The sequence below is a fragment of the Pinirhizobacter sp. genome, assembly GCF_036499745.1.
GTDB lineage: Bacteria > Pseudomonadota > Gammaproteobacteria > Xanthomonadales > Rhodanobacteraceae > Pinirhizobacter.
Genome location: NZ_DASYDG010000001.1, coordinates 1 through 57,671, shown reverse-complemented (window position 1 = coordinate 57,671; position 57,671 = coordinate 1). Strand labels below are relative to the sequence as shown.

Here is a 57,671-nt window from a genome sequence, read left to right as displayed (position 1 = left end):
GCGGGCAACGGCAAAGCGTGGGCTGTCGAAACGCAGCTCAAGATCTGACCCATGAACCGGATGCGGAGCGAATGCGCATGAAAACACTCAAGGGTCCGGGGATCTTCCTTGCCCAGTACGCAGGCGATGCGGCGCCCTTCAATACGCTGCCAGATATCGCCCGATGGGCGGCATCGCTCGGTTTTGTCGGCGTGCAGATTCCCACTAACGATCATCGCCTGTTCGACCTGGAGCAGGCGGCGGCTAGCAAGACGTATTGCGATGACATCGCCGGCATGCTGGCCGAACACGGGCTGGCTGTGACCGAATTGTCCACGCATCTGCAGGGGCAACTGGTGGCCTCGCATCCTGCCTACGACCGCTTGTTTGACGGTTTCGCGCCGGAGGCATTACGTGGCCACACGCAGCAACGCCAGGCCTGGGCAGTGGAACAGCTCAAGCTTGCAGCTACGGCAAGCAAGCATTTCGGCCTGACCGCGCACGCGACCTTTTCCGGCGCGCTGGCCTGGCATCTGTTCTACCCGTGGCCGCAACGCCCCGCCGGGCTGATCGAAGAAGCCTTCGCGGAACTGGCTAAACGCTGGCTGCCCATTCTGGATGCGTTCGACGAGGCCGGGGTCGATGTCTGCTATGAACTTCACCCTGGCGAGGATCTGCACGATGGCGCTACCTTCGAGCGCTTCCTCGACGCCGTGGGTCACCACCCGCGCGCCAATATTCTCTACGACCCGAGCCACATGGTGCTGCAGCAGATGGACTATCTGCAGTTCATCGACTTCTACCACGATCGGATCCGCGCGTTCCATGTGAAGGACGCCGAGTTCCGTCCCAATGGACGCGCTGGTGTCTACGGCGGCTACCAGAGCTGGATCGATCGCCCCGGCCGCTTCCGCTCGCTGGGCGATGGGCAAATCGATTTCCGTGCGATCTTTAGCAAGTTCGCACAGTACAGCTACCCAGGCTGGGCCGTGCTCGAGTGGGAGTGTTGCATCAAGGATGCGCAACAGGGCGCAAAAGAAGGCGCGGTGTTTATCCGCGACCACATCATCAAGGTCACCGAGCGCGCGTTCGACGATTTCGCTTCGAGCGGAAGCGACCGCGGGGTTAATCGCAACATCCTGGGACTCGAATAACCATGTCCACGAATTCCCCTGGTATCAGTCGCCGTGCCGCGATAGGTCGCTTCGCCGCGGCGGCGGCGGCCTTTGGCTCCATGCCGATGATCGCGTCCGCGGCTGCCACCGTCGGCAAGAAAGCACCTGGAACGGCATCACCCGGGCGCCTGAAGCAATCGCTGAGCCGTTGGACCACCAAGGCGCCACTCCCGGAACTGTGCAAACGCCTTAAGTCCCTGGGCTTTGCCGGTGTCGATCTGCTGTATGCGGACGAATGGGCGACGGTCACCGACAGCGGCCTGGCCGTATCGATGGGTTATCCCGCCCGGCGGGATGACTTCATCACGATGGGCTTCAATGACCCGGCCAATCACGCCACCTTGCTGAAGGAACTGGAAACAACCATCCCGCTTGCCAAGCGCGCCGGCTTGACCAACATGATCACCATGTTCGGCAACCGCAAGCCGGGCATCGACGAGCGCCAGGCCATCGACAACTGCATCACAGGCCTATCCAAGATCGCACCCCTGGCGGCCGAGAACGGCATTACCGTGTGCGTGGAGCTGCTCAACAGCAAGGTCGACCACCACGGTTACCAGGGCGACAGCACCGGGTTCGGCGTGGCGGTGATGAAGGGCGTCAACTCGCCCAACGTCAAGCTGCTCTACGACATCTATCACATGCAGATCATGGAGGGTGACGTGATCCGCACCATCCGCGACAACATCCAGTGGATCGGGCATTTTCATACCGGTGGCGTGCCGGGTCGCCATGAGATTGACGGCACCCAGGAACTCAACTATCACGCTATCGCCAAGGCGATCGCGGATCTGAATTTCCAGGGCTTCATTGCGCACGAATTCATGCCATCGGCCGCCGATCCGTTCGAGTCATTTGCCGAGGCGTTCAAGATATGCACGGTATGAACTTCCATCAAGGGGCGTCCATGAAAAAGCCAAGCGCGATTGTCCTTACCCTTTTTGTCCTCGCCGCCACCGGGGCATCGTCCGTATGGGCACAGACCGATCCCAAGGCGACCGAGCAGTGGGAGCCGGTGCCCAAGGTGGTGACGCCGGGCAAGCAGGATAGCGCGCCGCCATCGGACGCCGTCGTGCTGTTCAATGGCCGGGATATCGCCCAATGGGAATCGTCCAAAGACCATTCTCCCGCGCACTGGAAAGTGCACGACGGTGTGATGACGGTCGACAAGGGCACGGGCAACATCCAGACCAAACAGAAGTTCAGGAACTACCAGTTACATCTGGAATGGCAGGTGCCCAAGGACATCACCGGCGAAGGCCAGGGGCGCGGCAATAGCGGTTTGTTCGTTGCATCGACGGGCCCGGGGGATGAGGGCTACGAAATTCAGATCATGGATTCGTGGAAGAACGCAACCTACGTCAACGGACAGGCGGCCAGCATCTACAAACAGACACCTCCCCTGGTCAATGCGATGCGGATGCCGGGGGAATGGCAAGCCTATGATGTCATCTGGACAGCGCCGGTTTTCGCCGCCGACGGCACGCTGAAATCACCGGCCTACGTGACGCTGCTCCATAACGGCGTGCTGGTGCAGAACCACACCCAGCTCGCCGGCGAGACCTTCTACATCGGCAAGCCGAAGTACAACCCATACACCGAAGCGCCCATCAAGCTCCAGGCGCACGGCGACCACTCGCAGCCCATCAGTTTTCGGAATATCTGGGTGCGGCCGCTGGATTGAACGAACGGCAATACGGGGCCATTACTTCTCTGCCGGAGTAGTGCCCCGTTTCATCGGATCCTTGTCCAGTTGCCGGTACAACACTTGTAGCGCCGCTGTCTTGCGCCGCACAACACCCGTGGCGTCACCGACCAGTTCATCCGGCGCCAGGTCGCGGCCGAAGAAGTGGTGCAGCAGGGTTTTCGGCGAGGCGTCGAAGCCTTCGGCCATCAGCGCGGCGTAGCGCTTGCGAAAATCGGCCGGATCGTGGATCACCATGTCGAACATTTTCGTGGCCCACAAGCCGGCGTACAGGTAGTTGGCCAGGTACAACGGATCTTCGAACATCAGGCGCTTGCCGATCCAGGCATGGGCCAGCTCAGGGTCGATGGATGGCCAGATCTCGAAGCGGCGTGTCGTCTCCAAAGTAAGCTTGTCCAGGTCGCTTGCGCCATGGATCCTGCCGGCGACGACCCCGTCGTAGATGCCCTCTTCCAGCTGCGCTTCCTCCGCCGAGGTAAATATCTCGAAGGTCATCTCGTCGAGCTGGGCTTGCAGGTAGTGTGCCTTGGCAGCCGGGCTGTCCGCATGCCGGTAGAGGTATTCATAGAACAGCATCTCGTTGAGGATAGCCACGCCCTCCTGCATCCAGTTCGGCCCGTGGTTGTAGAAGGGCGACACACCGTGCTCATTCATCAGCTGGCTGTGCAGGGCGTGGCCACCTTCGTGGGCCACCACGCTGGCCTGCTTCAGGGTGGGCTTCCATTGCCCCAGGAACAGGCCGGCGGGAACACCCGGTGCTGAGATGGAGAAGGCATCGTTCACGCGGTTGCCCGGGGTGCTGGTCAGGTCCGTGCGCCGGTTGGCCGGATCGAGCAGCTCGCGGAAGTGCTTCGTGTAGTCCCGGCCCAGGGGTGCGAGCGCGAGTGGGATCACCCGGCGCAGTTCGGCGTAGTCGAATACCGGCGGCGTGAATCCCGCCAATGGCACGCCCAGGTCCCAACTGTGCACGGCTTCCAGCGCGAGCTGCCGCCCGATATGCGCGGCGCGCAGGCGCTGGTAGTCCATCAGCGCCGGCGCCTGGGCCTGGACGGCCCTGGCCGTGGCATCGACGTCGGCACGGTCGAACAGGCGCGCGAAATAGGTGGCTTCGGGTGCATCCGCGAAATGCTGCAATCTGGCCGTGTGATCGTTAGCGCCAACGATCCCGACCAGGGTCGAAGCATAGGTTTCGCCCTGGACGGCCAGCGCCTGCTGGCGCTGCAGCCAGGCGCGCTGGCGCACGGTGCGGTCGGGGTCCGCGGCCAGTGCATCGGCGTCCTTGCTGGCGTCGAGCTCGCCGTGGCTGGTCTGTACCTTGCCGTAGGCCGTGGCCCGGCGCGTCTTCTGGTAGATGTTCCAGAATGCCGTGCTGGCCTGGTCGGACAGCTCATCCATGACCTTCTGCTCGCCCTCGGGCAGCTCGTGAGGAAGGTGGCGCGTGGCGCGCTCGAACAACCAGCGGTAATAGCCCAGTGCAGGCAACGCCGCGACGTCACTATCGAAGCCGTCCTTGCCGAGTTTGCGCAGGGTCTGCTGGGCGCGCGTTACCAGGGTGTCGCGTTCGGCGTCGATATCCGAGCTGGCATGGTCGGCCGCCTGGTCGTCGATGTTCCGTGCCGTCTGCAGGTGCAGCCACGCGCCGTGGCGCTGGGCGCGCGTCAGCAGGGCCTCGCCACGGTGCAGGTAGTCGAGCAGGGCCGAAGGCGAGGGCGTATCGAGCACTGGGAACGCAGCGATGTCGGTGGCCAACTGGGACCGGTCGGCCGCCTCCTGGACCGGGCTGGCAAAGTAGGCGGCGTCATCGATGTGATGGTCGTCGGCGAACACCACGGGGCTGGCGAAAGCCAGCAGGCAAACCAGGGGAAGTGCTTTCATTGCCGCACCCTACCAAGGGGGCGCATGCCATGCTTTACGCGGATTAGCGCGGCTAACGCATGGTTTCCCGCCAGGCCGAAGGTGTGGTGGCATACACGGCGCGGAACGAGCGCGAAAACTGCGTGGCACCGGCGAAACCACAGTCCAGGGCGATCTCCAGCAGAGGCCGGCGCGTGGTGCGCAGCAAGTGGGCGGCGCGCTCAACACGCAGCCGCCGGACGTAATCGCCGACCGTGCAGTGATGGAAACTGCGGAAGCTTCGAGCCAGGTGCACTGGGTGGCGGTCGGCGAGTTCCGCCAGGGTTTCCAGGGTGATGCCCGCCGCGGGATCCTCGTGCAGGCTTGCGCGCACGCGGCGCAGCCAGCCCGGCTCGGCATGGGCAAGCTCGGCCAGTCCGCGCCCGGTTTCGGCCAGGATGTCCAGCGCGAGCGCCTGGGCGGACATCGGGACGAAGGCGTCGCCGACAGCCAGGGCATCGACGATGGCCCGCCCCATGGCCTGGAGCCGGCGCGACCGGCGCAGCAACGGACGTCCATCCATCCGCGTGCGGTGTTCGGACAGGATCGCGGCCAGGGCCTCATCGACGGCAAAGATCACCTTGCGGGCGCCCACCTTGCCGAAACGCTGGGCATGCGCGGCATGGGCGGGGCAGTACAACAGATCGCCCGGCGCGTGCTCGTTGCGCATGCCCAGGACGGTTTCCTCGTAGGCGCCGTCCACCACCAGGCAAAACCACGCTTCATCATGCCGATGCTCGGCCATCTGGCCGTTGGGCTGGTACCGGGAAACATGCAGATCGACGATCGAGTCCATGCCACGCTCCCCACCACGATGCGCCTGACTATGGCGCTGCGGGGTGCTGGCTGGCAAGGCTCCGGCGTTCTGGATTGCCACCCGGCGCTACGCGAAATCCACCTGCCCTGGTACCTCAGGAAAATTTACGGCGCCGGACCTCGCCGCACGGTATAGCGCTGCCAAAAATAGATGGGCAATCCAGCAGGCCATAAGGGGTCAGAGCATTTTTACGGTCGACGAAGTACCCTGACCCCTTAAGCGTGCGTCGCCCCGGCCGTGGCATCATGCGGTGCCATCGCTTCGATCGCCTGCCATGCCTATCCGCACCGCCAGCAAAGATCTGTTCGCCGCTCCCGCAGCGCAGCACGCGGTCCGTATTGGCATCGGCGGCTGGACGTATGCGCCCTGGCGCAAGAATTTCTATCCGGATGGCCTGGTACAAAAGCGCGAACTGGAATACGCCAGTCGCCATCTGCGCGTCATCGAGATCAACGGCACCTTCTATGGCGCACAGAAGCCAGCCACCTATGCGCGCTGGGCAGCCGAAACGCCGGAAGGCTTTGTGTTCTCGCTCAAGGCGCCGCGTTATATCACCCAAAGCAGGCGCCTGGGGGACAGTGCTAAAGGCATTGCCGCGTTCATCGAAGGTGGACTGGATCAGATGGGCGATCGCCTGGGTCCGATCCTGTGGCAATTGCCGCCGTCGCATCGCTTCGATGCGGATGACCTCGATGCGTTCCTGCACCTGCTGCCGGCCACGTTGGCTGGGCGCCCGCTTCGGCATGTCCTGGAAGTACGGCATGAGAGTTTCCTCAGCGACGAATACGTGGCGCTGGCGCGCTCGCATCGCATCCCGACGGTTTTCACCGATTCGCCGAAGTTCCCATCGCTAGCCGATACAACGGGTGATTTCACCTATGCCCGATTGATGCGCAGCGAAGATGGCGTCGCCACGGGCTACAGCGCGAAGGATCTGGACGCCTGGTCGAAACGCGCGCAACGCTGGGCGATTGGCCAGGACAATCCCGAGCTTCCGCACGTGGATGCCGCCCTGCCTGATGGCGGCGCGCGCGATGTTTTCATCTTCTTCATCAGCGCCGCCAAGCACCGCAACCCGGCGGCAGCGATGGCACTGCAAGCGCGCGTGGACAAAGCCCACCGGTAATCGCCCGAGGAATCGCTATGCGTGCCAACCGTCTTCTTCCGCTACTGGTTCTCATCGCGCTGGTCGGCTGGCTCTACTTCAAGCCGATGCAGCACGGCCAGGTAGATACCGCGAAGCCCACGCCGCAAGGTCAGGTAAGCACCACGCCACCGGCAAGCTACCAGGCCGAGGGCGCTTGCCCGGTGTTGCCAGGCTTCCTGCCTCAGGAAGCCTTACAGACCATCAAGTTGATCGAAGGCGACGGTCCGTTTCCGCATCGCCAGGACGACACGGTGTTCGGCAATCGCGAAGGCCTGCTGCCTTCCCAGGCGAATGGCTACTACCACGAGTACACCGTCGAAACGCCGGGTAGCGACACGCGTGGCGCGCGACGAATCATCACCGGCGGTACGCCGCCAGCGGTGTACTACTACACCGCCGATCACTACAGCAGCTTCCGCTGTTTTCAGGTGCATCCATGAATTCCCTGCTCGACATCGACCTGAACGACGCCACCACCCATGGCGTCTTCTTCGTCACCCAGGACGATATCGCCGCGCTCGATGGCGCTGCCCAATCCACCTCACTGCGCACGCTGCCTATCGACCTGCACGATTGCACCGACAAGGCATCGCTGCTGCGCCACCTGGATGATGCGCTGCACTTTCCGGCCGGCTTCGGCGGCAACTGGGATGCACTCTCCGACAGCCTGCGCGACCTGTCGTGGCTACGCGCCAAAGGTTATCTGTTACTGATCACGCACGCTGAAACGCTTCGGGATGCCGACGAGGCAGAGTTTGATATTTTCACGGGCATCCTGGACGAGGCCGCCGAAAGCTGGCACTCCGCCGGCGTGCCGTTCCTCGCCTGCATTGCGCTGCCCGAAAGCGCTGCTGACGAGGCCGATGCTTGAGCGAAATGACATTACCTTTGCTCCTGGCGCGGCAACGTACCTATCAATACGATATTGCCTTTCCTGGAGGACAGACTGATGGCGTTGGTCGATTTTGAATCGCTAGCGGCGGATCTTCCGACCGCCTGGACCTCCTTCGTCACCGGGCAGGTGGGTCCGGCGCGTATCAAGGTTATTCGCATGGACGATCAGGCATACGAGGAAGAAACGCATGACTACAACGAAGGTCTTCTGGTCATCAACGGAAAGATGATGCTGCAGGTGCGGGGCGAAGAGGTTGTGGTGTCGGCGGGACAGATGTACTTGGCGATTGCGGGTGTTCCGCACTCGGTATTGCCAGGTAGTTATGGCACGTTGGTGATCATCGATATGTAACGGATGTACGAATACAGGAAGGATTGATGTTCGAGGATGCAACAAGGATTGTCGGGTCAATCGTCCGGTATGTTGTTGTGGACGTGATTTTCGACTTCGTACTCCTCCAGGTAGGACGTGGTGCCTTGCTCGCAGTCACCATGGGCCGGTATCCGACGCGCAACGATTGTGAGCGATCCCGCAGTGGCATTGAGTGGGCCGGATTTCTGACCCTTGTCGTCATCTGGTTGGCTATCGCGGTCTATAACAACCTTCGGGAATGATCGCGACTGGCATTAATGCCGGCGAGCAAGCCTTCCGACCCTCACTAACGACAGCTACTTCCGAATCGGCGCCGTCGACCCGCGCACCACCAGCTCCGGACTGAACCCCTCATTGCTGATTTCCCCGGCAATACCATGCGCCTCACGCTCAAGCTCCGCGATCAACCGCCGCGTCGCATGCCGGCCGATATCCGTCGTGGCCTGCCGCGCAGTAGTAAGCGCCGGCCAGCTCTGCTTGGAGAACGGGCTGTCCTCGAAGCCAGCGATTGAAAGCTCCCACGGCACATCGATACCGCCAGACTTTGCCGCCGCCAGCACACCGGCAGCGATCTCGTCGTTCGAACCGAAGATCGCAGTGGGGCGGTGCTCAAGCGCAAGCAGCTTGCGCGCACCGCGAAATCCATCATCGAAGGAATAATCTCCCTCCACCACCAGCTCGTTATCCAGCGGCATGCCGTACGCGCGAAGCGCGTCTTCATAACCCTGGTAGCGCTCCGGGCTGGAGCGGTGATGCTTGCCTCCCCACAGGAAACCGATGCGGTGGTGGCCCAGCTGGATCAGGTGCTCGGTGATGGCGTAAGCGGCATCGCGGTCGTCCACGAATACGCAGGGGTAGCCGTCTTTCGGATCTTTGCGCGCGGAAATGATGCGTACAAACGGGATCTTTTCCGCAGCCAGCGTTTCGATCAATTCCTTCTGCTCAGACATCGGCGGCGCCAGCACCAGGCCCGCCAGCCGAGAACGCCGCACCAGTTCGCATAATTCCTCGACCAGGGTGGGCGAGGTGGAATCGCAGGGGTGGATCTGCAGGCCGAAACCGCGCTCGCGGCATACCGACAGCACGCCGTTCTGCATGCTGATCACGTAGTGCGCGTTGGGGTTGTCGTACACCAGGCCGATGGCCCAGGCCCGCGTGCCACGCAGGCTTCGGGCTGAAGGATCGGGCTGGTAGCCCAGCGCGTCGATGGCGCGCTGGACCTTCTCCCGGGTACGCTCGTGGACGGAAGGCTCGTTGTTGATCACCCGGGAGACGGTCTTGAGCGAAACGCCCGCCTTCTCGGCAACGTCCTTGATGGTCGGACTGCGCACCCGTTCTTCTCCGCCTTCGTGATTCCGCCGCCCATCGTAGCGGATGGACGGCACCGAATGCAGGATTGGCGCCTTCCTGCGCGGCATATTCAGCCCAGTCGGTGCTGGCCGACCTTATGTCCCGCCAGGCCGAAATAGAGGATGTACAGGTAGCAGGGCACCATCAGCGCGGCGAACACCATCTGGAAGTCGTGGTGTTGCTTCAAGTACCCGAAGAGAGGCGGAATGATGCCGCCGCCGGCGATGCCCATGATCAGCAGTGCCGAACCGCGTTCGGTCAGGCCGCCCAGGCCGCGGATGGCCAGCGGGAAGATCGCCGGCCACATCATCGCGTTGGCAAACCCCAGTGCTGCCACGAAGGCCACCGAAACGTAGCCCGTGGTGAGCGAGGCGGCCAGCACGAACACCACGCCCAGCACTGCCGACAGTGCCAGGTAGGCGTGCTGGGTGATCACCCGCGGGATCAGCACCAGGCCTGCCAGATAACCGGCCAGCATGGCAAACAGCGTGTACGAGGTGAAATGGCGCGTCGCCTCCAGCGGCAACCCAAGGCCCTGGCCGTAGGTGCCGATGGCGTCGCCCGCCATCACTTCCACGCCCACGTACAGGAACAGGCACAGCACACCAAGCCAAAGATGCGGAAAGCTGAAGATGCCGCCGTGCGCGTGGCCGATGGTGCGTTCGGTGTTGGCGCCGGCGGGCTTGATCTCCGGCAGCGACGAACGCACCACCCAGATCGCCAGCAACACCAGCAGGCCCGCCATCACCATGTATGGCATGTGCACCTTGGCGGCGAAAGCATTGAGCAGGGCCTCGCGGCTGGCTGCGTCCGGTGCGGCGGTAACCTGGCTGCCGAAGTCGGCGATGTTGGACAGCACCAGTGCGCCGAACACGAAGGGCGCCAGCGCGCCGGCCACCTTGTTGCAGATGCCCATGAAGGCGATGCGCTGCGCCGCGCTCTCGATCGGCCCCAGGATGCTGATGTACGGATTGGAGGCCGTCTGCAGCAGCGAAAGCCCCGCGCCGATCACGAACAGGCCCGTGAGCGCGCCGCCGAAGCTGCGCATGGAAACGAACTGGCCAAAGGTGACCGCGCCGATCGCCATAATGAACAGGCCCAGCCCCATGCCTTTCTTCATGCCCGTGCGCTTCAACACGATCGATGCCGGGATGGCCAGGAAGAAGTACGACAGGTAGAAGGCCGACGGCACCAGGAAGGCGTAGAAGTCGTCCACCTGGAAGGCGAGCTTGACGAAAGTGATCAGCGGGCCGTTGAGCCAGGTGACGAAACCGAAGATGAAGAAAAGCACGCCGATGATGATCATCGGCAGCACGCTGGACTGGCGGGCCGGCAAGGCCTCTGGAATGGCGGACATGACTTGTACAACTCCCCGTCGTTCGGCCACGCGCTCAATGCGACGACACCGTTGTCCGCTTTATTGACCGGGCGGCGTAACGTTGTCAATCAGCCATTGCCCCCGGCCTTCGATACCGGCATGACTGACGACACGGATGGACATCACCTTTGCTGCGGCGCAGCAAGCGATCTGCGCGGTAAAACGCACGCTTATGTATGGCCGATGTGAACATTCCAGACAGTCACGGACAGCCCATCGTGTTGCAGCGCGCGAGAAGAAGTACCCGATCTAGGACTTTTTGCTCGTTGACAACGTTGTCATTCCGAAGCCATATTGCGGACAAGCGCGGCGCCCAGCGGCATCGATGGGCGCCCATTGGGTCGGGGCAAGGGGACAGGTGTGGCGACAGCTGCCAACCACAGGACACTTCAGATGGTGAAACCCCAGGGTTCGCCGTTCATCGCGGCGGATGTCGGCGGCACGCACGCACGCATCGGCCTGGTCAGTGCCCAGGTGTCCGGCGTGAACGTGCTGCACTACGAGCGTTACACCTGCGCCGATTGGCCCAGCCTTACCGCTGTGCTTGCGGATTTCATTGCCAAGGCCGGCGTCGAAGGCCCGGTTGAACATTGCGCCGTGGCCTGTGCGGGCTACGTGCTGGACGACGCCATCGTCAACGACAACCTTGCCTGGCGGGTATCGATCAGCGACATACGCTCATCGCTGTCCATCGGCCAGCTGGCCGTGGTCAACGACTTCGAAGCCGTGGCCTATGCCACGCAGTTCCTGGATCTTGCCCAGACCACCACCGTGATCGCCGCCAGCAAGCCGTCGGCGCCGGGCCCGGTCCTGGTGATGGGCCCGGGCACCGGCTTGGGTTCGGCCGTGCTGCTGCCGGGCGAGCCGCGTGCACGCGTGCTGCCCACGGAAGCGGGGCAGATATCGCTGGCGCCGGGCACCGAGCGCGAGATCGAGATCCTTCGCCAGTTGTCGAAGGAATACGACTACGTATCGATGGAGCGGGCTCTTAGCGGTCCGGGCCTGTTGAACCTGTACCGGGTGATCGCGGGCCTGCGTGGCCTGCCAGTCGCACTGGCAGAGCCTGCCGACATCACCGCTGCCGCGCTCGCCAAGAGCGACGAGGCGGCGGTCGAGGCCCTGGACACGTTCTGCGCATTGCTGGGCAGCTTCGTCGGCGACCTGGCCATGCTTTACGGCGCGACCGGCGGCGTATTCCTTGCCGGCGGAATTCTGCCGCAGGTGCGCGACGTGCTGCTGCAAAGCCAGTTCGAACACCGCTTCTTCAACAAGGGCGTGATGCGGGCCTTCCTGCAGAAGGTCTCAGTGCGCCTGATGGACCACGGCCAGTTGGGCGTGATCGGTGCCGCCGGGTTGTACCTCGACGGCAACTTCGCCCAGTGACGGGCTTTTAAGCCATACGAAGTTTTGAAGTCCAGCTAGTTCGCAATACCCAAGAAACGGGCCGCAAGGCCCAGCCAACCAACGGACACCGGCCCCGCCGCAGGGGCTGCCGCTCAAAAATCGAAAGCCTCTGAGGGGAGGACGCCATGTCATTCAGCAAGAATCTACTTGCCGCCAGCATCATCGCCAGCCTTTGCATGGCCGGCACTGTCCTCGCGCAGGACGCCGCCCAGGTCACCGGCGACAACGCCGCCAAGCCCAGTCCCGACAAAAAGAAAGCGACCGAGCTCTCCACGGTGGTCGTCACAGGCATCCGCGACAGCGAAGCGGAAGCACTGAACCTGAAGCAGGAGGCTGTCTCCCACGTGGAGATCGTCACCGCCGAGGATATCGGCAAGCTGCCGGCCAAGAACGTGGCCGATACCCTGCAGCGCCTTCCCGGCGTGAATATTTCCTCGTCGAGCGCCTCGGAAGGCGGCTTCGACGAAAACGACCGCGTGGCCCTGCGCGGCACCAATCCCAGCATGACCCAGACCCTGGTCAACGGACATACCGTGGGCACGGGCGACTGGTTCGTGCTGAGCCAGGTGCAGACGGTGGGCCGTAGCGTGAGCTACAGCCTGCTGCCGTCGGAAATCGTAAGCCAGGTAGTGGTGCACAAGACCTCCGAGGCCAACATCGTCGAAGGCGGCAGTGCCGGCTCGGTCGACATCATCACCCGCCGGCCGCTGGAATTCGCCAAGCAGTACACCGCCGAGGCCTCCGTCGGTGGCGTGTATTCGGACCTGCCTTCCAAGACCGAGCCGCAGTTCAGCGGCCTGTTCAACTGGAAGAACAACGACAACACCTTCGGCATCCTGGGCCAGGCCTTCTATGAGAAGCGCAGCCTGGAGCGTGACGGCCAGGAAGTGGTCGGCGGCTACATCCCGATCACCGCCGGTCCGCTGGCCGGCAAATACACACCGGAACTGCTCGGCACCACGCTGTTCACCCAGAAGCGCGAGCGCAAGGGTGGCGTGGTCGATATCGAGTTCAAGCCCACCGACAACCTCACCCTGGACCTGTCGGGCTTCTATTCGAAGATGAAAGCCGACAACTACAACCGCAACTACATGATCTGGAGCAGCAAGTTCGTCAACACGGCTACGCCTACTCCGGGCTACGTGGTGAACAAGAACGGCGTGGTATCCCAGGCCAACTACGATCCGGTCCCGGGCGACAACACGCCTTACGGCGTGTACGACATGATCTCGCGCCCGGGTGCGTCGTCACAGTCGAAGTACCTCACGCTCGATGGCGCCTGGAACGCCACCGACCACCTGACCATCAAGGGCCAGGCGGGTACCACCGAAGGTCGTGGCGACAGCCCGAACCAGGATGTGCTGGAGACCGGCATCCAGCCCGGCGGCGGCGCAGGTTGGGCGCAGCATGGCCTGGGCAGTCCCTACGATGTGCACCTTGGCTCCGACAACACCAGCCTGGCCTCCTCCGGGTTTCAGCCGTCCAGCGGCTGGATCTTCGGTGACCAGGACATCCACGTGAAGGACAAGGAGCATTGGGGCCAGTTGGACGGCGAGCTTGCCTTCGACGACAACCCGCTTTCATCCCTGCAGTTCGGCGTGCGCTATGCCGACCACACGCGTGAGAACAAGACCGATATCGGCCAGGGTCCGCTCAACGGCCTGGGCGATCCGTCGGACTACCCGCAGAATGTCAGCAACTATCCCGGTCACTTCGGTGACGGCCTGGGCGCCACCTTCCCCAGCAACATCTGGTACTACACGCCGGGCCAGCTGGCGGCGATCGATGCTGCGAAGGCCAACCGTGACCCCATTGCCCGATTCAACTGGGGCAACATCTACAAGGTCGAGGAAAAGGATAGTGCCGCCTACCTGCAGGCGAACTTCACCGGCCAGCAGTGGAGCGCCAACGCGGGCGTGCGCTATGTGCGCACGAAAGAGGACATCAACTACAACTCCACCAACCCCGATGCCTACACCGCTGCCGGTCCCTTCCCGGGTTCTGCATTCGGTACGTACTACACCAGCAACTACAACCACACGTATAGCAAGGCCTTGCCGAGCGCCAACTTCAAGTGGAGCTTCACCGACGAGCTGGTGGGCCGCCTGGCGGCTTCGAAGACCATGACCCGCCCGGATTACTCCGCGCTGGCCGGTTCCGTGTCGCTTGATGACCTCACCCACACCGGTAGCGGCGGTAACCCGCAGCTCAAACCCATCATCTCCACGAACTTCGACGCGGCCCTTGAATGGTACTTCGCACCGCGCGGCCTGCTGTCGTTCGGCGTGTACAAGATGAACCTGAAGGACTATGTGAACTTCGGTCCGGAGTCACGCACGTTCAAGGACCAGCAGGCTTCCATCGCCGCCGGTACGGATGTGTTCAACACCTACCTGGTGAGCGTGCCGGTGAACGTGGACGGTTCGGTCAAGGGTGCGGAACTGAACTACATCCAGCCGATCGGTGAGAACTTCGGCGTGTCCACCAACTACACGTACTCCGACGGCCATACCGACAAGGACGATGGCCCGCTGCAGGGCAACTCGAAGCGCACGGCCAATATTTCGGCCTACTTCGAAAACAAGGTGTTCAACGCCCGCGTCAGCTACACCTACCGCTCGGAGTTCTTCGCCGGCGTCAGCCGCACGGACAACTTCTACCAGCGCGGTATCGGCAACCTGGCGGTATCGATGGGTTACAACCTGACCGACAACGTCGCGCTGTCGTTCGATGCGATGAACCTCAATCGTCCGGTGCTCAAGTACTACACGAAGGCCGATGTCTACGGCAAGCAGCCGTACGCGTTCTACGACAACGGCCGCCAGTACTACATGAACGTGCGCTTCAAGTTCTAAAAGTTGGCTCAAGCGACCTTGCGGTGCTGCCCGCAAGGTCGTCTTCTCCCCAAGGGCCCTGTGACCAGGGCCCTATTTTTTTGTCCCGGCCGCGGGAATTCGTGGCAGCATGGCTGGGCTGGCGAGGGTGGCGACGGTATGGAGGACAAGGGATGAACAAGTACGCTTGTGTGGTGGCGATGATGGCCGTAGGCATGCTCGCAGCTTGCACCATGCCAATGAAGAACGAATCACACGCGCCCGCCGGTGCCGCGGGCACGGGCGAGGCTATCGCGCCGTTGTCGCTCATTCCCGCCGTAGCCAGGCTCGACCGGCACGCCGGATCGTTCGCCCTGCGCGAAGGCACCCGGATCATTGCACCGGCCGGTGATGAAGGCGCGCATCGCGTTGCCCAGTACCTGGCCGACCGGATCAAGCGCAGCACGGGCATGCAACTCACCGTTGCCGATGGTGGCGATGCGAAGGGTGCCATCGTGCTGGTGAGCGATCCGGCCATCGAAGGCGAGGAAGCTTATGCGCTGGATGTCACCAGCGACGGCGCCAGCATCCGTGCCAGCCGCTCCCACGGTTTGTTCTATGGCGCGATCACCCTGTGGCAGGCGATGACCGCGCAACCGGAATCGCATGCCATCCCGGCGATGCACGTGGACGACGCCCCGCGTTTTGCCTGGCGCGGATTGATGATCGATTCGGCACGGCATTTCCGGTCCACCGACGAGCTGCGCAAGATCATCGACCAGATGGCGCTGCTGAAGCTCAACACCTTCCACTGGCACCTGACCGACGACCAGGGCTGGCGCCTTGAGATCAAGAAATACCCCGACCTCACCCGCATCGGCGGCTGCCGCAAGGCCGTGGGCCCCGATGTCGCCCTTACCGATGGACCGGGCAAGCCCTATTGCGGCTTCTACACGCAGGATGATGTCCGCGACATCGTGGCCTATGCCGCCGAGCGCTACATCACCGTGGTGCCGGAAATCGAGATGCCTGGCCATGCACAGGCGGCGATAGCTTCCTATCCGCAGCTGGGCGTAACGAAAAAGCGGCCACCGGTATCCACCGATTGGGGTGTGATGCCATATCTGTACAGCCCCTCGGATAAGACCTTTACCTTCATGGAGAACGTGCTTGACGAAGTGATGACACTGTTCCCGTCCACGTATATCCATGTGGGCGGCGATGAAGCCATCAAGGACCAGTGGCAGGCCTCGAAGGCCGTGCAGGCGCAGATGAAGCAGCTAGGCATCACCAGCGAGGAGAAACTCCAGGGCTGGTTCATCGCACGCATCGGCGCTTATCTTGATGAGCACGGCCGTCGTCTGATCGGTTGGGACGAGATTCTTGACGGCGATGTCCCGGCATCGGCGGCAGTGATGTCATGGCGTGGCAGCAAGGGTGCGGTGATCGCGGCGAACAAGGGCCACGACGTGGTGCTGGCGCCGGCGCCTGAGCTTTACCTCGACAATGTGCAAAGCAGCCTTCCCGACGAAGTGCCAGGCCGCATGCCGGTGATCACGCTTGAAGCGCTGTATCACTTCGAGCCGGTCCCGGCGGAGATAAGCGCGGAGAACGCAAAACATGTGCTTGGCGCGGAGGCCACCATCTTCGCCGAGCAAACGCCCACGGACGCCCGCGTCGAACATGCCGCATTCCCGCGCCTGGCGGCGCTTGCCGAACGCACCTGGACAAACCAGGCCGACTGGCAGGATTTCCTCGCTCGCATGCCGGCACAGATGGCCCGCTTCAAGAGCGACGATATCAACGCCGCCGATACCGCCTTCGGCGTGGCATTGGAAGCATCGGCCAATGGCGACAAGGCCATGGTGAAGCTTTCCACGCAAACGGGCCTTGGCAGCATCCATTACACGATCGATGGCAGCACGCCCGTGTCGACATCGCCGACCTACACGGCCCCGATCGACGTACCCTTGCCCACTACGCTTACCGCCACAGCCTTTGTGAATGGCCAGGCATTGGCCAAACCGCGAAGCCAGGTAGTGGACGCCGACTCACTGCTTCGTCGCGATAGCACGGCGCTTGAGCTATGCACCGACTCCAATGGCTCGCGCCAGGAAGCAGCGTTGCCGGTGGACGGTCCGCGCCGCGTGCACTTCGTGGACATCATGAATACCTGCTGGCGCTGGAAGGGCGCCGATCTCACCGGTGTGCACCACATTGCCATCGAGGTGGATCGCCTGCCCTGGAACTTCGCCCTGGCCCACGACATTACCAACGTCGTGGCGCGGCCGAAGCACAGCAAGGCCGGCGAGGTCGAGGTGCGCCTGGACGGTTGCGAGGGTGAGCCTGCGGCTTCGCTTGGCCTGGCTCCGGCGCATGACGGCAAGGCCACGCTTACCGGCGATCTGCAGGGCGAAGGAACGCACGACCTGTGCATCGTGGTCACCGGCAAGCCCGGCCCATCCTTCTGGGTACTGGGTAACGTGCAACTGCAACGGTAACGCGTGGGTTAGTCCGGTCGCCCGGCGCGTGCACGCATGCGCCGGGAGATCCAGCTCATGCCCACCAGGAGGAAATAGACCAGGCCGGGCACCGCGTAGGTCCAGACGGGTCCATCGTTGGGCAGCGACAACGCCACGATGGCCGATAGCGCACCGACCCCCGCGGGGATCAGCCACAACACCGAACGAAGGCGCGGCACGAAATCATCCTCGCCGTGTACCACAGCCACCCTGGCCGCATGGCGGAACAACGCCGCCAGCGTCCCGGACATGCAGAAGTAACTGAGGCCGAAGATGGCGAACAGCGATTTCACCTCTTCCGCACGGTGCAGCCCGAAGTCGCTGGACAGAAGTCCACCGGACATCGAGTTGAACAGGCTCGCATACACCATGTGCAGCGGGTAGACCACGATCAGTGCGAAGAACACCAGCAGCAATGACAGCAGCAGCCCTCCGCGCGTGGCACGCGTGCAGTGCGTGCGCCATTGCACGTGGCCATACCAGAACCGCGCCATCTGCGCGAAACAGGCGGCCGCTGCCGGTACATTTCCCAGCAGGTGCACCATCTTGTCCACGTCGTTGGGAATTTCCGCGCCGCCAATGGCCAGCAGGGTGAGCGTGAAGGCGAAGGCGCCATCGACGAAGATATCCAGGCGGCCGGCTTCCAGACCCTCGCGGTGCACGGTCAGGCTCATGGGTTTTCCCCGCGGCGCGAACGGGCGCCGCCTTCGGGCATCTTGTCAGCCGGCGGAAGTCCCGGCAACCGTGGCCACGGGGATGGCGGCGCGCGGCGCGCGTGGATCACGCGTCAGGGCGAACCGGGCCTGTTGTTCCTGTGCGGGATCCAGGGCTGCAAGCGTGGCGAACTTGCCCGCCACCATCGAGGCCACGGGCACGCCGTCGACATAGACCACGCGGCTACCCAGGGTGGCCGGCACCTTGCTGCCCGCCACCAGGCCGCCTACCAGGTTCAGCGGATCGCAGCCGGAGACACACACATGTTCGCCGTCGTGTGCCCGTGTACGAACCTGCCGAAGTGCAGCCAGCGCATCGGGCAAGGCGAACTGCTCGCCCACAAGGCCTTCGATGAAGCGGCCGCCGCGGATCTCGCCGCGCGCTTCAAGGCGCTGGTACACGCGACGCAATTCCCGCCACGACGGCAACCACGGCGCCTCGCGTTCCAGCAGGCGCCACGCCACCACGCCATAGCGGCGAAGCAGGGTGCGCGCCACGTGCTCGAGCGCATCGGCGTCGTCGCGTTTCTCGCGGGTTTGCCGTGCCAGCGACCAGCGACCGGAATCCTCGATGCCGCTAAGCGCATGGCGGCGCACGCGGCGATGGCGCCCGTCACGCTTGGCCGCCGGCAGCAACAGCGAGCGAAGTCCGGCGAAACTATCGGCCGTGACGCGGCCGGCGGCTACCAGTTCGCCCAAAGCGTCTTCCAGTTCCGTGCGCAGCAGGTGCGTATGCGAGCTGAGTTCGTCGAAGAACAGCGCGCCCTCATCGCGTAGTGCATCGGCCACGGCCTGTGCGCGTGAGCCCAGTGTTACCTCGTGCGCGGGTGGCGCCAGCGCACTCCACACGCCCAACTGGCGACGCGGCAGTAACACGATCGGCGTGGCCCGCACGGGGCCAGCACCCGCACCGCTGCCGGGGCGTAAGCGGCCCCAGGTAACGCGACCGGCGCGGCAGAGGTCGTCGAGCCAGCCGATGCCGTAATCCTCGACCCGCCCAGGCAAAATCTCCGCTTCCCATGCACCGGCCGCGGCCTCGAAGCCTTCCAGCTGGGCGATGACGCCAGCCAGTGCATCCGGGCCACTGACCCGCGATTGGGCGCCCATGTGCTGCCAGTCAATCAGGAAGCGCATGAAGTCGCGCGGCGCCACCGGCTCGATCTCGCGGCGCAGCCGGCCGATGGTGTAGCGATGGATGCGCGCCAGCAAGTGGCGCTCGCACCATTGTTCACCGTCGATGGCCAGACTGAAACGCCCGCGCATAACATAGCCTTCCTGCTGCAAGCGGGACAGCGCGACAGTGATGTCGCTTTCGTCCACCGCCAGCACGGCGGCGAGGTTCGCTTCGGTCACAGGGCCCACGCAGGCAAGGCGCGAACGCAACAGTTCCACCAGCGCATCTTCGGGCGACCAGTCACGGATGAATTCCGCCGGTGCTTCAATGGCTGGTGACATAGAGGCGTCGGCGTGCAACGCACGCCACGTCGGCAGGCGCTCGGCGGTGACCCACATGCTGCCGCCGGCAAGCTCAAGGCGTGTAACGCGCGCATCGCGCGCGAGCTTGCCGAGCAAGTCACGCCACGACGGATCGATTTCCGCCTCAGCGATGCCGCCCATCAGCGTAAGTGCCTCATGCATTTCGTCGGCATCACGAGCCTCAGGCCAGGCTTCTTCGCGCACGGCCTCGATGGCCGATTCATCCAGCCGGCCCAGGTCGTCGGGACCTTTCACGTCGCTCCAGCGGCGTGACTGCACCGCCTGCGTGCGGCGCTCCTCGAGCGGGGCGTCGTCGAGGAAGGCATAAGGCGACGCGCCCAGTACCTCGGCTGCCAGCGGCGAGGGTGAGGTCAGGTCACGGCAGGCGACGGTCACCTCACCGGCTTCCATGCGGCGCAACAGCGTGAGCCAGCCCTCGGTATCCATGGCCTCGTGCAGGCAGTCGTCCATGGTCTGCGCCACCAGCGGGTGATCGGGTACCTCGCGTTCGCCGACGAGGTTCTCGGCGCAGGCCACCTGGTCGGGGAACACGGTGGCGAGGAAATCCTCGCTCTTCATGCGCTGCAGTTGCGGCGGTGTTTTCTTGCCACCGATGAAACGCGGCAGGGCCAACGAGGTCACCGCGTTCCAGCGCCAGCGCACGCCAAACAGCGGCGCATCCAGCAACGCCTGCACCAGCACATGTTCGGCGCTGGCCGAATGCAGGTAATGGGTCACTTCTTCCAACGGGAAGCTGTGACTGGTTGACAGCGACAGCACGATGGCATCTTCCGTGGCCGCCGCCTGCAGTTCGAAGTTGAACTTGCGGCAGAAGCGCTTGCGCAACGCCAGGCCCCAGGCGCGGTTGACCCGGCTGCCATAGGGCGTGTGGATGACCAGCTGCGTGCCACCGGATTCATCGAAGAACCGCTCCATCACCAGTTGCGACTGCGTGGGAAGCACGCCGCCGAGCGCGGCGGAAGCATGGGCAAGGTATTCGACGATCTGTTCGGCCGCCGGTCGCATGATCCCGACCTCATCGACAAGCCATGCCAGGGCGTCGGCCGGGCCGCCATTGGTGAGCCTGGCGGCGATTTCCCCGCGCAGGCGCGATACGCCCATCGACAGCTCGTCGCTGCGGCCCGGCGCCTCGCCCAGCCAGAAGGGAATACTCGGAGGCACGCCCTTGGCATCCTCCACACGAATGCGGTCGCGTTCCACGCGCAGGATGCGATAGGACGTATTACCCAGCTGGAAGATGTCGCCAGCCAGGCTCTCCACGGCAAAATCCTCATTCACCGAACCGATGATGATGGACGCCGGCTCCAGCACCACGGCGTAGTCGGCCATATCGGGAATGGTCCCGCCGGACATCACGGCCGTCATCTTCGCGCCACGGCGCGCGCGCAGTTTCTTGTGCACGGCGTCGCGATGGATATACGCCCCGCGCGGACCCACGCGCGTGGTGAAGCCTTCGGCAAGCATGCGTACGACTTCGTCGAACGAGGCGCGCGTGAGGTCGTGGTAGGGCCCGGCGCGGCGGAGGATGTCGTAGAGGGCGTCCTCGTCCCATTCGTCCACCGCCACTTCGGCCACGATCTGCTGGGCCAAGACATCCAGCGGTCCATGGGGAATATTCAAAGTGTCCAGCTCGCCGCGGCGCACGCAATCGAGCAGGGCTGCGCATTCGATCAGGTCATCGCGCGAGGTCGGGAACAGCCGGGCCTTCGGCGTACCGTCCACGGCGTGGCCAGCGCGGCCGCTACGCTGCAGGAAGGATGCAATCGAGCGTGGCGAGGCAAGCTGGCACACCAGGTCGACGTCACCGATGTCGATGCCAAGCTCCAGCGATGCGGTGGCCACCAGCACGCGCAGGGCGCCCGACTTCAGCCGCTGCTCGGCATCCAGGCGTTGCTCGCGCGACAGGCTGCCGTGATGGGCGGCTACCGCTTCCTTGCCCAATCGCTCGGAAAGATGTTTCGTGGCGCGTTCGGCCATGCGGCGCGTATTGACGAATACCAGGGTGGTGCGGTGTTGCTCGGCAAGGTTGTGCAGCCGGTTGTAGACCAGCTCCCAGGCGGCGTTGGACATTACCGCTTCCAGCGGCACGGGAGGAACCTCAAGCCCGAGGTCGCGTTCGCGCACGTGGCCGATGTCCACGATGTGGCATTCTTCGCCGCGGTCGCCCACCAGGAACCGCGCGACCTTCTCGATCGGCTTCTGCGTGGCGGAAAGACCGATGCGAAGCAGGCGCCGCTGGCATAGCGACTGCAGCCGTTCCAGGCTCAGTGCCAGGTGGCTGCCACGCTTGCTGGCGGCAATGGCATGGATTTCGTCCACGATCACCGTGCGCACATCGCCCAGCATGGCGCGCCCGGAATCCGATCCCAGCAGCACATAGAGCGACTCGGGCGTGGTCACCAGGATATGCGGCCGCGTGCGGCGCATGCGGTTGCGCTCGGCCGTTGGCGTGTCGCCGGTGCGCACCGCCGTGCGGATGTCGACTTCCGGAAGACCAAGTTTCGTCAGTTCCCGGCGAATGCCTTCCAGTGGCACTTCCAGGTTGATATGCACGTCGTTGGACAACGCCTTCAATGGCGACACATACACGATGGTCGTCTTGTCGGGCAGGCCGCCTTCGGCCAGGCCCTGGCGCACAAGTTCATCGAGCGCGGCCAGGAAGGCGGTAAGTGTCTTGCCCGAACCTGTTGGCGCTGCCACCAATGTGTGCCGGCCCTCACGGATGGCCGGCCACGCGGCCGCCTGTGCGGCCGTGGGGCGCGGAAACGCGCCTTCGAACCAGGCGGTGACGGCGGGGTGGAATGCGCGGAGCGGCATAGGTCAGATGTGGGGTCGGATCCGGCAAAATCCTACACCTGCCCTTGCCAAGCAGGCGTTAGGCAAGCAATCTTCCCTGGTTCTACCCTGAAGGAAATGGCCATGCCCCGTCGTCGCCTGCTCGTGCTCGCCCTTCTCGCCGCCACCTCGGTCCATGCAGCCGACAAGCCGCGGCCCTGGATGGACACCAGCCTCTCGCCCGACAAGCGCGCCGACCTCGTCCAGGCCGAATTGACCCAGGACGAGAAATTCCGCCTGATCCGCTCGGATTTCGGCGACAACGAGAAGGGCAAGCCGAAGAAGCCGGCCGGTGCACTGGGTTCGGCCGGCTACACCCCGGCGATCGAGCGACTGGGTATTCCCGCCATGCAGGAAACCGACGCGGGGCTGGGTGTACGCAGCCCGGGCCTTACCGGCAAGGGAGCCACCGCACTCCCGGCGGGCCTGGCCGTGGCGGCCACGTTCGATCCGGCCATCGCCTATGCGGGCGGCGCCATGATCGGCAGCCAGGCCCGGCGCAAAGGCTTCAATGGCATCCTGGCCGGCGGGGTCAACCTGGTGCGCGACCCGCGCAACGGCCGCAATTTCGAATACGCCGGCGAAGACCCGATCCTTGCCGGCACCATGGTGGGCAATGCAGTGAAAGGCATCCAATCCCAGCATATCCTCTCCACCGTCAAGCACTACGCCATCAACGCGCTTGAAACCGGCCGCAACACGCTAAGCGCCGACATCGACGAAACCGCGCTTCGCGAATCAGACCTGCTGGCCTTCGAACTTGCCATCGACATCGGCCAGCCGGGTTCGGTGATGTGCTCCTACAACCGCATCAACACGGTTTATGCCTGCGAACACCCATGGTTGCTCAATACCGTGCTGAAGCAGGATTGGGGCTACAAGGGTTACGTCATGAGCGACTGGGGCGGCGTGCACAGCTCTGCCGCGGCGGCCAATGCCGGCCTCGACCAGGAATCGGCCGGCAACGTGTTCGACGACCAGGTGTACTTCGATGTCCCGCTGCGCAAGGACCTTGCCGACGGCAAGGTGCCCCAGGCACGCATAGACGACATGGTGCATCGCATCCTGCGCAGCATGTTCGCCAGCGGCATCATCGATCATCCCGTGAGGGCCGCGCCGATCGACTTCAACGCCGACGCCGTTGTTGCGCGTAAAGCAGCGGAAGCAGGCTCGGTATTGCTGCGCAATGAAAACAACCTGCTGCCGCTGTCGGCCACCGTGAAAAGCGTGGCCGTGATCGGCGGCCATGCCGACAAAGGCGTGATCACCGGCGGCGGTTCCTCCTCGGTCGAACCGCCGGAAGGCAACGCGGTACCTGGTCTGCAGCCCACCGAGTGGCCCGGTCCCGTGCGCTACCAGCCGTCGGCGCCGCTGGCCGCGATCAACGCACAGACCGGTGGCAAGGCGAAGTACGCCGACGGTACTGATATTGCCGCGGCGGCCAGGCTTGCTGCCGACAGCGAAGTAGCCGTGGTGTTCGTGCAGCAGTGGACGGCAGAGTCGTTCGATCCGGCCACCATGGCACTGGACGGCAACCAGGACGCCCTGGTGGCTGCCGTGGCCAAGGCCAACCCGAAAACCATCGTGGTGATCCAGAACGACGGCCCGGTGAAGATGCCGTGGCTTTCCAATGTGGGCGCCGTGCTGGACGTCTGGTACGCCGGTGCCCGAGGAGGCGAGGCCATCGGTAACCTGTTGTTCGGCAAGGTCGGGCCGTCCGGCCGCCTGCCGGTGACCTGGCCAAAGGACGAATCGCAGCTGCCGCGCCCGACCATTGTGGGCGGGGGCTTCCCCAGCGGTAAGCCGGCGGACAAGGTGGACTACAACATCGAAGGTGCCGACATTGGCTACCGCTGGTTCCAGAAGAAAAACCTTACGCCGCTCTTCCCATTCGGCTATGGCCTTACCTATACGTCGTTCGACTATTCCGGGTTCAAGGTGCATCAGGCCAACGGCGATGTGGTGGCCGACGTCACGGTGAAGAACACCGGCAAGCGCGCCGGCATCGATGTGCCGCAGCTGTATGTCACGCTGCCCGACGGCACGCCGCGGCGCCTGGCAGGCTGGCAGCGCGTGTCCCTGCAGCCAGGTCAGAGCCGTACGGTGCAGATCAAGGCCAATCCGCACGCGCTGGCGCGATACAAGGATGGCTGGAAGATCGCTGCCGGCTCGTACGGCTTCGAGCTGGGCCATTCGGCCACGTCGTTTGAAGGTGATGCCAGGCTAAGCCTGCCTGCGGCGAACGTTGGCAACGGCGCCAGGTAACAGGCCGTAACGATGGCCGGGGCCAGGGTTCGGACTGGCCCCTCGTCTCGACACCGGCTGCACGCGTGGGCCTGCAAGCTCGCGAACATCAACCACAGGGGCGGCCATGCAAGTGCGACGAGTCCTCGGTCTCGCAGTGGGCCTGCTGCCACTGGCAGCCATCGCCGACCCACCGGATTTCGACCGGCCCGGCGCGGGCTTCGCCACCAGTGTCTTGCCGGCCGGCGGCGTGGCACTCGAGCAGGGCGTGCCCGACTGGACGCGTGAACCTGGCGACAATGGCGTCCCACAGGGCAAGTACACGGCGGACAGCCTGTTCCGCATCGGACTGGGTGGCCCCCTGGAACTGCAGCTGGGAGGCTCGCTTTGGAATCGACTTTACGGTGACGGTGAACGCCGTACCGGCCACGGTGACAGCAGCGTAGCCATGAAGCTTGCACCTGCCACGACCGGGAATTTCAGCTACGCCGTATTGGGGCAAGTGACTTTCGACAACGGCACGCGCGACATCGGCAATGGTGCCCGTCAATACACGCTCGGAACCACGCTGGGATGGAACCTGCCGGACAACAGGCAATTCACCGTATTCGCCAACCTTGATCGGTTGGAGGGTAGCAACACCTGGACCCTGGCGCCGGTGTATACCGTGCCACTGATCGGGAACCTGCAGGGTTACCTCGAAGCCGACCTGATCCACGATGGCCAGGAAGGCAATGAAAGCCTCGCCGGCGGCGGGCTTGCACTGAAGCTGGGCGACCGCGCCCAGGCCGACACCTTCGTGCTGCATCGCGTGGGCCCGCGCGGCACGCAATGGGAGGCCGGCCTGGGGATTTCCGTGTACTTCGGCCGCTTGTAGGTATCATGCGGGCCCAGCGCAACAGGAAGTGCCCCCGTGTCCGTGATCCCCGCCTGCCCACAATGCGGCATGGAAAACACCTACCCCGACGGTGAGCAGTACATCTGCGCCGATTGCGGCCATGAATTTCCGATGCATGCAGTGGCATCGGCTGATGAAGCGACCATCGTTCGCGACGTCAACGGAAATGCTCTTCAGGCCGGCGATACGGTGGTGGTGATCAAGGACCTGAAGGTCAAAGGGTCATCCATCCCGCTGAAGCAGGGCGCCGTGATCCGGAACATTCGACTGGTTGACGGCGATGCCGAGCATATCGAAGGCAGTTCAGACAAGATCAAGGGATTGGTGCTAAAGACGATTTACTTACGAAAATCCTGACAACCATGATCGCTTTGGCTGGCGCTCATTGAGCGATTGCCGGCGAGCCATGTTGCAGCAAAAAGTGCAAATTCGGTATACGTAAGTTCGTTTCTACGAATCCCAGCCTTGCGACAGAAGCCCGGTAGACATTTGCCGAATTCCGCGAAATCTGTGGCAATGGCATCGCCGCCGTGGCATCTCACTTCAGGACTTTCCGTGGCGAGCCAATCCCGGACGGCTAGTATCAGTAGCCGAACCTTGCCGTCGTGTGCACGCGTGTCCTGTCCTGCAATGTCAGATAGACACTTCTGATACGAGTACTTTTGCCTTTCAAGCACCAGTAGCGATGGTTGCTGGCCCATGGTTGGGGCGAGCCGCTTGAGTCCGATAACCAAGCCCAGTTCGAACGGCATATTGAAGCGAGGGAGCCCGCTTCCGGCGTCGAGTTCGACAGCAGACAGATCGTGGATGCTGTAATCGGATTCTGAAGCGATCCGAATGATCTTGTCCAGGCGGACTTCGCCACTATTGCTCGCTTCAAGCGAGGTTCTCGGCCTGAATCCGCAAGCTCTGACGGTGAAGATCGTTGCTTCCAGGAGCGGTCGGTAGTCAACTGTAAACGGGCAGTTGATGAATACGCTGCAATTGCGCCTCATCTCAGTTTGGCATGTCCCATCAACGATCACTGAACCGGCTTCGGAATTTTACGGTAAGGGAATCAAGGTATGCATTTACGTCCTTGGGTGGCTTGATCTCGGTTTTCAGCTCGCTGATCCAGGCGCGGATCTGCGCCTCGCTGAAGCGACATTCTTCTTCGCGGATCGCCGGTGATTCTGGGTAGGGTTTTTTCTTGGCCATACTGCATGCTAACCAATTGAGCATGGCGATGATTTCGGAATGCGATGATTCTGCCGTCGTCTTTGCGATCACAGTTTTGTAGGTCGGCGCGATACAAAGAACATGGCCCACACGCTCACGCGCGGGACCATGGTAGGCCATCCTTAGCTTCGACAGACTCGCGTCCGCCATAACGCGGCCCGGCATGAAGCCGACGCGGCGCTGGCATCGATGAAGGGGGGGCTCGACCATTTGCACGATGTGCGGGTGACGGCATCCTGCCGTTCAGGTCGGTCATCGATGTTTCCGTACGCCGGGAAAACTTTCGGTTTCTTCGGCGGCGGAGCCATAGTGCGAAAATGTTGCCGCTATCGATATAGGAAAATTCTCAAAGTTTGTCCGGTGTTGCCGTAGGTGAGTCAGCTTTCGCCTATTCGCATGCTTTCAGGGTTGGCCACGATGGCAAACCGGGCGATGTAGTTCGCCATCTCGACGAGGCCCTGTTCTTCCTGATCACCTCTGACCATGGCGATATAGCCGTCTGGTCGTACCAGGCACACGGTGCCGGCGGGTATTCCCGCAGCTTGCGCCTTCGCGGCATGGACATACCCATGCAGGGGCAGGCCGGTGTTGTAGGCCAGGCGCCGCACGCCGGGCCCGGGCTCGCCGTAGACATGCAATTGCCAGTCGCGCGTAGTGAGTGACGTGAAATTGTCTACGTCGCCGGCGGGAAGCCATGGCAGGCGGTCTCCGCCGCGCAGCGTGCCGGCACGCCCTGCCGAGAGCGCACTGTCGCGGTAGGCGATGCGCACTTGCGATACCACGCGAAAGGCGAGCCGCGGTGTTCCCGAAAATGCGGCCACGACACGTATCACGTGCGGGAGCAGACCGGTTCGCCACAGCCGGCCGATCGAACCGTCCGAGGCAATCAGGCGAAAGGCGCGGTCGGTACTCTGGAGCAGTTCGCGGGCAAAAGCCATGCGCTCGGTGGCGTAGGTGGACAGGATCGATGCATCGGCGCGTCGGTGCAGCACCGAGGCCAGCTTCCAGGCCAGGTTGATGGCGTCGCCGATGCCAGTATTCATTCCCTGGCCGCCCGCTGGGCTATGAATGTGCGCCGCGTCGCCCGCCAGGTACACCCTGCCGCTGGCAAATGACGAGGCTATGCGGTGGTGTGAGCGATAGGTGGAAAACCAATTCACCTCGTTGACCTTGAGCCCGGTGGTGCGTTCAACCTCGTCGCGCACATCTTCGAAGGTGAAATGCTCCCCGCGCCCCTGGCTGTCCTGCACCACGCCGATCAGACGGTAGGCGCCGGTGCGACGTACCGGCAACACCAGGCAAAAGCCTTCGGCATTCATGCACACGCTTACGCCCCCATCGGCCGCGGCGCCCTCCACCATGGCATCGGTCACGTAGAAGGTCTGCTCGTAGGTGCCCCCGGCGAAATCCAGTCCCAAGGCGTGCCGTACGCGGCTGCCGGCGCCGTCGCAACCGCACAGGTAGTCCACGTCCACGCGCTCGGCGCCGCCGGCACTGTCCAGGCGCACATTCACCGATGTGGGCGTCTGGTCCAGGCCGAGCACCTGGGTACCTCGTTCGATGGCAACGCCAGCGGCCAGCAGGGCCTTCTCCAACAGGCGCTCGTGGTCGTCCTGCGGGTAGGCCAGCACGAACGGAAACGGCGAGATGCCCTCGCCGCCATGGCCGATCGCCAGCCTCGCCCGTTGCACGCCGTTGACACGCACGGCCAGGTGGTCGATCTCGATGCCCGCGGCTACCACGGCCTGGGCCAGCCCGAGCTGGTCGTAGAACTCAAGCGTACGGGCATGTACCGCCATGGCACGCGAAGCCTCACCTGCGGCCATCCGCGGATCGACGATGCGTACGCGCACACCGTCCCGCGCGAGCCACAAGGCCAGTGCCATGCCCGTGGGTCCCGCCCCGGCGATCAGCACCTGCGTATCGTTCATGCGCCCCCGCCTGTTTGCATGCCGCGGATGGTGGCGACCTTCCCGTGTGACCCGCGTGTAGGGGCCACGCTCCCACATCGCGCCTCCGCCCGTGCCGGCCGATTGTGCCCTTGCAGCGGGCCTTCGCAAACCTGGGGTAGTAAAGTGGGCGGGTTACGGTGCCCCAACGCCCAGGAGTCGATCCATGCCAGACGCCGCCCGTCGCCCGCGCGACAAGCGCTACGCCTCCGCCGCCGAAGCCCTCAGGGGCGTGGTGGCCAACGACCAGGTGATCGCCGTGGGAGGCTTCGGCCTCTGCGGCATCCCGGAACTGCTGATCGAAGCCCTGCGCGATTCCGGGGTCACCGGGCTCACCGCGGTGTCGAACAACGCCGGCATCGACGGCGTGGGCCTGGGGATGCTGCTGCAGACCCGGCAGATCCGGAAGATGGTGTCGTCCTATGTGGGCGAGAACAAGGAATTCGAGCGGCAATACCTGGCGGGCGAGCTCGAAGTGGAATTCACCCCACAGGGCACGCTGGCGGAGAAGCTGCGCGCCGGCGGCGCCGGCATCCCGGCGTTCTTCACCCGCACCGGTTACGGCACGCAGGTGGCGAAAGGCAAGGAAACACGCGAGTTCGACGGGCACATGTATGTGATGGAACACTCCATCGTGGCTGACGTGGCGCTGGTGAAGGCGTGGAAGGCGGATCCTTCGGGCAATCTGGTGTTCCGCAAGACGGCCCGCAACTTCAACCCGATGGCGGCCACGGCGGGCAAGGTATGCATCGTAGAGGTCGAGGAGATCGTCGCCCTGGGCGAGATCGACCCCGACCAGGTGCATACGCCGGGCATCTACGTCGACCGCATCGTGCACAACCCCGCGCCGTCGAAGCGCATCGAGCAGCGCACCGTGCGCGACAAGGGAGAATGACCATGGCCTGGAATCGCGACCAGATGGCCCGGCGCGCCGCGCAGGAACTTAACGATGGCGACTACGTGAACCTGGGGATCGGCTTGCCTACGCTGGTGGCCAACCACCTGCCCGACGGCGTGGACGTATGGCTGCAGTCCGAAAACGGGCTGCTCGGCATCGGTCCGTTTCCCACCGATGAAGAAGTCGATGCCGACCTCATCAACGCAGGTAAGCAGACGGTCACCGCCCGCCAGGGCGCAGCGTATTTCTCCAGCGCCGATTCCTTCGCCATGATCCGCGGCGGTCACATCGATATTTCCATCCTTGGCGCCATGCAGGTCACCGACAAGGGCGACATCGCCAACTGGATGGTGCCGGGCAAGATGGTCAAGGGCATGGGCGGGGCCATGGACCTGGTGGCCGGGGTGAAGCGGGTGGTGGTGTTGATGGAGCACACCGCAAAGGACGGCACGTCCAAGATCATCCCCGAATGCAGCCTGCCGCTTACCGGTACCGGGGTGGTGAACCGCATCATTACCGACCTGTGCGTGTTCGACGTCACCGAAAAGGGCCTGAAGCTGGTGGAGCTGGCTCCGGGGGTGGATGAGGCCTCCCTGCGCAACGCCACAGGCTGCCCCTTCACGGCGTGACGGTACGCCGCAGCCTACTGTCATGATCGGCATGGAATAATTCGCGGTCTGGGCCAGTACGGGACTGTATGTTCAAGCGCCACCTCCATCGTCGCATTGCCGCCTGGCTGGCCCTGCTGGCCGTTGGGCTGATGGTGGTTGCGCCCGGGATTTCGCAGGTATTGCGTTCCCAAAGCGGTTTTGCCGAACTCAATGCCTGGTGCGAAGGCCGTGCCGGGCTGGTGACGCATGTGGCGCCGGAGTTTACCGGGGTGGCGGCCGTGGCAGGCGTGCGGGCGGGACCCGCCCACCACGCCATGGCCGGCATGGATCACGACATGCCTGACGGCATGGGCGACATGTCCATGGATGCCTGCGGTTATTGCAGCCTGTTCTGCCATGCCCCGGCGGTACCTACCACGGTAGCCTTCCTGGCCATGCCGGTGCCGACCACGCCCATGTTCACGGTCGAGGTTCCCGCCTCACACCTGCCCCTGCCACCGCGCACGCCGGTGGCGGTGCCGCGGGGACCGCCCGTTTTCCCGATGACCTGAGCTTCGCTCCGCTGGCGTACATGCCTGCGGATCTCTCCAGATTTTTCGGGAATACCTCTATGTATCAGTCCATGCCCGGCCAGCGCGCTGCCGCGTCGCTGGCGTTCGCGGTTGCCATGGTGTTTTGCACGGTGGCGCAGGCCGACGACGCCGACGATGGCGCCTCGCCGCAACACGCAAAATTGCTCGAGGGCGTGAACGTTTCAGCAAACAACGCCAGCCCCATCGATCCGAACATCCCGGCCGTGGTGGAGAGCGTCGATGCCAAGGCGTTGTCCCAGCGCAATGTCGTCAATGCCGAGGATGCACTCAAGTACATGCCGGCCTTCGGCATCCGCAAGCGCTTCATCGGCGACGAAAACGCCACGTTCTCGGTGCGCGGCACCAGTAATACCCAAAGCGCCCGGGGACTGGTGTACCTCGACGGCCTGTTGCTTTCCAATCTGCTGGGGAACAACTTCTCCAACCCGCCGCGCTGGTCGATGGTGTTCCCCGACAACCTCGAGCGCGTCGACGTGATCTACGGTGCGTATTCGGCGTTGTATCCGGGCAACAGCATCGGCGCCACCGTGCTTGTGACCACGCGCATGCCCGATACCCTGCAGCTATCGGCGCAGTCGCAGTTCTTCACCCAGCACGTGGACGAATATGGCGTCGACCGGAACTACGGGGGCCGGAGGCTCTCGGCCACCATCGGCGACAGGGTGGGAAATCTTTCCTTCCTGCTTGGTGTGGCGAGCCTGCAGTCGAACGGGCAGCCGCTGGTGTTCGCCACGCAGAACCTGTCCACCACACCGGCCGGCGCCGCTGCCGTGCCGGTGACAGGAGCTATCGTCGACCGTGGTCCGAACGGCCAGCCGCGCGTGGTGACTGGTATCAACGCGGAAGGGCAGGAGGCCACGCGCCAGCACGAAGCCAATCTCAAGCTGGCTTATGACATCACGCCGGACCTGCGCGCGGGCCTCACCGTGGGCTACTGGTGGCAAGACATGGCGCACCGCACGGAAAGCTTCCTGCGCGATGCGCAGGGAAGGCCGGTGTACACGGGCGTGGTATCCATCGATGGCAGGCAGTACACGTTGCCGGCGAATTTCTTTGCGCCGGGCACGCGCGAAAGCGCCAACACCCTGTACGGCCTTTCACTGGGCACGCACCGCGATAGCGGATGGAATGTCGAAGGGCAGGCAAGCTACTTCGACATGAGCCGCAACCGCGATCGCGTAGCGTCCAGCGCTTTACTGGAAGATGGCCCAGGCCAGCTCACGGCGGGCGATGGCTCGCGCTGGCGTACCTTCGACCTGCGCGCCAGCCACAAGCCCGATGTGGTCGACGCCGGCAGTCACTGGCTGAGCTTCGGCTATCACTACGATGGCTATGCGCTGGCCACCCAGGCTTATGCACTCAATGCCTGGCGACACGGCGACGCAGGTGCGCCGCTGTCGGGTACCGGCGGCAGTACGCAGACGCAGGCCGTGTACCTGCAGGATGCCTGGCAGCTGGCAGATGCCTGGCAGTTCACTGCCGGAGCCCGTTATGAGCAGTGGCGTGCCTTTGCCGGCTATCGAAGTTCCGGCGCGGCCTCTGTCGGTTACGACCAACGCAAGGAACAGCATGCCTCGCCCAAGGCCGCGTTGTCGTGGCGCGCTTCCGACGATGTCACCATGCGCCTGTCGGTAGCCCGGGCCTATCGTTTTCCCACGGTCAGCGAATTGTTCCAGGGAACGTTCAACGGCCTCGCCCTGGTCAACAACAACCCGAACCTGAAGCCCGAGAACGACCTTTCCCGTGAACTCACCACCACCTGGACACGCGAACACGGCGTGGCCCGCTTTACCGTGTATCGCAGCGACACGCGCGATGCACTCTTCAGCCAGACCAACACCACCGTATTCCCCACGGTGACCAATGTGCAGAATGTGGGCCGCGTACGCACGCGCGGGGCCGAGGCGTCGTACGACGGCAACGGCGTGTGGTTCGATGCCCTGGATCTGTCGGCCAACATCGCCTACACCCAGGCCACCACGGTTGATAACCGGTTGAACCCGGCCTCGGTGGGCAAGCAGTTCTATCGCATCCCGATGTGGCGTTCGAACGTGGTAGCTACCTGGCATACCAGCGCCAACACGGCCGTCACGCTGGCCGGCCGATATTCGGGAAGGCAGTACAACTCCCTGGACGAAAGCGACACCAACCCCGATACCTTCGGCGGCACCAGCAAGTTCCTGACCTTCGACGGCCGGGTGACCTGGAAGCCCAATCCGCACATGGATATTGCGCTGGGCGTGGATAACCTCACCAACCGGCGCTACTTCGTGTATTACCCGTATCCTTCGCGCACTTATCTGCTGGACCTGAAGGTGCACCTGTGAGCGTCGTGCCCGACCGCCGCTCGCGCGATGCCTACCGCCTGGTGTGGCGATGGCATTTCTACGCCGGATTGTTCTGCCTGCCGTTCGTGCTGTGGCTGGCGTGCACGGGGTCGATCTACCTGTTCAAACCGCAGATAGAAGCATGGCTGGATCGTCCTTACGACCACATTGCTGCACAGGCACCGCGCGTGGCACCGTCCACGCAGGTTGCCGCCGCGCTGGCCGTGGTGCCTGGTGGCATTTTGAACGCATATGAGTTGCCGGCAGACGACACCAGCGCTGCACGGGTTCTGGTGGGCCGCGGCGACGATCTGGTACGCGTGTACGTGGACCCGACCAACGGTCATGTGTTGCACCAGGTGGTGGAAGACGAACGCCTGATGCGGCGCATCTTCTACCTGCATGGCGAACTGTTGATGGGCGACCGCGGTTCGATGGTGGTCGAACTGGCCGCGTCGTGGGCGATCGTGATGATCCTGTCCGGCCTGTATCTATGGTGGCCGCGCGGCAAGGGTCTGGCTGGCGTGCTGTATCCGCGCTTGCGCGAGCATGGCCGGATGTTCTGGCGTGACCTTCATGCGGTGGCTGGTGTGTGGGTCGCCCTGCTTGCGCTTACCATGCTGGTATCGGGGTTGCCGTGGTCGAAGTCGTGGGGTGGGATGCTGAAGGAAGTGCGTCAGTTCGGTTCGCAAACCCAGGTGGTGCAGGACTGGACCACAGGGCGTTCGGACGAACTGGCGCAACGTCGTGCAGCGAACACGGCAATGGATGACATGGCGGACATGCCGGGGATGGATCATGGCCCCCGCCGCTCACCGAACCAGGTGCTGCATGCGGCGCTCGCCGACGCAGGAATGGCCCGCGCGGCGGTCGATCTGCACGCACTCGATCGCCTGGTGCCGACCGTCGCCAGCCTGAAGTTGCCGCCCCCGGTGCTGATTGCGCCGCCGTCGAAGGCAAAGGCGGGCTGGACGGGACGCTCCGATACCCAGAACCGCCCGAAACGACTGACGCTCACGCTCGATGGCGCCACGGGGCAGGTGGTCAACCGCAAGGATTTCGCCCAGGGTCCGTTCCTGGACCGGGCGATCGGTTATGGCGTGGCTGCCCACGAGGGCCAGCTATTCGGCTGGCCGAACCAGTTGCTTGGCCTGGCCACGGCGCTCGGCCTGATCACTGTCACCATCAGCGGCCTGGTGATGTGGTGGCGCCGCAAGCCGGTGAAGCGGCTTGGCGCCCCACCCGCGCACGGGGCTCGCTATCCGAAGCTGATGGTCGGCCTGCTGGTGGTGTTCGGCGTGCTGTTGCCGCTGTTGGGTATCTCGATGCTGTTCGTGCTTGCGGCCGAACGACTGGTGCTGCGGCGAGTACCGCGGTTGAACGCGTTCTTCAACTAAACAGCGGGACAACCGCCGGTGTCCACGTCTTGGTTGCTGTCAGTCCGGAATGCGCGCGCCAACAGGAATGCTGATGAACGCGTCTTCGGCGACGCCCTCCTCGCGCAATGCTTCCGCCAGCAGGGCCGGCGGCTCATCGAGCGGATCATCGGCAAGCTCGAACACACCCCAGTGGATCGCCAGTGACCTGCGCACGTTGGATTCGCGGTGAAGCTGGACTGCCTGTGCTGGATCAGTGTGCTGGCCTTGCATGAACCAGCGCGGGGAATAGGCGCCGATAGGTAGTGCCGCCAGGTCGATGGGCCCCAGACGCTGGCCCACCTCGGCAAGATTCGGCGAATAACCGGTGTCGCCGGCAAACCAGAAGGTGTAGCCATGGCGTTGCCATACCCAGCCGCCCCAGAGGGTGCGATTGCGGTCGCTCAGGCTCCGCGCACTCCAGTGCCGTGCGGGCACCAGGGTGAAGCGGCCGCCGTCGATGTCGATACCGTCCCACCAGTCCAGTTCGACCGCATGGGTGATGCCATGGCGACGCATCCAGGGGGCAAGACCCAATGGCACCATGAAGACGCACGCGGGAAACCGCCGTGCAATGCTTTTGACGCTACGCGTATCGAGATGGTCATAGTGGTTGTGGGAGATCATCACCACGTCGATGCGCGGCAGGTCGTCCACATGCACCGGCGCGGGTGTGCGACGCGCGGGTCCCGCGAACGATAGCGGCGACGCGCGGTGCGAAAGCACCGGATCGGTGATCACGGTTTGCTCGCCGCGACGCAGCAGCACGCAGGCATGGCCAAGCCACCAGGCGCCGTCGCCTTCAGCGGGGATATCCGCTTTCGTCCACCACTGATTCGCAAACGCCGCATAGCCTGCCTTCGGCGGCTTGGGCAGCCCCTGTTCCTTGCGCTCACGCCGCCACCGCTGCAGATCACCCTTGCCGCGCGTATCGGGCTCCAGGTTCCGGAAGCCTTCCGGGGTATGGTGGGGCTTGGCCGGATCGAAGTACGGGTTACGGTAAGGCATGGGCGTTCCTTCATAACGTTGCCTAGACCTGATGCCGGGCATCGCGACTTTCAACCGTAAGAGACGGGCTCGGCCAGCATCGATTTGCTGGTCGACGAGAACTGCATCGACAGTGGTTCACCGCCGGCTACAACGTCGTTTTCTAGCTTCGCAGTGGCGGCACCAGGGTAAGCCGCGGCTGCGGCGCTGTGTTCACCGGCGATAGCAATCGCTCGATATTGGCGGCGGCCACCGGGCGCGAATACAGGTATCCCTGGCCTTCCACGCATCCGGCCTTCAGCAGGAAGGCGTGCTGCGCGTCGTTCTCGATGCCTTCGGCGATGGTGACCAGGCCCAGCGACCCCGACATCGCGATCATCGCGGCGACGATGGCGACATCGTTGCTGCCCTCGGGCAGGCCGCGCACGAACGAGCGGTCGATCTTGAGGTACGCCACCGCGGGAAGCTTCAGGTAGGTGAGCGAGGAATAGCCGGTGCCGAAGTCGTCGATGGCCACGCCCACGCCCAGGTCGTGCAGCGCGTGCATGGTTCGCTCGGTGTCCTCGCCAAGGCGCAGCAACGCGCCCTCGGTGATCTCCAGCAGCAGCCGCGGTGCGCTGAGCTGGCTGGCCGATAGTGCATCGCGCACGCTCTCGACGAAATCCGGGTGGCCGAACCAGGTGGCCGATACGTTCACCGCCACGCGGATCTGCGGCATGCGCGCCATATCCCAGCGGCGGATCTGCGCACAGGCGGCGTTGATCACCCATTCGTCGATCTGGCGCATCAGACCCAGGGTTTCGGCGATGGGAATGAATTCATCGGGCATCACCAGGCCGCGCTCGGGATGCTGCCAGCGCAGCAGGGCTTCCACCGCCACCACACGGCCGCTTCGCAGTTCCACCGACGGCTGGTACACCAGGTAGAACTCGTCCCGGTGCAGGGCCTGGCGCAGTTCCGTCGCCAGTTCCAGGCGGCGGCGTGCATCGGCATGCATGCGTGGGGTGTAGAAGCGCAATGCGTTGCGCTCTTCGGTCTTGGCTGCGTACATCGCGGCGTCCGCGTTGGCGATCAATGCGGTCGGTTCGCTGCCATCGAGCGGGAAACCCGCGATACCGATGCTGGCGGAAAGGAAGATCTCGTAGTCGCCCACCATGAATCGCTCGGCGAGTGCGGTAAGCAGGCGGCGTCCGAGGTCGCCGGCTTCCTCGCGCGTTTTCAGGCCGCTCAGCAGAACCGTGAACTCATCGCCGCCGATGCGGCCGGCGAGGTCCCTCGGTGAAAGCTCCTTGCGGATGCGGTCGGCCACTTTCTGCAACAGGCGATCACCCACGGCGTGGCTGTAGCTGTCGTTCACCACCTTGAAGGCGTCCAGGTCGATGAACATCACCACCGCGGCGCCACGCTCGCGCGTGGCGGTGCTGATGGCATGGCCGCAGCGCAGTTCGAACTCGGCACGGTTGGCAAGCCCGGTAAGCGGGTCATGCGTGGCCATGTGTTCCAGGCGGCGCTGGTCGGCCTTGTTCGAGGTGATGTCGGTGAACACCGCCACATAGCGCTGGATCTGGCCTTCCGCATCACGGATCGTGCTGATCGACAGCCACTCCGGATACGTGCTGCCATCCTGCCGGCGGCTGAGCACTTCGCCCGTCCAGTGACCGTCGTTTTCAATGCGCGCCCACATCGATGGCGGCAGTTCACGGCCGTCGGGCTGGCGGCGCAGGTCGTCGAAGCACCGGCCCATCAGGGAACCGGCATCGAAGCCGGTCAGGCCCGTCTGCGCGGCATTCACCGCGGTTACCCGGCGTTGCGCGTCGGCGATCACCACGCCTTCGGCGATCGCGCCCAGGGCCTCGGCGGCGATGCGCCGTTCCTGCTCCATCGCTATGCGTTCTGAGACGTCGCGGATGATCGCCTGGCGGACCGGCAAGCCGCCCCAGGTGACCAGGTTGCCATGCAACTCCACCGGGCGCAGTTCGCCACGCGCTCCCAGCAGCGAGCCGGTGAGCTTGCCTTCGGCCGGGGTTTGGCCAGGGCCGGGGATAAACAGTGCATCGAAACGTTGGCCAAGCAGGGCCTGCCTGGTCTGGCCCGTCCATCCAGCGGCGGTATCGTTGACTTCAAGGATGGTGCCCCGGGCCTCGTCCACCATGACGATGCCGTCGGCGGCGCTGCCGAAGAGCAGGCCGAAGCGTTCCTCGGTGCCGCGGATACCGGCCATGATGCGGCGGGCCATGCCAAGCCAGAACAGCGAGGCCAGTGCCGCCACGCCCAGTACGGCGGCGAACAGCACCTTGCCCAGCCACGAGGCGCCATTGGCGATTTCCACTGAAAACAGGTTGCTTCGTGGTTCGATGAAGTCGTTGAGTTGCTCGATGCGCTGGCGGTAAAGCAGGGCCTTCTCGCCCGTCACGCTGCCCTCGTGCCACTGGCGTTCGAGGTCGTCGGCCATGCCGTCGAGTTCGTCCACGGTGCTGTCGGTGGAACGCCAGGCTGTCACCGCCTCCTTGATGTAAGGGGCGCTTTCGAAGTAATGCAGGATGAAGATCATCCCCGGGATCGCCTCGGGGATCACCCCGGCGTCGCTGAATGCCTTGGCCACGGCGGAGTGATCGAACCTGCCGCCGGCTATCTGGTCGCGGGCGAAGCGGTCGTGGTCGAGCACCGCGTGGTTCTGGCGGTAGGCAGCCAGCAGTGAGCGGTCGCCATTGGCGGCATAGGCCGCCAGGTCGATCACCGACTGCTTCTGCGCCTTCGACCAGACGCTCTCGCCGTTAAGGAATCCGGCGAGAGTGACCTGGATCTGGAGTGCGCCGTAGGTCAGCGCCAGGATAAGCACCACCACGGCCACGAGCGCATACGCCAGGGGGCGTAGGCGACGTGACAGCGAATTTTGTGGTGCAACTACCTGGACGCTCACTGCGCCTCCCTTCAATCAGGCGCCGGCCCATGCCGGCGCATTTTTCTTCAGCCACCACGGTCAGGCCGCGACATCGCTCAGCGTGGCCAGCCTGGCGCGTGCATCCAGGCAGCGGTCAAGCGTGACACGCATGCTGACGTAACTGCGCCGGATGCATTCACCGACGTGTTCCACCATATCGGCAGGGGGTGCCATTCCCATTAGCGTACAAACGATCTCCAGCGCCTCCCACGGATGGGTATCGTCATAAGCGGCATGAAGCTGAAGCCAGCGGAGGCTGGCCTTACGGCCGGTTTCCGGCAAACTTGCGGCATAGGCCTGGCTTTCATAGATCAGCTGCGACCAGTCGCCCGTGGCCCCTTCCACCGCATAGTTGGTGGCGGCAATGCCGGCGGCCAGGTTGTCGTTGCTGCTCACTTCCTCACACCAGTCGGCCAGGCTCTGGCTGCCCTTGGGCAGGTTTCCTTCCAGCACTTCATGGCGGGCCACGCCGGCGCCGTCGGACCAGTTGAGCCAGTACTCGGCGTGGTTCTGCTCCACGCGGATGTTCCGGACCAGCCAGCGGCGGGCCAGGTTGTCGCCGTCGCTGCGGCCAAAACGGGTCTTGAGCAGGTTATGCGACATGTAGCCGGGGAAGCGCTCGATCACCGGCCACACGCCCACCATGAAATTGCGGGTGGACACCGGATCCAGCATGCCTTCCTTCATCAGCTGGAAAAGCTCGTGGTCGAGCACGCTTTGCCGGTCCTGGGCACATGAGGCGACCATATCCTGCGCCCACTGGGGGTAGCTGGAGAGTTCGGTCAGGGGGCCGGTACGTTCGAAAGCGACGTTCATGGATGAATCTCCTGGAGAGGGTTGCCTTTGGGATATGCGCCGTCATGCGCGGCAAGCCACCAGCCTCCTGGACCATGGCCTTGCCGACCCCGGGCTGGCGCAGCCCTGGGTAGGAACTTTTTCTAAAGGTCAGCAAGCCGCGGTGCCCGCCCATGGCGACACCGGTGCTGGTTTGTGGATCCCCCTGTTTCGATGCGACGACCGCGACGCGGCGCCCTGCGGCATCAATCTATCAAGGAGTGAAAACGTTTGCTGCTATTTTTTTGACGAGCGTCAAAAAAATCCCTCGGTAAAGGAATTAGGCCGTCAGGCAAGGGCGTCGGGCCGGGGGGCCGGGGCAGGCACCGGTAAAGCCGCCGCGTCGGGGCGTGCGGCGTGCATCCGGTGAAGGTCGAGCGCTGCCACCGGCACGGGCCGCAAGCTGTCGTCGAAGGCCACTTCGCCCAGCCGCCAGCCGGCCCGGCAGGTGAAGGCGCCCCAGAAGCGGCGCAGCGACCACCACTGCATCATCACCAGGCCCCGGCCGTTGTCGGCGTCGACATGGGGATCGCCCACCCCGGTGGGGCGCACCGGCTCGCCGTAAAGCGCGGTGCCGAACCATACGTCCCAAAGGGAAAATACCTGGCCGAAATTGCAGTTGTGAAGACCCGGCCGGTCGGGGTCCACCACCATGTGGTGCAGCCGGTGGAACACCGGCGCCACGAAGACACGGTCCAGCGCCCGGCCAAAACCGATGCGCACGTTGGTATGGGAGAAGTTCTGCACCAGTTCACCCAACAGCATCAGCAAGGCGAACTGCGAGGCGTCCACCCCCAGGGCCACGCCCACCAGGGCCAACACGATCGATTGCAGGCCGCCGTCGAGGTAGTTGCCGCGGTCGTTGGTCCAGCAGCTCATCTGCCGCTGGCTGTGATGCATGCTGTGCAGCGCCCACCACCAGGGGATGGCGTGCTGGGCACGGTGCATCCAGTAATAGGTGAAATCGTAGGCGATGTAGTACACCGCGAATGCAGCGTACGGATGGCTCGCGAACCACGGCACCCACACGGTAAGGCCGTACGTGGGCGGGCCCGCGGGGTCGTTGTTGCCGCCCAGCAGGTTGGCGAACGGGGTGAGCACCAGGAAGCTGAAGAGCGGGAAGATGCCGCCAAGCATCAGCAAGGTATAGGTGCGGTCGATGCGGGTGAGCTTGCGGTCTTGCCATGGCTCGGCACTGAAAAACGTTTCAAGCGGCCGCATCACGAAGGCGATCAGGCACACCTGCAACATCGCGATCATCGCCGCCTCGGCGATGTCCCGCGGATCCCCCGCGCGGCCGCCGATATGCGTGAAGACGAGCGCCGGCTGCACCACGTGCCCTGCCAGCCACGCAGCCATGCCGTTCCAAAGCGCCGCAATCGACATCATCGCGCCCGCCAAACCCATAAGGGGTCAGAGTACATACGAAAACTTAAGCCTTGAAGGGCGGCGAGGCATGCTGGCCAAAACGATGGTGCGGATGCCCCGAAGCCTAGGCGCGGAATCTTTCACGTGCCTTTGGCCGCTAGGCACTTGACTACAGGTGTAGTCAGGGATTAGCTTGACTACACGTGTAGTCAGGAGCCGGCCATGCAGCAGCGAAAGACCATCGGCGAGCGAGAACTTGCCTTGCTCAGCCACGTCGACGAGCGCGGCGGCGCCACCGTGGCTGATGTCGTGAGCGGTTTCGGCGAACCCCAGGGCCTGGCCCGGTCCACGGTATTGACCATGATGGAGCGCCTTCGCGAGAAGGGCTTCCTCGGCCGCCGGCGCGTACACGGGGTTTATCGCTACAGCACCACGTCAGGCCCGGTGGAAGTGATGCGCGGCGCGGTGGACAACTTCGTGCGCACGCAGCTGCAGGGCTCGGTGTCGCCCTTCGTGGCATGGATGAGCGAACGCGGTGAAGTGAGCCGGGACGAACTGGCCGAACTTGAAGCGCTGGTGGACAAGCTGCGTACGAAAACCGGAGGCGACGCATGAACACGTTCGACGATTTCGCGCGCGAGGTCCTGCTTCGACTGGGCTGGACGTCGGCCCAGGCCGTGCTGCTGGTGGGCCTGGTGTGGATGGTGGGGCGGTTCGGTCCGCGCCTGCCGGCGGCCGTGCGCTGCCATTTGTGGTGGCTCTCAGGCCTGCAACTGTTGCTGGGGCTGTGCCTGCCGGTGCCGGTGGAACTTGCATGGCTGGCCGCGCCTGAGGCGACGGCCCATGCGGCCACGCTGACCTTGTCACCGTTGGCGACAGGCACGGCCCCCCTGGTGCTGCCGGAAGCCTCCGCGCCGCTGCCTTGGGCACTGGCTGTGGTTGGCGCATGGTTCGCCATCGTGGCGTGGCAATTCGGGCGGCTGGCCGCCGGGTGGATGGCCACGCGCAAAATGGTGGCCGCCTGTGCGCCTGTTCGTGACGAAGCGACACTCGCCATGGCCCGCCATGCAGCCTCGGCGATCGGCCTTGCCCGCGTGCCCGCACTTCGCGTGGGGCCTTCGATCGATGCGCCGTACGTGGTCGGCGGCCTGGCCATCGGCGCCTTGCGCCCGGTGGTACTGCTACCGCCCGCCGGTGTGCTCTCGGCCGACGAACTGGCCATGGCGCTCGGCCACGAGTTTGCGCACGTGCGTCGTGCTGACCTCTGGCTTGGCTGGATCCCCGAGCTTGGCCGGCGCCTCTTCTTCTTCCATCCGCTGGCCCACCTGGCCGTCGCCGAATATGCCTTGAGCCGCGAAGCCGCCTGCGATGCGCACGTCGTGGACTGCAACGCCGCCGCCGAAGGTTATGCACGCCTGTTGCTGCGCCTTGGCGTATCGCACGGGCACGCTTCGGGTCTGGGGACGGCCTCCACCACTTACAGGAATCTCAAGAGGAGACTCGTCATGCTCCAGGATTCAGCTTCCCGTCCGGCGCGCCGCGCGCTCGGCTGGGCCATCCTCACCGTCATCGCCGCCACGCTGGTGCTGCCCTACCGGGTGACGGCGCGGACGGCCGATCCTTCCACCACGCTTGAACCGATCGCTGCGTCCTGGGTACAGGAGACGCCGGTCACACCCGCAACGCCTGCGACTCCGGCAACGCCTGCAACGCCTGCAACGCCTGCAACGCCTGCGATGCCTGCTACTCCCGCCATGCGCGCCACCCCTTTGCCGCGCGTCGCCCCGGTCCCTCGAGTCAATCCCCACGTGCCGCCCCCGCCACCGCCTCCGCCGCCCGAGGCTCCGGCGCCTCCGCCGCCACCGCCACCTCCCCCGCCGGGTGACCACGCCTACGCCGAATCCAGGATCACCATCAGTTCCGAATCGCACGGCGCGGCATACGCGGTGTACGACCACAATACGGCGTTCGTCAGCGGCACCCAGCGCGACATAGCGGACGCCGAACGCGTGCGTGGCCGGGGTGAACCGGTGGCCTGGATGCGCCGCGGTGGCAAGACCTACGTAAGCCACGACCCGAAGGTCATCGGCGGCATTATCGACGCGCTCGCCCCGGTGCGGGACTTGGGAGACAAGCAGTCCGCATTGGGCGATGAGCAGTCCAGGCTCGGCGATCAACAGGCAAAGATCGGCGAACAACAGGCCCAGCTGGGCACGCTCCAGGCGAACTTCGCCGAGCACGGCCAGCCGGATGCCGTGAAGATGAAAGAACTAGCTTCGAAGCAGAATGCACTGGCCGAGCTGCAGCGTCCGTTGTCCGATCAGCAGAGCGTGCTCGGCCACAAACAGGCTCAATTGGGTCAGCAGCAGCACGAAGCAGAGCTCAAGGCGCAGGGCCGGATACAGCAAGCCATCGACGAAGCCATCAACTCCGGTGCTGCCCAGCCCACAAGCTAGGCCAATGCGTCGTATATTTCCCCCGCACGGACCACCGTCGGGGGAACCTCTTGGAACCAGATCATTTCGAGCGCAAGTACCATCTCGCCCTTGAGCGGATGGAGCGCGAGGAAGCTTCTTTCCGCCAGCTTGAGGAACAGCTGCGCCGCGTTGCCAGCCGTTTGTTGCTGCTGGCCCGAGGCCGGGACGATGCGCTCGATGGCTTGCTTGAACGCGTGACCGATGCGGTGCGCCGTTCCAGTGCCGGCGCGGGCCTGGCACCGCTGGTGGATGAGTTGGGCGACGCGGTGGCGCGGCTCGATGGCCTGCCGCGCCAGGCCCTTGCCGGCGGTGCGGGAACCCAGATCGGCCCGTCATGGCCTGAAGCCCTGCGTGAAACCCTTCTTCGCGTGGTGCTTATTCCTTCCCTGGCCGAGGAGGCGGTGGACATTCGCGCGCAACTGGCCGCGACACCGGCTGACGATGAGGCGGCCATGCCGGTACTGGCGGAAGCCGTGGCCAACCTGGTCAACCGCCAGCGCGACAGCCTGCGCGCCGACATCGACAACCTGCAGGCCTTGCTCGAACAGGTGAGTGGCCGGTTGGAGGAAATGACCCATTTCCTCGAGATGGGCATGCAGGAACAGTCACTCGAACTCGCCGAAGGCGAGGCACTGGACACCACGGTCCGCGACGAAATGGCGTTGTTGAACCAGACTGCGCGCGACGCCACCAGCCTTGCCGAGCTGCAGGAACAGGTGAGTTCGCGCCTTACCCTGATCGACCAGCACTTCCGCGAATACCGCGAGCGCCAGGATGCCCGAGCCGAGGAATTCCGCGCGCGCAGCGCCAGCATGCAGGGGCGGCTGGTGGAACTGGAGACGCAGGCCTTGCGCCTGCAGGAATCCCTGGCCCGCGAACACGAACTGGCATTGACCGATCCGCTTACCGCGATGCCCAACCGCCTGGCTTACGAGCGCCACGTGGACGAAGTACACCGCCGCTGGCAGGGTGAGCGCCAGCATGTGTGCGTGGCGGCCTTCGATATCGATCATTTCAAGGCGATAAACGACAGCTACGGCCATGCCGCGGGTGACGCGGTGCTGCGCATCGTAGGCAAAGCGCTTAGCGCCCATGCGGCGGGCCGGTATTTCATCGCCCGTTACGGCGGCGAGGAATTCGCCGCGGTGTTTGACGGCCTGGAACGAAGTGAAGCGCTACTTGTGGCCGAGGATCTGTGCCGTGCCGTGGCCGGCCTGGGATTCCATGCCAGCAAGCGCCCGATCACGGTGACCATGTCCGGTGGCATCACCTGCTTCCAGATGCCCGACACGCCGGCGGCTGCGTTCGAACGTGCCGACCGGGCCCTCTACGAGGCCAAGCGCGCGGGTCGGAACCGCTGTGTGATGGTCTAGGCAGGCTGATCAATCCTGCCGGATTGATCAGCCTGCTGTGCGCTTTCGTCAAAACGGCGTGCAGGTTCGTGCGAACCAGCCCATAGACTGGACTGCCCGTGGAGTTGCCGGGTCCGGGATTACTTACGGAGAGCCTTCGCGCACGGATGCGCTCTTTTCCCCATTTCCGTGCGGGGGCCGCGCCGTCGGTTCCAGGGCCTGCAACGCCTTACGATAATCGCCTTCCACCTGCTTCAGCCGCGCCTGGCGCGCTGCGTCGTTTACCCAGCGGCCGTGCTCGGCCTGCTGGTAGGCAAGGGTGTAATCCATGTCCACGAAGGGCTTCAGTGCACGGTTGTCGGCCGGCACGAAATGCGCAAGGTCGGGAATGCGCGAAAGATTCGACCGTTCGCGTTCGCCGTTGGCATCGGCCTGCTTGCCGTAGTTTCGCATCAGGGCCACCAGCTGATCCTGCAGGGGCTCATCCATCGCATCACGCACTACCAGCACGCCTGCGGGAATCAGTGTCGAACGCCAGATCACCCGCAACTGCGCTGCTTCGTGCGGGAAGTGGCGGGTGAAGAGGTCCAGGTCCGGGTTGTTGCCGCTGGCGACGTCCACTTCGCGGTTGACTACCGCCAGCGCGTTGTCCTGGTGGTTGCCCACGCGCACGCTGGAGAAGAACGTGTCCGAATTGATTCCGCGTGGAGCGAACAGCTGCGCCTCGGGCGCCACGTAGCCGGTCACCGACAGCGGTTCGCCTCGCGCGTAGCGCCAGCGGCCCGGGTTGGCCAGCAGGCTTTCGATGTCCTGGATGGGCGAGGACGCCCGGACGATCAGCAGGGCATAATTGCCCGCCACGCCATCGTCCCGGACGAACTGCGCCACCACGTGCATGTGCTGGCGCGAGACCGCTTCCACGGCCAGTCGGCCTGAGACGAAGGCGACGTCGACGCTGCCCGTCGACATCGCGCCCGACAGGCCCGCGTAGCTGGAGACCGACACCGACGACACCGGGTGGCCGAGCCGTTTGGCAATGTCCTCAAGCAGCGGTGCCCACTGGGCGCGCGATTCCGCGGCACTGCCGATGGGCAGGATGCCGAAGCGGATCGGGATCGGATTGGCATCGGGCGCGGCTGCAGCGCCCAGCCACGCGGGAACGCAGGCGATCATCAGCATCGCCATCGTCGAAAACGTTCTTCGCCACGACTGCCCCGACCCCGCAGGTGGCCGCGCTGCCGTCGCGGTCATACCTTCGATTCCTATCGTCAATGGCTTGTGTATAGCCGCGATGGGCCCCCTGCGCAAACTGCGCCTGTACGAGTCGTTTCGCGGATGTAAAGACACTGTAAAAAAGCCGCCTTATCGTGCTAACTTCTTCACACAATGGCGATGAGCTCAAGGGGGCTTATCGCCGCGCAATTAAATACGAATTTCGCAACAAGTTGCCTGACCTAGCCGGTTGGGCTTTTTTGTGCCTTGGGGAAGCGTTTTTCCTTGCGACCGGTTCGAAATAACTTGCCACGCCTTAGCTCACCGGAAAGACAAATAAAACCATGAATAGAAACCACCTCTATCTCGTTATTGCAGCCACCCTTTTTGCCGGGTCCGCCCTGGCCCAGTCGGCCGACCCGCAATCGACCGACTCCAAGACCCCGCCGGTCCGCAACAGCGTGTCGACCACGTCGAACACCACCACTTCCAACGACACCCAGAGGGCGCAGCAGCTGCAGGCGGTGACCGTCACCGCGCATGCCGCGACCATGGCCAGCGGCCTGATGTCCGTGCAGACGGCCCCCAAGGCGGTATCCACGATCAGCCGTGAGGCCATTGTCAAAGCCTCGCCAGGCTCGAACTTCACCCAGTTGATCCAGAGCATCCCTGGTGTGAACTCCTCCACGGACGATGTGACCGGCCTCAACGACGGCAACTACTCCATCCGTGGCTTCACCGGTGACGAGATCGGTGCCTCGGTCAACGGCGCACCGATCAACGACTCAGGTTCCTACCGCGTGTACGCCACCGAATACGGCGACTCGGAGAACATGGGCGACATCACCGTGCTGCAGGGCATTCCCGATGTGGACATGCCCGATTCCGGCGCCGCCGGCGGCCATATCGCCTGGACCACGATCGATCCCACCCACACCGCCGGCGTGGATTTCTCCCAGTCGGTCGGCAACAACAACTACCGCCGTACCTTCTTCCGCCTGAACACCGGCGACCTGGGTCCGTCGCGTTCGTGGATTTCCTGGTCCGACAACTCCGACGACAAATGGCGCGGCCAGGGCAAGGCCAAGGTGAACAAGGTCGATGCCAAGACGGTGTGGACCATCGACGACAACAACTCGATCACCGGCTCCCTGCAGTACAACCGCGAAGTGAAGTACCTCTACTTCGGCCCGACCAAGGCCAACGTGGCCCAGCACGGCTACCACTACGATTACGACGAAACCTACAAGCCGGGTTCGCTCGATACCAACTACTGGCAGCTGCATGCCAACCCATTCAGCAGCCTGATGGCCAGCGCTGATGGCGAGTTCACCTTCAGCGACACCCTGCATTTGTCGGTTGTGCCGTACTTCCAGTATGGCGATGGCGGTTCGGGCACCGGCAACAGCTTCTTCGCAGAAAGCACGTCGACCAAGCCGTCGTTTGAATCGGCCAACCAGGACCTGAACCAGGACGGCGCGATCATCACCGGCCCGAATGGCAAGAAAGCCCTGGCGTACGGCTTCAGTAGCTCCACCACATATCGTCCTGGTGTGATCGCCAAGTTCAATCAGGATCTTTCCGATACCAACGCACTGGAATACGGCGTGTGGTACGAGCGCACGCGCCAGGAACAGAGTCAGGCCTTCAGCCTGGCCGACTACAACACCGGCGCACCGATCAACAAGTGGGGCGATTCGGACTTCATCGTCTACCCCAATGGTGAAGCGCAGAAAACGTACGACGAATTCACCTTGACCGAAACGAAGAAGGCCTTCGCTACCGATACCTGGACGCCGAACGACTACTGGACCTTTACCGCCGGTGGCGCCTACCTGCACGTGGAGCGTTCGGGCTTTGCCTACGAATACCCGGGCTCGCTCTTCAACTCCTCGCCCAAGTTCAGCCAGATCGGCGGCGATGGCCTGGATTACAACTTCCACAAATTCCTGCCCACCGCCGGCGTCAAGTTCGCGCCCGATGCGAACAGCCAGATCTTCTACGGCATCGGCAAGACCTTCCGCGTTCCGCCGAACACGGCGGTGTTCCTGAACACGGTGACCGGCCGCGCCGCGAACAAGCCGGAATCGGCCTGGAACAACGACCTGGGCTACCGTTACTACGGCGATAACTTCGCTGGCAGCGTGATGCTGTATCGCTCGAACTTCAACAACAAGCAGGAATCGGGCTTCGACCAATTCACTGGCGAGACCTTCTACACCGAAATTCCCAAGGTGAAGATGCAGGGCGTCGATGGCGAAGCCACCTGGCGGTTTGCCGACCACTGGAGCCTGTACGGTTCATATACCTACACGCAGTCGAAGATCGAATCCAACCTCGACACCGGCGACGATGGCGTTTACCCGCTGAAGGGCAAGGATCTCTACAACACGCCGCGCAACCTGGGCTACGCCGCACTGAGCTACGACGACAGTTCGTTCTGGGCCACGCTCTCGGCCAAGTCGCACAGCTCGTTCTACGGTGACTACATGAACACCGAGAAGGCCGGCGGCTACACCACGCTGGGCCTGTCGGCTGGCTTCAACTTCGCCGACTTCGAGACCTGGTTCCGCAAGCCGTACATCAAGATCAACCTGGACAACCTCACCGACCACAAGGCGTTCACCAACGCCAACAACGGTACGTCATTCATTGCCTCCAACCCCGGCAAGGAAACCGACGTGAACGGCAAGGTGCTGTTCGCCTCGGCGCCGTATTACTCGCTGCTGGAGCCGCGCACCATCATGATCACGGTGGGCGCTTCGTTCTTCTGATCGAGCCTGCGCAAGTGCAATACCCGAAGGGGAGCCGGTCGCCGGCTCCCCTTTTTTATTTCAGCCACACGCGCCTGGTCGCCACGCGTGCTGCTGGAGGACACCCATACCACCAGGCCGTTGCCCTGTTTACGCAATTGCGGGAGCGCGGCGCGGTTCACCCGCGGCCTTGACCTGCGGGGCATTCCGGCCGGTGGTTTCGCGCATGCCGGCGTAGACGATATGGCCGGCGCCGGCGAGGGCGCCGGCGGTGAGCGCGCCGAAACCACTGGATGCGCCGGTGATGACGATGACATTCTTCATGACGGTATTCCTTGATGCAGGGAAGGCGTTGGGAAAGGTGGTTCAGATGATTCCGCCGTTGGCGCGAAGCACCTGGCCGTTGATCCACGCGCCATCGGCACCGGCGAGGAACGCCACGGTGTTGGCGATGTCTGCGGGCTGGCCCAGGCGTTCAAGTGGGGCGAGTTTGGACAGGCGCTCGATCAGCTCAGCGCTCTTGCCGTCAAGGAACAGATCCGTGGCGGTGGGGCCCGGGGCTACGGCGTTCACCGTGATGTTGCGTCCGCGAAGCTCCCCGGCCAGCACATGGGTGAGGGCCTCCACGCCGGCTTTGGTGGCGGCGTAAACACCGTACGTGGGCTGGTACAAGCCAACGACGGAGCTGGAGAAATTGACAATGCGACCGCCATCGCGCAATCGCGTCGCCGCCTCGCGCATGGTGTTGATGCTGCCCTTGAGGTTCACCGCCAGCAGGCGGTCGATGGCTTCGTCGTTGACCTCGGCGACCTTGGCCAGCGACATGATGCCGGCGTTGTTCACGAGCACGTCGACGCCACCAAAGGTCGACTCGGCCGCATCGAACATGCGGCGCACGTCGGCCGCATTGCTCACATCGGCCTGGGCCGCCACGGCCTTTCCGCCGGCCTGTTCGATCTGGCGCACCAGCGCTTCGGCCGGGGCGGCTTTGCCAGAGTAATTGACGATGACGGTAAAGCCGTCGGCGGCCAGGCGGGCGGCGATGGCTGCGCCGATGCCGCGGGAAGCGCCGGTAACCAGGGCGACCTTGCTGTGGGTGGTGTTCATGGGTGTCTCCTCTTCTCCGAGCCGGCGGTTGCTGGCGTGGAGACACTTTCCTCTTTTCCCCACCGGGAATAATCTGCCGAAAACGGCCAATACAATTCCATCAGGACAAACAATGGATCGCCTGGATGTCATGCACTTGTTCACCCGGATCGTCGAGCGGCAAAGCTTTACCCTGGCCGCGCTGGACATGGATATCCCGCGCTCCACCGCCACCCAGGCGATCAAGGCGCTGGAGAAACGACTGGGCGTGCGGCTGCTGCAGCGGACCACGCGCCACGTGCGGGCCACCCTGGATGGCGAGGCCTATCACCGTCGATGCGTTGCGATCCTGGCCGAGGTGGAGGAAGCCGATGCGGTGTTCACTGACGCCAAGCCGCGAGGGCAGTTACGCATCGACGTCCACGGCGTGATGGCGCGGCATTTCCTGATGCCCGCGCTGCCATCCTTCCTCGCCGAATATCCCGACCTGCAACTGCACATCGGCGAAGGCGACCGCCTGGTAGACCTGGTACGCGAAGGTGTGGATTGCGTGTTGCGCGCCGGCCGCTTGCACGACAGCGCGATGGTGGGGCGGCAAGTGTGCCTGCTCGATGAGGTGACTGTGGCAAGTCCAGCGTACCTGGCCCAGCGCGGCATGCCACAGGGCATCGACGACCTCGAAGGGCATCAGGTGGTCGGCTTCGTCTCCACGGCCACCGGCGCGGTGTTGCCTCTGGAGTTCACCATCGACGGCGTGGCCCGGGAAGTACGGCTTCCCGCCACGGTAACCGTGGTGGGCGCCGAGACCTATGCCGCGGCTTGCGAGCTGGGCCTGGGCCTGGCGCAAATGCCGCGATACCACGTGGCCGAAGCGCTGGCGACGGGCGCACTGGTGGAGGTATTGCCCCGGTTTCCGCCGTCACCGACGCCGGTGTCGGTGCTCTATCCGCATAGCCGGCAACTGTCGCCACGCGTTCGCGTGTTCATCGACTGGATCACCCGGCGCTTCGCTTGAGAAACGATCGGGCTCACGGCAGCCGCGTACACGGTGCAAACGGCTCCTTGCGCCACTCAGGATGGTCGTACGGGATATAGCTGTTCCAATAGAACGGGAAGCAGGTCTTTCCCAGCACCGCCTCGACCATCGCCGGGAATATCGATTCGCCGTTGGAGCTGTTGCTCAATAGCAGCACGCAATCGCGTGACCGGACCACGCACACCATGAGGTTGTTGGCGCCGTCATCGTGGCCTTCCTTGAAATAGGCCGGACCATCGGGTGATTCAAAGCGTCCTATGCCCCAGGCGTAGCCAAGGCCGATGCCGTCGTTGTCCGTGGTGTCGGGCATGCCCATGGTGGGGAATTGTTGCAGCGAGTGGATGCGTATCGAGGGCGCCAGCCATGCCTTGTACGCCGCTGGTGACAGGCCATCGCCGCGCACCATGGCGGCAGCCAGGTTCGCGTAGTCGTGCAGGGTGGTATCCATCGATCCGGCGGCCCGTACGCTGCTTCGCTTTTTGTGCCCAAGTGCCTTGCCGTTCTCGTCGTAGCCGATGGCCAGGTTGCCGCTGAAGTCGTCGCGCCACGTCAGCGAGGTGCGGGGCATATCGAAAGGAACGAACAGGCGGTCGTGCATCAAGGTGGCCACGTCTGCGCCCATGCCTTCTTCCAGCACGAACTGCATCAGGTTGATGCCTTCGCCTGAGTAGGCAAAGCGCGTGCCCGGATCGAAATAGAACATCAGCTTGCCGTTGGGGTCGTAGTCCTTGCCCGGCTGCAGGTAGCGAAAATTGGCAAAGCCGGTGGTGTGGTTAAGCAGAATGCGCGGGGTGAGCTTCCGCCAGCGCTCGTCGCCGGCAAGGTCTGAGTATTTCTCGTAGGATGGAAGCGGCTTGGGCAGCATGCCGGCGATAGATGCATCCGGCGCAAGCTTGCCCTGGTCAACCAGGCCCATGACTGCATAAGCGAACGCTGCTTTGGTAAGCGAAGCCCCATAGATCACGGTGTCCACCTGCATGGGAAGCTGCTGCGCGACATCACGCATGCCGTAACCCTTGAGATAAACCACCCGCCCATCGTGGATCACCGCCAGCCCAAGGCCAGTCACGTGGGCATCGTGCATCAGCTGGGTGGTCCTTGCATCCAGCGCTGCGCGATCGATGTCGTGCGGCGGTGATGTGGTGTCGTGGTGAACGCAGCCGGTGAGCATGGCAAGCACCGCAAACGAAACGAATCTGCGCATTGCGTTCCCCCTCGAGATCCCCCGCCGCCGATGCTAGCAGGCATTCCGGGCGAACGTCTGCATACCGATCGATCGACAGCCCGGTAGACGTTGGCCGGTTCTACGCGCCCGGCCGGCCTGGGTCCCTGAGCCACGCGCTTGCTCTTTGCAACGCAGTGTTCACAGCTACCGACAGCGTGGCTCGCGTATAGGGCTTGGCCAGGAGCTGGACGTCGGCTGGACGGGGCTGTGTCGCCACCGCCTGGCCGGTATAGCCGGAAGCCAGGAGCAAGGCCATGGCCGGATGCGACTGGCGCAGGCGTTGCACCAGTTCCACGCCGCCGATGTCGCCGGGCATGATCACGTCGGAGAACAACAGATCGATGCGCACGCCGCTGGCGATCACGTCCAGCGCCGCCTGCGCGTGGCTGGCCTCGAATACGGTGTAGCCAAGTTCTCCGAGGGAGCGCACGGCGATGTCCCGCACGGCGGCATCGTCCTCGACTACCAGCACATTGGCCGTGCCGCGCAAGGTAACTGCGACATCATCCGTGACCTGCGCCCTCTCCGCGTCGCAGGTCACGGGAAAATGCAGCGTCACCGTGGTACCCCGGCCCGGCGTGCTGTCGACGGTCACGAAGCCATCGGACTGTCGCACGAATCCGTATACCTGGCTCAAGCCAAGTCCCGTGCCCTTGCCCACGTCCTTGGTAGTGAAGAAGGGTTCGAAAACCTTCGCGGCGATGTCCGGGGTCATGCCAGCGCCCGTGTCGCTAACAGACACAGCCACGTAGTGCCCGGCTGCCGCACCCACCACCTGCGCGCGCTCTGTGTCGACGGTTGTACGCTCGGTACCGATCGACACCGCGCCGCCATGGGGCATGGCGTCGCGCGCGTTGATTGCCAGGTTCAATATCGCCGTCTCCAACTGGTGGGGATCGGTAGTGCACAGCCAGCGTTCCGCGGGATCGATCAGCTCCAGAGTGATCGTCTCGCCGAGCGCGCGCTCGAGAAGGCCCTGGAAGCTGCGCATCCGTTCGTCGATGCAGACGGTTTCCACCCGCAGGTCCTGCTGGCGGGAAAACGCCAGGAGCTGCCGGTTCAGCAGCGCGCCGCGCTCCACGCCCTGGCGCGCGGCAGTGAAATAACGCTGGGAGCGCTCATCGGAAGGCATGTTCTCCTCAAGCATGTCCATGCTTCCGCCAATCACCATAAGGAGGTTGTTGAAATCATGCGCGATGCCGCCGGTAAGCTGGCCGATGGCTTCCATTTTTTGCGCCTGGCGCAGTTGCTGCTCGGTCATTCTTCGCGCGGTGACATCGGACACCACGCCCGCCAGCAGGCCACCATGGCCTTCCTGGTGATGCATGCGGCCCTTGACGTGTATCCAACGTTGCACGCCGTCGGCAAGGCGTTCTATGCGCAACTCGAACTCGACCGACCCCGCCCTGCGCGCGGCGTCGAAGCCGGCCCGCACCGCTGGTCGGTCTTCAGGCAGGAAACATGCCAGCAACCCTTCGAACGTCCAGGGGCCGGCTGTTCCCTCCCGGCCGAAAATTTCGTCGAAACGCCGCGAGCCATGGATCAGGCCGCGCGCGAGATCGAGGTCCCAGCCACCCATGCCGGCGGCATCGAGCGCCAACTCGAGGCCTTCCTCGGCACGGCGCCGTTCGTCGATTTCCGCGGCCAGGCGGGCGTTGGCCGCGGCCAGTTCATGGCTACGCTCCCGGCTGCGGGTGAGATCGGTAACCACGCCGCACAACAGTCGTGCAGCGTCCCGTCCCATATCCAGGTCCACGACGGAGAAATTCACCGGAACCCGGGTGCTGCCAGTGTCGACCAGCGATAGTTCCGCGCTGCGGCCGCCGGCGTTGCCCTGCGCCATCAGATCGTTGAAGACGGGAGTATCCGCAGGAGCGATGAAGTGCAACATCTCGCGCCCGATCAACAATTCACGCGCGTGGCCGAGCATGGCGGCGAAGCGTTCGTTGCAGTACAGGATAGTGCCGTCGGCCGACAGCGTCACCGCGCCCTCGCGCATCTGCTCGATGATCACGCGATAGGGGCGGTCGGCATTCTCGAGCGTATATACCTTCTGCCCGCTGCTACCACCCACGACCACGGCGTCAACTTCGCCATGACGGATGGCATCGAGGGTTTCTTCGGCCTCGCGCAGGCGCTCGAGCAGTTCGTCGAAGCGGGCCTGGCTCAGTGGCAGAGGGGAGGGCGGATCCATGCGTGGCGGCTTATGGCTCTGGCGCGAGGTTCAGCCCGGCCAGCACGCGCTCGCGATCGGAAAGATCGCCGATGATCTTGCGCAAGGGCTCGGGCAATACCTTGACCAGCGTAGGCGTGGCCACGATCTGGTAATCGCGCGTGGCCTCCGGGTGCTGGTACACGTCGATCACCTCCAGGTCGTAGTCGCCTTGCAGGCGCTCGGCGCAGATGCGCCGCATGTTCTGGATCGCGGCGGTCGAGCGTGGCGTGGATCCGGTGATGAACAGGCGGAGCTTATAGCGGGGCGCGTGCGGCAGGGTGGCGGTGTCATCGGTCATCAGTTGAGATCCCGGCGTCGGATATCCAGGCCCACCAGCACTTTCTCGGTGTCGGAGAGGTCGCCGATCACGCGTTTGAGTGGCGGCGGAAGGGTGCGGATCAGCGTGGGCAGTGCCACGATCTGGTCGCCGGCGGCCAGTTGCGGTGTTACCAGCAAATCCACCACTTCAATGTGGTAACGGCCGGCCAGGTGTTCCTCGCACAGCTTCTTGAGGTTGGCGATGGCGAGCAGGGACTTGGGCGTCTGCCCGGCCACATACAGGCGCAGGTTGTACGAACCATCCTCAGTCAGGCCTTCGGACGTGATCCCAACGCTCATGTGCTGTCCCCTCGGAGCCGGGCCATTCGCACGCGGTCGTCGGTGATGCTTTGCTCACGCGCCTCGTCCTGCTCGAGCATCGTCGCTATCTCCTGTTCTTCTGCTTCGAGCAGGGACATCTTCTCGGCCACTTCGCGCTCGATGGCGGCGCGCTTCCGCGCCAGCTCACGGCGCCTGCGTTCGACAGCTTGCTGGCGGGCGAGGTCGGCATCCCTCTCGCGTGCTTCCTGCACCACGCGCGCGGTACCGGTAAGCACGCCATGCGGCCCGACATAGGCATCGATCATTTCAACGCCATGGTCGGTAAGACGATATTCCCGAAGCTGCTTGGAGTGGTTCATGCCACGTGACTTGAGCAGGTACAGGACGCGGTTGCGCTCGCCGTTGGCCTCCATGTCGCTGAGCGAGATCCAGGTATCCATCAGCGACGATACGCTGCGTTCACCCTCGCTCATCTGGTCGTTGGCCGTCGAGAGGCTGGTGAACATCGTGGTGATGCCCTGGCTTTTGAGGATATCGGCCAGGCGGATCAGCGTGGCGTGGATCTCCATCGATGGGCCACGGAAGGCGGAAATCGGATCCACCACCACCACCGATGGCTTGAAACGCTCGATGTCACGGTTCATCCGTGCCAGGTGCATCTCGAAACCGTACAGGCTAGGGCGCGCTGCCTCGAATTGCAGCAGGCCTGAATCCAGGTGTGTCCTCAATTTGATACCCACCGAATCCATATTGCGCACGATCTGCCCGGGGGATTCCTCGAAGGCGAAGAACAGGCAACGCTCGCCGCGGCGGCAGGCGGCATCGACGAAGGCGGCGCCGAAGGTCGACTTACCCGTGCCGGCAAGCCCGGATAGCAGGATGCTTGAGCCGCGGAAGAATCCCTTGATGCCGAGCATGGCATCGAGCCCTGGAACGCCGGTGGAGACCGCTTCGTGCGAAACCGGGTGAGCCAGTCCCGCGGAAGTGATCGGCAGCACGCTGATCCCTTCCCCGTCGATCAGGAAGGGGTACTCATTGGTGCCATGCGCCGAGCCGCGGTACTTGACTACGCGAAGGCGACGCGTAGTGACCTGGTCGATCACCCGGTTGTCCAGCAGCAGCACGCAGTCGGAAACATATTCCTCGATGCCATACCGGGTAAGCTGGCCTTCGCCGCGCTCACCGGTGATGATGGCGGTGACACCCTTGTCCTTGAGCCAGGCGAAAAGACGGCGTAGTTCCGCGCGCAGGATGGCGGTGTCTTCCAGGCCCGCAAAAAGCGCCTCGATGGTATCGAGTACCACCCGTTTGGCACCCACTGAATCGATGGCATGGTTCAGCCGGACGAACAGGCCCTCCAGGTCGTATTCACCGCTGTGCTCGATCTCGGCGCGCTCGATATGCACGTGGTCGACCACGAGCTTGCCGGCGGCTACCAGCGCATCGACATCGTAGCCAAGAGAGGCAACGTTCACGGAGAGGTCGCGTGCCCGTTCCTCGAAGCTCATGAACACGCCAGGCTCGCCAAAACGCCTGGCGCCGTTCACCAGGAAGGTCATGCCGAAGAGTGTCTTGCCGCAGCCGGCCGAGCCGCACATCAGCGTGGGCCGTCCGGTGGGCAGGCCACCGAATGTCAGGGCATCGAGGCCGTCGATGCCTGTTGGCGTCTTTGGCAATGCCACGCCTTGCTCGATGCCCACCTCATCGTGTTGCACGTCCATTGCCCACCCGTCTTCATTGGCCAGGCAATGAGATTACGCGGCGCGGGAATTTTACGAAAGCGCGGCGCACGTTGTGAAGACGTTGTGAAGTTTTGGGTGTCGGCTCCCAGCAACGGATGTCCATGCCAAACTCATGTGATGAACCGACGAGAATTCACCCGCACCATCGCCGGCGCCGGTTTGCTGGCCGGCCTGCCCACCGGTTCGATGACATGGGCTATGGCCGCTTCAACGCCTGTGCGCGACAACCGATTGCTTCGGGCCCAACAGGCCTTCCTCGACCTGCGCTTTGGCATGTTCATCCACTTGAACATGGCCACTTACCAACAGCGCGAGTGGGGCGACCCGAAGGCGTCGCCCGCCATGTTCAACCCGCGCCACCTCGATGCCGGCCAATGGGCCCGTGCCGCGCGATCGGCCAACATGGGCTACGGCTGCCTTACCACCAAGCACCATGACGGCTTCTGCCTGTGGCCAACGAAGACGCGCAGCGCCAATGTGATGCAGTCCGGGTATCGCCACGACATCGTGCGCCTTTACGTGGATGCATTTCGAAAGGCCGGGCTGAAGCCTTGCCTGTATTTTTCGATGCTTGACCTGCGCGACGACATCCGAGCCGGCGTGGTCACCCGCGAGGGCATCGACCTCATCAAGGCCCAGCTCACGGAACTGCTTACCCACTACGGGCCGATTCCAGCGTTGATCTTCGACGGCTGGAACGCCTCGTGGTCGCGCATCGGCTACGACCAGCTGCCCTACAGGGAAATTCACGACCTGGTGAAATCACTGCAGCCCGATTGCCTGGTGGCCGACCACAACGCCGGCCGTTATCCCGGCCCGGCCCTGTATTACACCGACATCAAGCAATACGAGCAGCATGCCGGGCAGAAGATCCCAGCTGGCAGTGCCATCCCCTCGCAGTCGGGTACCACGCTGCAAAGCGACTGGTTCTGGAAAACCGACTACCCCGGCCAGGCGCTGCGTCCGGCGGCACAGATCGTGGATGAATGGCTGCGGCCCTTCAACGACAACCATTGCAACCTGATCCTCAACTGCGCACCCAACCGCGATGGCCTGTTCGATCCGAACGTACTCGAGCGCCTGGCCGACATCGGCAAGCTGTGGCGTAACCCGGGCCCGGCACCAGCGCTTTCCCCGGCCATCACCATCACCACCGACAACCTCGCCCGGCGCAAACCGTCATTCGCCAGCAGTA

45 protein-coding genes and 2 pseudogenes (1 of these 47 running past the window's edge) are annotated in these 57,671 nt (G+C 63.9%); 26 read left to right on the top strand and 21 right to left on the bottom strand.

What is annotated here, in order from left to right; genetic code table 11:
* The 4 genes in view from VGM61_RS00235 to VGM61_RS00220 are tightly spaced (at most 29 nt apart) and all read left to right on the top strand, a layout consistent with a single transcriptional unit that may run on beyond the window.
* Positions 1–48: the 3' end of a gluconate 2-dehydrogenase subunit 3 family protein gene (locus VGM61_RS00235; RefSeq protein WP_331520679.1), read on the top strand. 543 nt of this gene lie to the left of the window's left edge; the window shows 48 of its 591 coding nt (coding positions 544–591); its start codon lies off the left edge, out of view; its stop codon occupies positions 46–48.
* A gap of 29 nt (positions 49–77) precedes the next feature.
* Positions 78–1,133, top strand: a complete 1,056-nt coding sequence (locus tag VGM61_RS00230; RefSeq protein ID WP_331520678.1) for a sugar phosphate isomerase/epimerase — start codon at positions 78–80, stop codon at positions 1,131–1,133.
* 2 nt (positions 1,134–1,135) lie between these two features.
* Positions 1,136–2,041 carry a hydroxypyruvate isomerase family protein gene (locus VGM61_RS00225; RefSeq protein WP_331520677.1) on the top strand — a complete coding sequence of 302 codons (906 nt, stop codon included), beginning with the start codon at positions 1,136–1,138 and terminating at the stop codon, positions 2,039–2,041.
* A 20-nt stretch (positions 2,042–2,061) separates the two neighbouring features.
* Complete coding sequence (locus tag VGM61_RS00220; protein ID WP_331520676.1) at positions 2,062–2,838, top strand: DUF1080 domain-containing protein; 777 nt, start codon at positions 2,062–2,064, stop codon at positions 2,836–2,838.
* Between the two features lie 21 nt (positions 2,839–2,859).
* Here the strand turns inward: VGM61_RS00220 and VGM61_RS00215 are convergent, their stop codons facing one another.
* Complete coding sequence (locus VGM61_RS00215) at positions 2,860–4,734, bottom strand: M3 family metallopeptidase (RefSeq protein WP_331520675.1); 1,875 nt, start codon at positions 4,732–4,734, stop codon at positions 2,860–2,862.
* Positions 4,735–4,786: 52 nt separating this feature from the next.
* A complete protein-coding gene (locus tag VGM61_RS00210) occupies positions 4,787–5,548 on the bottom strand; it encodes an AraC family transcriptional regulator (RefSeq protein WP_331520674.1) in 762 nt (253 codons plus the stop codon).
* A gap of 295 nt (positions 5,549–5,843) precedes the next feature.
* Here VGM61_RS00210 and VGM61_RS00205 point away from each other — a divergent pair, with 295 nt between their 5' ends.
* From VGM61_RS00205 to VGM61_RS00185, 5 genes are all read left to right on the top strand, one after another.
* A complete protein-coding gene (locus tag VGM61_RS00205; RefSeq protein ID WP_331520673.1) occupies positions 5,844–6,695 on the top strand; it encodes a DUF72 domain-containing protein in 852 nt (283 codons plus the stop codon).
* A gap of 17 nt (positions 6,696–6,712) precedes the next feature.
* Positions 6,713–7,156, top strand: a complete 444-nt coding sequence (locus VGM61_RS00200; RefSeq protein ID WP_331520672.1) for a ribonuclease domain-containing protein — start codon at positions 6,713–6,715, stop codon at positions 7,154–7,156.
* On the top strand, positions 7,153–7,587 hold the full coding sequence (locus VGM61_RS00195) for a barstar family protein (protein ID WP_331520671.1): 435 nt from the start codon (positions 7,153–7,155) through the stop codon (positions 7,585–7,587). Before VGM61_RS00200 ends, VGM61_RS00195 begins: the two co-directional genes overlap by 4 nt.
* A gap of 78 nt (positions 7,588–7,665) precedes the next feature.
* Positions 7,666–7,962: a cupin domain-containing protein gene (locus VGM61_RS00190; protein WP_331520670.1), complete on the top strand. Its 297-nt coding sequence runs from the start codon at positions 7,666–7,668 to the stop codon at positions 7,960–7,962.
* 26 nt (positions 7,963–7,988) lie between these two features.
* Positions 7,989–8,225: a hypothetical protein gene (locus VGM61_RS00185; RefSeq protein WP_331520669.1), complete on the top strand. Its 237-nt coding sequence runs from the start codon at positions 7,989–7,991 to the stop codon at positions 8,223–8,225.
* 54 nt (positions 8,226–8,279) lie between these two features.
* Here the strand turns inward: VGM61_RS00185 and VGM61_RS00180 are convergent, their stop codons facing one another.
* Together VGM61_RS00180 and VGM61_RS00175 are read right to left on the bottom strand one after the other, a co-directional pair.
* On the bottom strand, positions 8,280–9,314 hold the full coding sequence (locus tag VGM61_RS00180; protein ID WP_250626684.1) for a LacI family DNA-binding transcriptional regulator: 1,035 nt from the start codon (positions 9,312–9,314) through the stop codon (positions 8,280–8,282).
* An 89-nt stretch (positions 9,315–9,403) separates the two neighbouring features.
* Positions 9,404–10,701 (bottom strand): annotated as a pseudogene (locus VGM61_RS00175) (sugar MFS transporter).
* Between the two features lie 403 nt (positions 10,702–11,104).
* Between VGM61_RS00175 and glk the strand changes: the two are divergent.
* The 3 genes from glk to VGM61_RS00160 all read left to right on the top strand — a co-directional run bounded on the left by glk (position 11,105) and on the right by VGM61_RS00160 (position 17,429).
* On the top strand, positions 11,105–12,094 hold the full coding sequence (glk, locus tag VGM61_RS00170; protein WP_331520668.1) for a glucokinase: 990 nt from the start codon (positions 11,105–11,107) through the stop codon (positions 12,092–12,094).
* Positions 12,095–12,240: 146 nt separating this feature from the next.
* The gene (locus VGM61_RS00165) at positions 12,241–14,970 is read left to right on the top strand and encodes a TonB-dependent receptor (RefSeq protein WP_331520667.1); all 2,730 of its coding nucleotides are present in this window, start codon (positions 12,241–12,243) and stop codon (positions 14,968–14,970) included.
* A gap of 152 nt (positions 14,971–15,122) precedes the next feature.
* The gene (locus VGM61_RS00160; RefSeq protein ID WP_331520666.1) at positions 15,123–17,429 is read left to right on the top strand and encodes a family 20 glycosylhydrolase; all 2,307 of its coding nucleotides are present in this window, start codon (positions 15,123–15,125) and stop codon (positions 17,427–17,429) included.
* Between the two features lie 8 nt (positions 17,430–17,437).
* On the opposite strand, the gene VGM61_RS00155 is transcribed toward VGM61_RS00160, so the two are convergent.
* Together VGM61_RS00155 and VGM61_RS00150 are read right to left on the bottom strand one after the other, a co-directional pair.
* Positions 17,438–18,124, bottom strand: a complete 687-nt coding sequence (locus VGM61_RS00155) for a TMEM175 family protein (RefSeq protein ID WP_331520665.1) — start codon at positions 18,122–18,124, stop codon at positions 17,438–17,440.
* Between the two features lie 45 nt (positions 18,125–18,169).
* Positions 18,170–22,477 carry a DEAD/DEAH box helicase gene (locus VGM61_RS00150; protein ID WP_331520664.1) on the bottom strand — a complete coding sequence of 1,436 codons (4,308 nt, stop codon included), beginning with the start codon at positions 22,475–22,477 and terminating at the stop codon, positions 18,170–18,172.
* 96 nt (positions 22,478–22,573) lie between these two features.
* Here VGM61_RS00150 and VGM61_RS00145 point away from each other — a divergent pair, with 96 nt between their 5' ends.
* From VGM61_RS00145 to VGM61_RS00135, 3 genes are all read left to right on the top strand, one after another.
* The gene (locus VGM61_RS00145; protein ID WP_331520663.1) at positions 22,574–24,760 is read left to right on the top strand and encodes a beta-glucosidase; all 2,187 of its coding nucleotides are present in this window, start codon (positions 22,574–22,576) and stop codon (positions 24,758–24,760) included.
* A 106-nt stretch (positions 24,761–24,866) separates the two neighbouring features.
* The gene (locus VGM61_RS00140; RefSeq protein WP_331520662.1) at positions 24,867–25,616 is read left to right on the top strand and encodes a transporter; all 750 of its coding nucleotides are present in this window, start codon (positions 24,867–24,869) and stop codon (positions 25,614–25,616) included.
* A gap of 36 nt (positions 25,617–25,652) precedes the next feature.
* Positions 25,653–25,994 (top strand): zinc ribbon domain-containing protein YjdM, encoded by a 342-nt coding sequence (locus tag VGM61_RS00135; RefSeq protein ID WP_331520661.1) that lies wholly within the window; start codon positions 25,653–25,655, stop codon positions 25,992–25,994.
* On the opposite strand, the gene VGM61_RS00130 is transcribed toward VGM61_RS00135, so the two are convergent.
* From VGM61_RS00130 to VGM61_RS00120, 3 genes are all read right to left on the bottom strand, one after another.
* Positions 25,976–26,632 carry a hypothetical protein gene (locus VGM61_RS00130; protein ID WP_331520660.1) on the bottom strand — a complete coding sequence of 219 codons (657 nt, stop codon included), beginning with the start codon at positions 26,630–26,632 and terminating at the stop codon, positions 25,976–25,978. The genes VGM61_RS00135 and VGM61_RS00130 overlap by 19 nt on opposite strands.
* Positions 26,633–26,651: 19 nt before the next feature.
* Positions 26,652–27,065: a hypothetical protein gene (locus VGM61_RS00125; protein ID WP_331520659.1), complete on the bottom strand. Its 414-nt coding sequence runs from the start codon at positions 27,063–27,065 to the stop codon at positions 26,652–26,654.
* Positions 27,066–27,232: 167 nt separating this feature from the next.
* Entirely contained in the window at positions 27,233–28,786 is a 1,554-nt protein-coding gene (locus VGM61_RS00120) for an FAD-dependent monooxygenase (RefSeq protein WP_331520658.1), read from the bottom strand.
* Between the two features lie 184 nt (positions 28,787–28,970).
* Here VGM61_RS00120 and VGM61_RS00115 point away from each other — a divergent pair, with 184 nt between their 5' ends.
* From VGM61_RS00115 to VGM61_RS00095, 5 genes are all read left to right on the top strand, one after another.
* Entirely contained in the window at positions 28,971–29,699 is a 729-nt protein-coding gene (locus VGM61_RS00115) for a CoA transferase subunit A (RefSeq protein ID WP_331520657.1), read from the top strand.
* A gap of 2 nt (positions 29,700–29,701) precedes the next feature.
* On the top strand, positions 29,702–30,331 hold the full coding sequence (locus VGM61_RS00110; RefSeq protein ID WP_331520656.1) for a CoA transferase subunit B: 630 nt from the start codon (positions 29,702–29,704) through the stop codon (positions 30,329–30,331).
* A 68-nt stretch (positions 30,332–30,399) separates the two neighbouring features.
* On the top strand, positions 30,400–30,864 hold the full coding sequence (locus VGM61_RS00105) for a DUF2946 domain-containing protein (protein ID WP_331520655.1): 465 nt from the start codon (positions 30,400–30,402) through the stop codon (positions 30,862–30,864).
* 59 nt (positions 30,865–30,923) lie between these two features.
* Positions 30,924–33,233: a TonB-dependent receptor gene (locus tag VGM61_RS00100; protein WP_331520654.1), complete on the top strand. Its 2,310-nt coding sequence runs from the start codon at positions 30,924–30,926 to the stop codon at positions 33,231–33,233.
* The gene (locus tag VGM61_RS00095; RefSeq protein WP_331520653.1) at positions 33,230–34,630 is read left to right on the top strand and encodes a PepSY domain-containing protein; all 1,401 of its coding nucleotides are present in this window, start codon (positions 33,230–33,232) and stop codon (positions 34,628–34,630) included. Before VGM61_RS00100 ends, VGM61_RS00095 begins: the two co-directional genes overlap by 4 nt.
* Positions 34,631–34,669: 39 nt before the next feature.
* Here the strand turns inward: VGM61_RS00095 and VGM61_RS00090 are convergent, their stop codons facing one another.
* The 4 genes from VGM61_RS00090 to VGM61_RS00075 all read right to left on the bottom strand — a co-directional run bounded on the left by VGM61_RS00090 (position 34,670) and on the right by VGM61_RS00075 (position 40,799).
* Complete coding sequence (locus tag VGM61_RS00090) at positions 34,670–35,656, bottom strand: MBL fold metallo-hydrolase (protein ID WP_331520652.1); 987 nt, start codon at positions 35,654–35,656, stop codon at positions 34,670–34,672.
* Between the two features lie 142 nt (positions 35,657–35,798).
* Positions 35,799–38,555, bottom strand: a complete 2,757-nt coding sequence (locus VGM61_RS00085; protein WP_331520651.1) for a putative bifunctional diguanylate cyclase/phosphodiesterase — start codon at positions 38,553–38,555, stop codon at positions 35,799–35,801.
* Positions 38,556–38,615: 60 nt separating this feature from the next.
* A complete protein-coding gene (locus VGM61_RS00080) occupies positions 38,616–39,392 on the bottom strand; it encodes a TenA family transcriptional regulator (RefSeq protein WP_331520650.1) in 777 nt (258 codons plus the stop codon).
* A 306-nt stretch (positions 39,393–39,698) separates the two neighbouring features.
* A complete protein-coding gene (locus tag VGM61_RS00075) occupies positions 39,699–40,799 on the bottom strand; it encodes a sterol desaturase family protein (RefSeq protein WP_331520649.1) in 1,101 nt (366 codons plus the stop codon).
* Between the two features lie 201 nt (positions 40,800–41,000).
* Here VGM61_RS00075 and VGM61_RS00070 point away from each other — a divergent pair, with 201 nt between their 5' ends.
* The 3 genes from VGM61_RS00070 to VGM61_RS00060 are packed head-to-tail and all read left to right on the top strand — an operon-like array spanning position 41,001 to position 44,628.
* A complete protein-coding gene (locus tag VGM61_RS00070; RefSeq protein WP_331520648.1) occupies positions 41,001–41,393 on the top strand; it encodes a BlaI/MecI/CopY family transcriptional regulator in 393 nt (130 codons plus the stop codon).
* Positions 41,390–43,234 (top strand): M56 family metallopeptidase, encoded by a 1,845-nt coding sequence (locus VGM61_RS00065; RefSeq protein ID WP_331520647.1) that lies wholly within the window; start codon positions 41,390–41,392, stop codon positions 43,232–43,234. The genes VGM61_RS00070 and VGM61_RS00065 overlap by 4 nt, the downstream gene beginning before the upstream one ends.
* A 50-nt stretch (positions 43,235–43,284) precedes the next feature.
* Positions 43,285–44,628 carry a diguanylate cyclase gene (locus VGM61_RS00060; RefSeq protein ID WP_331520646.1) on the top strand — a complete coding sequence of 448 codons (1,344 nt, stop codon included), beginning with the start codon at positions 43,285–43,287 and terminating at the stop codon, positions 44,626–44,628.
* A 123-nt stretch (positions 44,629–44,751) separates the two neighbouring features.
* On the opposite strand, the gene phnD is transcribed toward VGM61_RS00060, so the two are convergent.
* A complete protein-coding gene (gene phnD / locus VGM61_RS00055; RefSeq protein ID WP_331520645.1) occupies positions 44,752–45,792 on the bottom strand; it encodes a phosphate/phosphite/phosphonate ABC transporter substrate-binding protein in 1,041 nt (346 codons plus the stop codon).
* Positions 45,793–46,163: 371 nt separating this feature from the next.
* Here phnD and VGM61_RS00050 point away from each other — a divergent pair, with 371 nt between their 5' ends.
* Positions 46,164–48,593, top strand: a complete 2,430-nt coding sequence (locus tag VGM61_RS00050) for a TonB-dependent receptor (RefSeq protein WP_331520644.1) — start codon at positions 46,164–46,166, stop codon at positions 48,591–48,593.
* A gap of 80 nt (positions 48,594–48,673) precedes the next feature.
* Here VGM61_RS00050 and VGM61_RS00045 read toward each other — a convergent pair.
* Positions 48,674–48,896: pseudogene (locus VGM61_RS00045) on the bottom strand (hypothetical protein); the annotation flags it as partial.
* A gap of 42 nt (positions 48,897–48,938) precedes the next feature.
* Positions 48,939–49,679: an SDR family oxidoreductase gene (locus VGM61_RS00040; RefSeq protein WP_331520643.1), complete on the bottom strand. Its 741-nt coding sequence runs from the start codon at positions 49,677–49,679 to the stop codon at positions 48,939–48,941.
* Positions 49,680–49,791: 112 nt separating this feature from the next.
* Here VGM61_RS00040 and VGM61_RS00035 point away from each other — a divergent pair, with 112 nt between their 5' ends.
* Entirely contained in the window at positions 49,792–50,673 is an 882-nt protein-coding gene (locus VGM61_RS00035) for a LysR family transcriptional regulator (RefSeq protein ID WP_331520642.1), read from the top strand.
* Positions 50,674–50,686: 13 nt separating this feature from the next.
* On the opposite strand, the gene VGM61_RS00030 is transcribed toward VGM61_RS00035, so the two are convergent.
* The 5 genes from VGM61_RS00030 to kaiC form a co-directional block, all read right to left on the bottom strand.
* Positions 50,687–51,898, bottom strand: a complete 1,212-nt coding sequence (locus VGM61_RS00030; protein ID WP_331520641.1) for a serine hydrolase domain-containing protein — start codon at positions 51,896–51,898, stop codon at positions 50,687–50,689.
* Between the two features lie 100 nt (positions 51,899–51,998).
* Entirely contained in the window at positions 51,999–54,113 is a 2,115-nt protein-coding gene (locus VGM61_RS00025) for an ATP-binding protein (protein ID WP_331520640.1), read from the bottom strand.
* Between the two features lie 10 nt (positions 54,114–54,123).
* Complete coding sequence (locus VGM61_RS00020) at positions 54,124–54,432, bottom strand: circadian clock KaiB family protein (protein WP_331520639.1); 309 nt, start codon at positions 54,430–54,432, stop codon at positions 54,124–54,126.
* On the bottom strand, positions 54,432–54,752 hold the full coding sequence (locus tag VGM61_RS00015; protein ID WP_331520638.1) for a circadian clock KaiB family protein: 321 nt from the start codon (positions 54,750–54,752) through the stop codon (positions 54,432–54,434). The genes VGM61_RS00020 and VGM61_RS00015 overlap by 1 nt, the downstream gene beginning before the upstream one ends.
* On the bottom strand, positions 54,749–56,455 hold the full coding sequence (gene kaiC / locus VGM61_RS00010) for a circadian clock protein KaiC (RefSeq protein WP_331520637.1): 1,707 nt from the start codon (positions 56,453–56,455) through the stop codon (positions 54,749–54,751). The genes VGM61_RS00015 and kaiC overlap by 4 nt, the downstream gene beginning before the upstream one ends.
* A gap of 138 nt (positions 56,456–56,593) precedes the next feature.
* Here kaiC and VGM61_RS00005 point away from each other — a divergent pair.
* A partial coding sequence (locus VGM61_RS00005; protein WP_331520636.1) for an alpha-L-fucosidase occupies positions 56,594–57,671 on the top strand: 1,078 nt, incomplete at its 3' end.

Bases quoted from the DNA above. Each gene is read 5' to 3' on its own strand.
- VGM61_RS00150 (WP_331520664.1), bottom strand. From the start codon at position 22,477: ATGCCGCTCCGCGCATTCCACCCCGCCGTCACCGCCTGGTTCGAAGGC.
- VGM61_RS00100 (WP_331520654.1), top strand. From the start codon at position 30,924: ATGTATCAGTCCATGCCCGGCCAGCGCGCTGCCGCGTCGCTGGCGTTC.
- VGM61_RS00070 (WP_331520648.1), top strand. From the start codon at position 41,001: ATGCAGCAGCGAAAGACCATCGGCGAGCGAGAACTTGCCTTGCTCAGC.
- VGM61_RS00040 (WP_331520643.1), bottom strand. From the start codon at position 49,679: ATGAACACCACCCACAGCAAGGTCGCCCTGGTTACCGGCGCTTCCCGC.
- VGM61_RS00105 (WP_331520655.1), top strand. From the start codon at position 30,400: ATGTTCAAGCGCCACCTCCATCGTCGCATTGCCGCCTGGCTGGCCCTG.
- VGM61_RS00190 (WP_331520670.1), top strand. From the start codon at position 7,666: ATGGCGTTGGTCGATTTTGAATCGCTAGCGGCGGATCTTCCGACCGCC.
- VGM61_RS00090 (WP_331520652.1), bottom strand. From the start codon at position 35,656: ATGCCTTACCGTAACCCGTACTTCGATCCGGCCAAGCCCCACCATACC.
- VGM61_RS00200 (WP_331520672.1), top strand. From the start codon at position 6,713: ATGCGTGCCAACCGTCTTCTTCCGCTACTGGTTCTCATCGCGCTGGTC.
- VGM61_RS00205 (WP_331520673.1), top strand. From the start codon at position 5,844: ATGCCTATCCGCACCGCCAGCAAAGATCTGTTCGCCGCTCCCGCAGCG.
- VGM61_RS00230 (WP_331520678.1), top strand. From the start codon at position 78: ATGAAAACACTCAAGGGTCCGGGGATCTTCCTTGCCCAGTACGCAGGC.
- VGM61_RS00075 (WP_331520649.1), bottom strand. From the start codon at position 40,799: ATGATGTCGATTGCGGCGCTTTGGAACGGCATGGCTGCGTGGCTGGCA.
- glk (WP_331520668.1), top strand. From the start codon at position 11,105: ATGGTGAAACCCCAGGGTTCGCCGTTCATCGCGGCGGATGTCGGCGGC.
- VGM61_RS00025 (WP_331520640.1), bottom strand. From the start codon at position 54,113: ATGGATCCGCCCTCCCCTCTGCCACTGAGCCAGGCCCGCTTCGACGAA.
- VGM61_RS00145 (WP_331520663.1), top strand. From the start codon at position 22,574: ATGGCCATGCCCCGTCGTCGCCTGCTCGTGCTCGCCCTTCTCGCCGCC.
- phnD (WP_331520645.1), bottom strand. From the start codon at position 45,792: ATGGCGATGCTGATGATCGCCTGCGTTCCCGCGTGGCTGGGCGCTGCA.
- VGM61_RS00035 (WP_331520642.1), top strand. From the start codon at position 49,792: ATGGATCGCCTGGATGTCATGCACTTGTTCACCCGGATCGTCGAGCGG.
- VGM61_RS00120 (WP_331520658.1), bottom strand. From the start codon at position 28,786: ATGAACGATACGCAGGTGCTGATCGCCGGGGCGGGACCCACGGGCATG.
- VGM61_RS00110 (WP_331520656.1), top strand. From the start codon at position 29,702: ATGGCCTGGAATCGCGACCAGATGGCCCGGCGCGCCGCGCAGGAACTT.
- VGM61_RS00080 (WP_331520650.1), bottom strand. From the start codon at position 39,392: ATGAACGTCGCTTTCGAACGTACCGGCCCCCTGACCGAACTCTCCAGC.
- VGM61_RS00220 (WP_331520676.1), top strand. From the start codon at position 2,062: ATGAAAAAGCCAAGCGCGATTGTCCTTACCCTTTTTGTCCTCGCCGCC.
- VGM61_RS00185 (WP_331520669.1), top strand. From the start codon at position 7,989: ATGTTCGAGGATGCAACAAGGATTGTCGGGTCAATCGTCCGGTATGTT.
- VGM61_RS00015 (WP_331520638.1), bottom strand. From the start codon at position 54,752: ATGAGCGTTGGGATCACGTCCGAAGGCCTGACTGAGGATGGTTCGTAC.
- VGM61_RS00115 (WP_331520657.1), top strand. From the start codon at position 28,971: ATGCCAGACGCCGCCCGTCGCCCGCGCGACAAGCGCTACGCCTCCGCC.
- VGM61_RS00195 (WP_331520671.1), top strand. From the start codon at position 7,153: ATGAATTCCCTGCTCGACATCGACCTGAACGACGCCACCACCCATGGC.
- VGM61_RS00225 (WP_331520677.1), top strand. From the start codon at position 1,136: ATGTCCACGAATTCCCCTGGTATCAGTCGCCGTGCCGCGATAGGTCGC.
- VGM61_RS00215 (WP_331520675.1), bottom strand. From the start codon at position 4,734: ATGAAAGCACTTCCCCTGGTTTGCCTGCTGGCTTTCGCCAGCCCCGTG.
- VGM61_RS00020 (WP_331520639.1), bottom strand. From the start codon at position 54,432: ATGACCGATGACACCGCCACCCTGCCGCACGCGCCCCGCTATAAGCTC.
- VGM61_RS00165 (WP_331520667.1), top strand. From the start codon at position 12,241: ATGTCATTCAGCAAGAATCTACTTGCCGCCAGCATCATCGCCAGCCTT.
- VGM61_RS00030 (WP_331520641.1), bottom strand. From the start codon at position 51,898: ATGCGCAGATTCGTTTCGTTTGCGGTGCTTGCCATGCTCACCGGCTGC.
- kaiC (WP_331520637.1), bottom strand. From the start codon at position 56,455: ATGGACGTGCAACACGATGAGGTGGGCATCGAGCAAGGCGTGGCATTG.
- VGM61_RS00210 (WP_331520674.1), bottom strand. From the start codon at position 5,548: ATGGACTCGATCGTCGATCTGCATGTTTCCCGGTACCAGCCCAACGGC.
- VGM61_RS00140 (WP_331520662.1), top strand. From the start codon at position 24,867: ATGCAAGTGCGACGAGTCCTCGGTCTCGCAGTGGGCCTGCTGCCACTG.
- VGM61_RS00125 (WP_331520659.1), bottom strand. From the start codon at position 27,065: ATGGTCGAGCCCCCCCTTCATCGATGCCAGCGCCGCGTCGGCTTCATG.
- VGM61_RS00160 (WP_331520666.1), top strand. From the start codon at position 15,123: ATGAACAAGTACGCTTGTGTGGTGGCGATGATGGCCGTAGGCATGCTC.
- VGM61_RS00155 (WP_331520665.1), bottom strand. From the start codon at position 18,124: ATGAGCCTGACCGTGCACCGCGAGGGTCTGGAAGCCGGCCGCCTGGAT.
- VGM61_RS00065 (WP_331520647.1), top strand. From the start codon at position 41,390: ATGAACACGTTCGACGATTTCGCGCGCGAGGTCCTGCTTCGACTGGGC.
- VGM61_RS00130 (WP_331520660.1), bottom strand. From the start codon at position 26,632: ATGAGGCGCAATTGCAGCGTATTCATCAACTGCCCGTTTACAGTTGAC.
- VGM61_RS00050 (WP_331520644.1), top strand. From the start codon at position 46,164: ATGAATAGAAACCACCTCTATCTCGTTATTGCAGCCACCCTTTTTGCC.